The 48416-nt window shown below is 64.7% G+C and carries 46 protein-coding genes (1 of these 46 cut by a window edge); 13 read left to right on the top strand and 33 right to left on the bottom strand.

Annotated elements, in window-relative coordinates; translation table 11 throughout:
* Positions 1-229 precede the first annotated feature (229 nt).
* From NR187_RS18760 to NR187_RS18735, 6 genes are all read right to left on the bottom strand, one after another.
* Complete coding sequence (locus tag NR187_RS18760) at positions 230-811, bottom strand: hypothetical protein (RefSeq protein WP_256807256.1); 582 nt, start codon at positions 809-811, stop codon at positions 230-232.
* An 80-nt stretch (positions 812-891) separates the two neighbouring features.
* Positions 892-1113 carry a hypothetical protein gene (locus NR187_RS18755; protein WP_211387120.1) on the bottom strand — a complete coding sequence of 74 codons (222 nt, stop codon included), beginning with the start codon at positions 1111-1113 and terminating at the stop codon, positions 892-894.
* Positions 1114-1191: 78 nt separating this feature from the next.
* On the bottom strand, positions 1192-1449 hold the full coding sequence (locus NR187_RS18750; RefSeq protein WP_211387121.1) for a hypothetical protein: 258 nt from the start codon (positions 1447-1449) through the stop codon (positions 1192-1194).
* A 98-nt stretch (positions 1450-1547) separates the two neighbouring features.
* Positions 1548-1760, bottom strand: a complete 213-nt coding sequence (locus NR187_RS18745; RefSeq protein ID WP_211387122.1) for a hypothetical protein — start codon at positions 1758-1760, stop codon at positions 1548-1550.
* Positions 1761-1909: 149 nt separating this feature from the next.
* Complete coding sequence (locus tag NR187_RS18740) at positions 1910-2086, bottom strand: hypothetical protein (RefSeq protein ID WP_211387123.1); 177 nt, start codon at positions 2084-2086, stop codon at positions 1910-1912.
* Between the two features lie 105 nt (positions 2087-2191).
* On the bottom strand, positions 2192-3928 hold the full coding sequence (locus NR187_RS18735) for an adenylate/guanylate cyclase domain-containing protein (RefSeq protein WP_211387124.1): 1737 nt from the start codon (positions 3926-3928) through the stop codon (positions 2192-2194).
* Between the two features lie 325 nt (positions 3929-4253).
* Between NR187_RS18735 and NR187_RS18730 the strand changes: the two genes are divergently transcribed.
* The gene (locus NR187_RS18730) at positions 4254-6437 is read left to right on the top strand and encodes a transglycosylase SLT domain-containing protein (protein WP_256807255.1); all 2184 of its coding nucleotides are present in this window, start codon (positions 4254-4256) and stop codon (positions 6435-6437) included.
* Between the two features lie 84 nt (positions 6438-6521).
* Here NR187_RS18730 and NR187_RS18725 read toward each other — a convergent pair whose 3' ends face one another.
* Positions 6522-6830 carry a hypothetical protein gene (locus tag NR187_RS18725; protein ID WP_249129673.1) on the bottom strand — a complete coding sequence of 103 codons (309 nt, stop codon included), beginning with the start codon at positions 6828-6830 and terminating at the stop codon, positions 6522-6524.
* Positions 6831-7072: 242 nt separating this feature from the next.
* Positions 7073-7639, bottom strand: a complete 567-nt coding sequence (locus tag NR187_RS18720) for a hypothetical protein (RefSeq protein WP_256807254.1) — start codon at positions 7637-7639, stop codon at positions 7073-7075.
* Between the two features lie 503 nt (positions 7640-8142).
* Between NR187_RS18720 and NR187_RS18715 the strand changes: the two genes are divergently transcribed.
* The 3 genes from NR187_RS18715 to NR187_RS18705 all read left to right on the top strand — a co-directional run bounded on the left by NR187_RS18715 (position 8143) and on the right by NR187_RS18705 (position 11717).
* Positions 8143-10575: a PAS domain S-box protein gene (locus NR187_RS18715; RefSeq protein ID WP_211387126.1), complete on the top strand. Its 2433-nt coding sequence runs from the start codon at positions 8143-8145 to the stop codon at positions 10573-10575.
* A complete protein-coding gene (locus tag NR187_RS18710) occupies positions 10572-11243 on the top strand; it encodes a response regulator transcription factor (protein ID WP_211387127.1) in 672 nt (223 codons plus the stop codon). The genes NR187_RS18715 and NR187_RS18710 overlap by 4 nt, the downstream gene beginning before the upstream one ends.
* An 87-nt stretch (positions 11244-11330) precedes the next feature.
* A complete protein-coding gene (locus NR187_RS18705) occupies positions 11331-11717 on the top strand; it encodes a response regulator transcription factor (RefSeq protein WP_256807267.1) in 387 nt (128 codons plus the stop codon).
* Positions 11718-11791: 74 nt separating this feature from the next.
* Here the strand turns inward: NR187_RS18705 and NR187_RS18700 are convergent, their stop codons facing one another.
* The 16 genes from NR187_RS18700 to eno all read right to left on the bottom strand — a co-directional run bounded on the left by NR187_RS18700 (position 11792) and on the right by eno (position 28278).
* Positions 11792-12760 carry a tripartite tricarboxylate transporter substrate binding protein BugD gene (locus NR187_RS18700; RefSeq protein WP_256807253.1) on the bottom strand — a complete coding sequence of 323 codons (969 nt, stop codon included), beginning with the start codon at positions 12758-12760 and terminating at the stop codon, positions 11792-11794.
* Between the two features lie 88 nt (positions 12761-12848).
* A complete protein-coding gene (locus NR187_RS18695; protein ID WP_256807252.1) occupies positions 12849-14090 on the bottom strand; it encodes a threonine synthase in 1242 nt (413 codons plus the stop codon).
* Positions 14091-14160: 70 nt separating this feature from the next.
* Complete coding sequence (gene lpdA, locus NR187_RS18690; RefSeq protein WP_211387130.1) at positions 14161-15582, bottom strand: dihydrolipoyl dehydrogenase; 1422 nt, start codon at positions 15580-15582, stop codon at positions 14161-14163.
* Positions 15583-15599: 17 nt separating this feature from the next.
* Positions 15600-15830: a hypothetical protein gene (locus tag NR187_RS18685; protein ID WP_211387131.1), complete on the bottom strand. Its 231-nt coding sequence runs from the start codon at positions 15828-15830 to the stop codon at positions 15600-15602.
* 24 nt (positions 15831-15854) lie between these two features.
* On the bottom strand, positions 15855-17198 hold the full coding sequence (locus NR187_RS18680; RefSeq protein WP_256807251.1) for a pyruvate dehydrogenase complex dihydrolipoamide acetyltransferase: 1344 nt from the start codon (positions 17196-17198) through the stop codon (positions 15855-15857).
* Between the two features lie 62 nt (positions 17199-17260).
* On the bottom strand, positions 17261-17713 hold the full coding sequence (locus tag NR187_RS18675) for a nucleoside deaminase (RefSeq protein ID WP_256807250.1): 453 nt from the start codon (positions 17711-17713) through the stop codon (positions 17261-17263).
* Between the two features lie 2 nt (positions 17714-17715).
* Positions 17716-18018: a DUF5076 domain-containing protein gene (locus tag NR187_RS18670; protein ID WP_211387134.1), complete on the bottom strand. Its 303-nt coding sequence runs from the start codon at positions 18016-18018 to the stop codon at positions 17716-17718.
* A 4-nt stretch (positions 18019-18022) separates the two neighbouring features.
* Complete coding sequence (locus NR187_RS18665) at positions 18023-19408, bottom strand: pyruvate dehydrogenase complex E1 component subunit beta (protein ID WP_211387135.1); 1386 nt, start codon at positions 19406-19408, stop codon at positions 18023-18025.
* Between the two features lie 30 nt (positions 19409-19438).
* A complete protein-coding gene (gene pdhA / locus NR187_RS18660; RefSeq protein WP_211387136.1) occupies positions 19439-20461 on the bottom strand; it encodes a pyruvate dehydrogenase (acetyl-transferring) E1 component subunit alpha in 1023 nt (340 codons plus the stop codon).
* Positions 20462-20729: 268 nt separating this feature from the next.
* Entirely contained in the window at positions 20730-22247 is a 1518-nt protein-coding gene (gene adh, locus NR187_RS18655; RefSeq protein ID WP_211387137.1) for an aldehyde dehydrogenase, read from the bottom strand.
* Positions 22248-22419: 172 nt separating this feature from the next.
* Positions 22420-23379, bottom strand: a complete 960-nt coding sequence (locus NR187_RS18650; RefSeq protein WP_211387138.1) for a GAF domain-containing protein — start codon at positions 23377-23379, stop codon at positions 22420-22422.
* A 174-nt stretch (positions 23380-23553) separates the two neighbouring features.
* On the bottom strand, positions 23554-23871 hold the full coding sequence (locus NR187_RS18645; RefSeq protein ID WP_211387139.1) for a septum formation initiator family protein: 318 nt from the start codon (positions 23869-23871) through the stop codon (positions 23554-23556).
* Between the two features lie 113 nt (positions 23872-23984).
* On the bottom strand, positions 23985-24536 hold the full coding sequence (locus tag NR187_RS18640) for an NADPH-dependent FMN reductase (RefSeq protein ID WP_211387140.1): 552 nt from the start codon (positions 24534-24536) through the stop codon (positions 23985-23987).
* Positions 24537-24710: 174 nt separating this feature from the next.
* Entirely contained in the window at positions 24711-25709 is a 999-nt protein-coding gene (locus NR187_RS18635; protein WP_211387141.1) for an MBL fold metallo-hydrolase, read from the bottom strand.
* A 114-nt stretch (positions 25710-25823) separates the two neighbouring features.
* Positions 25824-26957, bottom strand: coding sequence for a zinc-binding dehydrogenase (locus tag NR187_RS18630; protein WP_211387142.1), 1134 nt, complete (start codon positions 26955-26957; stop codon positions 25824-25826).
* Between the two features lie 37 nt (positions 26958-26994).
* Positions 26995-28278 carry a phosphopyruvate hydratase gene (eno, locus tag NR187_RS18625; RefSeq protein ID WP_211387143.1) on the bottom strand — a complete coding sequence of 428 codons (1284 nt, stop codon included), beginning with the start codon at positions 28276-28278 and terminating at the stop codon, positions 26995-26997.
* A 125-nt stretch (positions 28279-28403) separates the two neighbouring features.
* On the opposite strand from eno, the gene queF reads away from it, so the two are divergent.
* Positions 28404-28892 carry a preQ(1) synthase gene (queF, locus tag NR187_RS18620; RefSeq protein WP_211387144.1) on the top strand — a complete coding sequence of 163 codons (489 nt, stop codon included), beginning with the start codon at positions 28404-28406 and terminating at the stop codon, positions 28890-28892.
* Between the two features lie 53 nt (positions 28893-28945).
* On the opposite strand, the gene glsA is transcribed toward queF, so the two are convergent.
* From glsA to tpiA, 7 genes are all read right to left on the bottom strand, one after another.
* Entirely contained in the window at positions 28946-30820 is a 1875-nt protein-coding gene (gene glsA / locus NR187_RS18615) for a glutaminase A (RefSeq protein WP_256807266.1), read from the bottom strand.
* A gap of 219 nt (positions 30821-31039) precedes the next feature.
* The gene (locus NR187_RS18610) at positions 31040-32248 is read right to left on the bottom strand and encodes an MFS transporter (RefSeq protein WP_211387145.1); all 1209 of its coding nucleotides are present in this window, start codon (positions 32246-32248) and stop codon (positions 31040-31042) included.
* Positions 32248-33096, bottom strand: coding sequence for a 3-deoxy-8-phosphooctulonate synthase (kdsA, locus tag NR187_RS18605; RefSeq protein WP_211387146.1), 849 nt, complete (start codon positions 33094-33096; stop codon positions 32248-32250). The genes NR187_RS18610 and kdsA overlap by 1 nt, the downstream gene beginning before the upstream one ends.
* A 125-nt stretch (positions 33097-33221) precedes the next feature.
* Complete coding sequence (locus tag NR187_RS18600) at positions 33222-33548, bottom strand: NIPSNAP family protein (protein WP_211387147.1); 327 nt, start codon at positions 33546-33548, stop codon at positions 33222-33224.
* A gap of 78 nt (positions 33549-33626) precedes the next feature.
* A complete protein-coding gene (locus tag NR187_RS18595; RefSeq protein ID WP_211387148.1) occupies positions 33627-35258 on the bottom strand; it encodes a CTP synthase in 1632 nt (543 codons plus the stop codon).
* Between the two features lie 166 nt (positions 35259-35424).
* Positions 35425-35817, bottom strand: coding sequence for a preprotein translocase subunit SecG (secG, locus tag NR187_RS18590; RefSeq protein ID WP_211387149.1), 393 nt, complete (start codon positions 35815-35817; stop codon positions 35425-35427).
* A 142-nt stretch (positions 35818-35959) separates the two neighbouring features.
* Complete coding sequence (gene tpiA, locus NR187_RS18585) at positions 35960-36715, bottom strand: triose-phosphate isomerase (RefSeq protein ID WP_211387150.1); 756 nt, start codon at positions 36713-36715, stop codon at positions 35960-35962.
* Positions 36716-36938: 223 nt separating this feature from the next.
* Here tpiA and NR187_RS18580 point away from each other — a divergent pair, with 223 nt between their 5' ends.
* From NR187_RS18580 to moaC, 4 genes are read left to right on the top strand one after another with little or no spacing between them, the layout of a single operon-like run.
* Positions 36939-38837 (top strand): peptidylprolyl isomerase, encoded by a 1899-nt coding sequence (locus NR187_RS18580; RefSeq protein ID WP_256807249.1) that lies wholly within the window; start codon positions 36939-36941, stop codon positions 38835-38837.
* Positions 38838-38851: 14 nt separating this feature from the next.
* Positions 38852-39865 (top strand): anthranilate phosphoribosyltransferase, encoded by a 1014-nt coding sequence (gene trpD, locus NR187_RS18575; protein ID WP_211387152.1) that lies wholly within the window; start codon positions 38852-38854, stop codon positions 39863-39865.
* Between the two features lie 7 nt (positions 39866-39872).
* The gene (gene trpC / locus NR187_RS18570) at positions 39873-40691 is read left to right on the top strand and encodes an indole-3-glycerol phosphate synthase TrpC (protein ID WP_256807248.1); all 819 of its coding nucleotides are present in this window, start codon (positions 39873-39875) and stop codon (positions 40689-40691) included.
* 1 nt (position 40692) lies between these two features.
* Positions 40693-41253, top strand: coding sequence for a cyclic pyranopterin monophosphate synthase MoaC (gene moaC, locus NR187_RS18565; RefSeq protein ID WP_256807247.1), 561 nt, complete (start codon positions 40693-40695; stop codon positions 41251-41253).
* Between the two features lie 107 nt (positions 41254-41360).
* Here moaC and NR187_RS18560 read toward each other — a convergent pair whose 3' ends face one another.
* A complete protein-coding gene (locus NR187_RS18560; protein WP_211387154.1) occupies positions 41361-41525 on the bottom strand; it encodes a Flp family type IVb pilin in 165 nt (54 codons plus the stop codon).
* Between the two features lie 311 nt (positions 41526-41836).
* Between NR187_RS18560 and NR187_RS18555 the strand changes: the two genes are divergently transcribed.
* From NR187_RS18555 to NR187_RS18545, 3 genes are all read left to right on the top strand, one after another.
* Positions 41837-44557, top strand: coding sequence for an EAL domain-containing protein (locus tag NR187_RS18555; protein WP_256807246.1), 2721 nt, complete (start codon positions 41837-41839; stop codon positions 44555-44557).
* Positions 44558-44644: 87 nt separating this feature from the next.
* Positions 44645-45259 carry a TetR/AcrR family transcriptional regulator gene (locus tag NR187_RS18550; protein WP_372703175.1) on the top strand — a complete coding sequence of 205 codons (615 nt, stop codon included), beginning with the start codon at positions 44645-44647 and terminating at the stop codon, positions 45257-45259.
* Between the two features lie 90 nt (positions 45260-45349).
* Entirely contained in the window at positions 45350-46210 is an 861-nt protein-coding gene (locus NR187_RS18545; RefSeq protein WP_256807244.1) for a DMT family transporter, read from the top strand.
* Between the two features lie 199 nt (positions 46211-46409).
* Here the strand turns inward: NR187_RS18545 and NR187_RS18540 are convergent, their stop codons facing one another.
* Entirely contained in the window at positions 46410-47747 is a 1338-nt protein-coding gene (locus NR187_RS18540) for a S41 family peptidase (RefSeq protein ID WP_256807243.1), read from the bottom strand.
* Positions 47748-48049: 302 nt separating this feature from the next.
* Between NR187_RS18540 and NR187_RS18535 the strand changes: the two genes are divergently transcribed.
* Positions 48050-48416, top strand: partial view of an alpha-hydroxy acid oxidase gene (locus NR187_RS18535; RefSeq protein WP_256807242.1) — the 5' portion only. 767 nt of this gene lie beyond the right edge of the window; only the first 367 of its 1134 coding nucleotides appear in the window; its start codon is at positions 48050-48052; the stop codon falls past the right edge of the window.

Below are 48416 nucleotides of genomic sequence, written 5' to 3'. Positions count from 1 at the left end.
CCGGCTCGCGAACATGACGACCACAAGATCGCCCCTCAAGGATGAGCCGGGATGGGCGACACATACGTCAAAACCGAATTTCGGTAAAGAAGAATATGTTAGCCCGGGTGGGTTGACGGCAGCACGCTTCAAAATAGTCAGGTGTTTTGCCCGACCGGCAATCCAAGGACTCGTTGGCCTATTGCGCTTCGCTCCGTCGCGGCTGCGCGAAAGCCGAACGCACCGGCGCTCAAGCCGACATCGCACCCTTGCGCCCGAACGGATCGACCAGGCGAACGATCTCGCAAACGGCGACGAGGCCGGCAAGCCAAACGCCGCTGGTTAGTCCGATCCGCGTCACGATGGCGGCGGTGAAGGCGCCCTCTCCGCCCAGGGCCAGCGTCGCGGCGAGCAGCACAAGCTCATACGCTGCATAGGCCGCAACGAGCGTGATCGCCAGCATCAGCGGCGTACGTCCCTGCGGCAGCATGCGGAGGACGGCCGACGCCACGGTTGTCGCAAGCAGCGCTGCGGCACCGATGACAAAGCCCCACGCGACCGTGCTGGCGTCGATGGGATAGTGCAGCACGCCGAAACCGATGGTCTGGTTGATCAGCCAGGCGCCGGTGACGACAAGCAGCGCCGGCCGCAACGGCAGTAGCGCAGCCGCGACGACGGCAAACGCCGCAAACGGCGTCGCACAGGCAAGGGCAAGGCTCGCCAGCGCGCATGACACCGTCAGCAGCGCGAAGCAGACCATCGGTGCAAGGCGCGGCGCGACCGGGTGAAGACGGAAACGGCCGGCGTGCGGCGGCAGGATGAAAGGTGCCATGAATGATCTCTGAGCAATCTCTTGAGTAATCTCTTGGCTGTCATCCTACCACAGGTCTCGGATGAATTCCGCCAACAGCGTCACGCGGGCTCCCTCTCGGAGTGCGTCCTGATCGTCGCCCGCTCGCCGGCATCGACGAGTTGGCCGATGCCGGTCCTGCCCGTGAGCGCGCAGCGGATGATGTTTTCGGCGACCGACCGGCGGAAGCTGTGATCCTCGCCGGCAGGCCGATGGCGGCAGACCCGGTCCAGCGCCAGCTTCATGTTGATCCGTGTACGGGTGTCGAAATGCTCGCTGATCATTCGCACGGCCTCGATGCGTTGACGTCGAGGCGAAAACTCCTCGGGAACGGGCGGGTTCCAAATCCGGATCGCGGCGGCCTATGTCCGCCCGCGCGGGCGCTGCGCCAGGGCCCAGGCCTTGGCGACGTCGCGCGGCAGGATGTCGAGGCGCCGGATCGGCGTCAGTTCACCGGAGGCGGAGACGATCGCGGTCTCTTCGCGGCGGCAACGCGGGCACACGAAGCGGACCTCGTGCGGCGACGCCGACCAGCTTGAACGTTTCACATTGGCCGCCATCGGCCAGGCTTCGCATTGCGAGCATGACACCAGAAACCGGCCGGGATCGAGCATACCCATTCCAACGGACTCCGCGTCCTGCCTGCCACCTCAATGATCAATCCAAGTGAATCGTTCCGGTGCCAAGGCACCGTCGGCTGGCCGCGCCCGTGCGAGGCTCAGTGCGCGCCCTTGAGGGTGCAGGAGGTGGAACAGGTGACCGTGTTGCCGTGGTCGCACGCCTTGCAGGCGGCCACGCACTGGCTCATGTCGCGGGGATTGTAGGAGCTGTGGTTCCGCATCGCGCAGACCGGAGTCGAGCCGGTGATGTCCTGCTCCTGGTTGCAGGCTGCCGTCATGAGCCCGAACATGATGATCGCAAGGAGGCGCATGGGATCGCCCTGTGAGGCACGACAAAACAATGTTCACGCGGCGCGCTGCACCGCAACGAGCGCCGGCATGTACGCAGCGGAGAAACGCAAGCGTTCATCCCGCATCCGCATTGAGGATGCGCGCCAATCATTAAGAACGGATTGCGGTCTCAGGCCGCAGCCTTGGTCGCGATCGCCTGCCGCATGTCCACCGCGAGCTGGCGGTACTGCTCCGAAAGCTTCAGATAAAACTCGCGCTTGGTGCCGTCGGTAGCGAGCTTGGCGATCAGCTCGCATTCGGCGGTGAGCGTCTCGAACCGTTCCAGCCTGTTCTCAAGTTCGGTCATCGGCGTGTCCCCGTCTAACGCCTCAAGGACGTCAAACCTAAGCCCGGGAAATAGGTCACGGCGAACATCGTTATCGAGCAGAAGCAATTTTTCCCGTGAAGCCTGCTATTTCTGCTCCAGCCGCCAGGCGCCGTCCCATCCCTGCTCCGGCGGACTTGCATCGAATTGCGCGATGCGGCCGAGCAGCGTTCGCGAGGGACCGTCGCCGGGGACGGCCTCGAGCGCCGCGTTGAAGGCGATGCGGGCGTCGTCAAAGCGCCGGGCACGATAGGCCGCAAGGCCTTCGGCATAATGCGCACGGAGGCTGTCTTGCGCGGCCGTGAGCGCGCCTGCCCTGCCCATCACCTCGAAGATCGATTGGGCCGTGCTCTGGCCGGCAACGGCAAGACGATCGACCTCGCGCAATTCGAAGCTCGATCCGATCGCATCCGCCGTCGCCTGCGAGATCAGGATGCGGGTCTCATAGGTCTTGTTGACCGCTTCCAGCCGCGAGGCGAGGTTCACGGCGTCACCCATCACGGTGTAGCTCATCATCAGTTCGGAGCCGATGCTCCCGGTCAGGACTTCGCCGGTGGCGATGCCGATCCGCAGGTCGCAGGGCACCGGCATAGCGCGGATGCCCAGCAGATCCGGCAATTGCTTCTGCAGCGCGGGCACCTGGTCGGCCATGTCGATGGCGGCAAGCCCGGCCAGAACGGCCGGCTCGTCCTCCTCGATGAAGGGCGGGCCCCAATAGGCCATGATGGCGTCGCCGATATATTTGTCGATGACACCGCGATGACTCCGGATCGGACCGGACATCACCGTAAAATAGTGGTTCATCACCTTGACGAGGCCGCGCGGGGTCATGCCCTCGCTCATGGAGGTGAAGCCGCTCATGTCGCAGAACATGATGGTCATGACCCGGCGCTGGCCGTCGATGGCGACCTCCGGCCGGTCGATCAGGCCCTGAACCACCTTGGGATCGATGTAGCGGCCGAAGGTCTCGCGGATGCGCTCGTTCTGGCGCAACTGCTCGACCATGCGGTTGAAGGCGGCAGCGAGCTCACCGATCTCGTCCTGGGTCGAGACGCTGATGGTCTTGTCGAAACGGCCTGCCTCGACTTCGCGGGTGCCGGCGAGCAAGAGGCGCACCGGCCGCGTGATACCGCTGGAGACGAGGAGCGCGAAAGCAAATCCGACGACCGCTGCGAGGACAGTCACGATGCCCGAAACGATGATTGCCTGGCGCTGATGGCGGATCACGCGCGAGGTGCTCACGAACACCTGGGAGAGCATGTCGGCGCGGATCGCGTCGATCCGCTGGGTGAAGAGATCGCGCAGCGCGTCCACATGAACAAGCACATCGCGCGCGGCCGCAAAGTCCCTGGCATCGAGCAGCCTGAGCAGCTTGGCGTCCTCCTCGCCGAGTTCGCTGCGGAGCTCATTGACGGCATTCTCGATGCGCGTCTCGATCCGGGCGAGTGCGGCATTGTCCGACGGCGTGCTCTCATCGTCGATGATCGCGTTGATCAGCTTTCGCGCGGCTTCGGCCTCCTGCTCGACCTGGGAGTCCGTGTCCCGGAAGAACTTCAGCCGCGCGGCAAAGCCCGCCTCGTCCGGCGGCGTCTGCATTTTTGCGATCACCATGCGCCGCATCGCCAGCGCCCGCTCCAGCGAACGCACATTGGACCGCGCCAGATGGCCGTAAGCCGGAATATACCGTGCGGTCAGCTCATCGAGGAGTTGGCCGACGCGGCTCGACATCACCATCGACAGGATCGCGGTGACGACCATCAGGACGATCAGTCCGAGCGCGATCCCGACGATTTTGCGCCGGATCGATTGGTTGAAAATCGGCATGGGCGCGGGGCAAAGGGCTGGGAGGACGGCGATGGAACCCAATACACCGTATTTGGCCCAGGGAACATGCACAATCGGCCCCTCTGTGGAGCCAAGAGCCGCCCGCAACCGTCGCGCGAGCCCTGTCAGTTAACAAAGCTTAACGGATCCGCTCTATCCCCCGTTGCACAGGTTCCCGCGTTCCATCCGCATTTTGCCGCATTGTTGCGGGAGCGTGAGGAATGCGAAACGATGTCGTGTCATCGTTTTTGGCGACGTTTTGATTCTCCAGCGGCATGTCGTCGCGGACTTTGGTTTGTACTGGTTTCGCAGGGGGGACCACGGAATGAGCCAGTGCCTACGCTCGCTCGCGTGTGTCGTTGCCGTGGCCGCGATGGCCCTCCTTCCCACCCAGTTGGCGGCGAAGAACAGTCACAAATCGTCCGCGTCGAAGAAGACGCATGAGGCGAAGGCCGGCAAGCAGCGCCATGCTGCGGCCGGCAAGCACAACAAGCATGCCGAGGCCCGGCGCAAGTCGAAGAAGACCCACGACGAGCCCTCGGACAAGCCGGCGCCGCCGCCGCTGACCGGCGATCTCGCCGCGCTGAAGGACGCCATCGACCTCGCGCGCAGGGGCAAGACCGACGATGCGACCGCCGCGCGCGACCGCATTGCCGATCCCGCCGGGCAGAAGGTCGCCGACTGGTTCATGCTGCGCCACTCCGAGAGCACGGCGAACTTCAAGCGCTACGCCGCCTTCCTCGCCGCCAATCCGGACTGGCCGAGCAGCGCCCTGCTCCGCCGCCGCGCCGAGGCGCGGCTGTGGCAGGAGAAGATCGACGCCGCCACCGTGCACAAATTCACCATGGACCGCCCGACCAGCGCCAAGGGCAAGTTCGCGCTCGCCCGCGTGCTGCTCGCCGAGGGCGACGCCGACAGGGCCGCGCGTCTCGTCCGCGAGGCCTGGCGCACGGACGAATTGTCGGAGCGTAGCGAAGTAGATTCCTACGAGGCCTTCCGCGATCTGCTGACCGCGGACGATCATCGCGCCCGCATGGACAAGCGGCTCGGCGCCAAGGACTATGCCGGCGCAAGGCGCGCGGCAAAACGGCTCGGCGAGGATGCGCTCGCGATCGTCAAGGCCTGCGCCGCCGTCACCGGCAAGGCCGACAAGGCCAAGGACTATCTCGAGGACGTCTCTGCCGAGGCGCGCCGCGATCTCGGCTATGTGCTGTGCCGTGCGCAATGGCATCTCCAGAAGGACCGTATCGACGACGCGGCCGAGGTGATTTTGGCGGCCGCGCCCGACACCATGGCGGCACAGGACACCGATGCCTGGTGGCGCGAGCGTCGTCTGCTGGCGCGAAAGCTGCTCGACCAGGGCAAGTTCAAGACCGCTTACGACGTGGTGCGCGCCGCGGCGGTGCCGGCGATGGAGGTCTACCGGGTCGACTATCACTTCATGTGCGGCTGGATCGCACTGCGCTATCTCGACGATCCCAGGACGGCGATGATGCACTTCGCCGCGATCGACGAGGGCTCGGCCAATCCGCTTGCACTCTCGCGCGCCAATTACTGGCGCGGTCGTGCGGCAGAAGCGATGGGCGCATCGACCGACGCGCGCCAGAGCTATCAGGCGGCGGCGCGCTATCCGACGGCCTATTACGGCCAGCTCGCCCGCGCGAGGCTCGGCCTCGACCGCATCGAGCTGCGCCCGCCCTCACCCGTGCTGGCCGCAGTCGACTCGCCTCCCGCCGACGATCGCGTGCGCGCCGCCGACATGCTCTACGGGATCGGCGAGCGCGACACGGTGTTCTACTACGCCGAGGATTTCGCCAAGGAGAGCACCGACGTCGCAGCCCTCGAGGCGCTCGGCGAGCTCGCCGGCCGTCGCAATGATGCGCGCGTCATGCTGGAGGTCGGCAAATCGGCACTGGCGCGCGGGCTGGCGCTCGACCATTACGCCTTCCCGACGATCGGCATCCCCGAGCACAAGCAGGTGGCGCCCGCGATCGAGACCAGCGTGATCTATTCGGTGGCGCGCACCGAAAGCTCGTTCGACCAGCGCGACAAGTCGGCCGCCAACGCGGTCGGACTGATGCAGGTCACACCGGAAGCGGGCCGCGACACCGCCAAACGTTTCGGCCTGACTTACGACTGGGACAAGATGGTCTCCGATCCCGTCTACAACACGCAGATGGGCGCGGCCGAGCTCAGCGCGCTGCTGTCGGAATATCGCGGCAACCAGATCATGACCTTCGCCGGCTACAATGCCGGCCGCGGCCGGGTGCGCGAATGGGTACAGGCGCGCGGCGATCCCAGGGATCCCAAGGTCGACCCGGTCGACTGGGTCGAGCGCATCCCACTGTCGGAGACGCGCAACTACGTCCAGCGCGTGATCGAGAACGTGCTGGTCTACCGCGCAAGATTCGAGGGCAGCGGCCTTGCCACGGCGAAATCCGAGCAGCGCGTCACGACGCAAGAAGTCAGCGCGGCACCAACGGCATCGACCGCAGCCCCCGCGCCCTAGCCTCGCGACCGCCGGGGCTGGCCGCGGCGCGAAGCTTGGTGCAGTGGCTGCGGCCGACTTCCCTGCGCGGCCAGCATAGTTCGGCTAGCCGTCACCTCCTTCCGTTGTCGGAAGGCTGTGCGCGCGCAGATATGCATCGGTCAGCGAGTGCGAGAGCGCGCCCATCTGCATCATCCAGCTCCAGCTCGAAATGGCCGCCAACATCGTGACCGCCTCGAACGAACTGCGGTAAGGCCATAGCATTTCCATGGCCTTCTGCTGGTAGCAATCAGTGTCGCAGTACCGCCGCTGCGTGGACACATGCCGGACGTAACTCGCGCCCAATGGCCGGGCGCACGCGCTGCAGGTGGCGCCGTGGCTGGGTCGTCCATGATTGACGAGCATGAATCTCAAGATCGTGTCCTCTCCTGCCGGCAGGCGCGGCACCAATCGTCTCGACCAATTGTCCGCTCAAGACGCCGCTCGCCTGGGCCTCCCGATCGACGACACCGCCTCATGATGAATCGCGTAGCACTCGTGGTCGCAGTAGGGCAGCAGCGTCCTGACGTCGCGCAAGTAGCTGCCGCTGATCTCCTCGCAGCACCATAGACAGGACGTCTTGCGGAAAGGGGTTCTGCCGTTCACCAGTATGAATCTCACGTGGCACCTCCCAGCGCGAAGCAGTAGACCGTGTCGACCAGAGAAGCGGACGGCGGCGGCGCGCAAAGATGGTTGCGGCCGTCGGGATTGTCTCTGTTTCGCTCGACCTTCTGGGGCGGAATGAGGATGTATTTCCCGTCTTCCCGGCGCCGCGCGAAGATCCTGCCATCGACGTACTGTATTTCGGTCGGGTAGCAATCCGAGTCGTTGCAACAGCTGAGCACCGGATTGTCGGGCATATGCCAGCTCGAATAGAATTTTTCGTGCAGAAGCCGATCCTGGGGCGGATGATGACGATGTGCATCCCCCTGTCCCAGCTCATCGGCCGCCACTCCCGTCATCACCGGAAGCGGCAGCGTGATCGCCAACAGGAGCTTGCAGGCACGGTTCAACTCAGCCTCCTGATTCAGAACTGCCGAACGGGGCGGATTCGGCGGCCGATCCTCACGCCGCCTGAAATCGAAACAGCCATCGGTGGTCGCGCTCGCGGCGCGCCCTGAAGCGATCGAGACATTTCCTTGAGCAGAGCGGCGTTCGGCAGGAATAATATCGGATGAGGCCAAACTTCCCGCTACAGACAGCGCAGCCGTTTTCGGCCGGACGGCGTTCGGAGTGTTCGGACTTGTCGCACATGATCCTCTCCTCTTGGCCTCTTGTGGGTCCGGCTTCCCTGGTGCGCGGTCCCCACGTCGTCAATGAATGCGACCTCTCGGCAAGTCAGGGCGGCGGCGGACGCAGGGCCCCTGGGTGCAGCACACCGAGCTATTCGGCCGTTTGTGCTTCGCAATCGACTCCGCTCGATTGGTCGTGAGACTAGTCCGCATGCAACGCATCGCTCAATTGTACTGAGGTAAATGCACGGTATGACTAGGCATGCGCGAGCTATACGTAGGTTTGTCCCGTAGTCTTCCGGAACTGCGCCGCCAGCGCAACGAGACGGCGCAGGACTCGCAAGCTGCACGGAGCCCGCGAACTTCGCGCCCAGGATCCTCCTTGCGGAACCAATTGCTCCTGTTGTTGCAAAATGCTCTACTTGCCTCGGCCCCAGCGAGCCGGGACGCCTGCGATGATGCCTGGCCAGATCGCGAAATTTGGGAATTCGGCCGCACAATACCTGCTCGGCGGCCTTGCGGCGCTTCGATCTTTCGGCAACGGAGCGAAGGACAAGCCTGCGGTCGGAGATGACTGCCGGCAAGACGGAGATCTGCGCGACGCCGTGAAGCAATGGCGCGAGGTGTTCGAGCACAATCCGGTCATGTACTTCATGATCGATCCGGCCGGAACGGTACTTAACGTGAATACATTCGGCGCCGCGCAGCTGGGCTATACGGCAGCCGAGCTGACCGGCCAATCCGTGCTGAACGTCTTCTTCGAGGAAGATCGCGAGCTCGTCCGCCGATGTGTCGCGTTGTGCCTGGAAACCGTGGACCAGTCGCATACTTGGGAGATCCGCAAGATCCGGAAAGACGGCTCGGTCGTTTGGGTCCGTGAAAACGCCAAGGCCATGCTGCGCGGCGACGGCACGGCGATCGTGCTGGTTGCTTGCGAAAACATCACCCAGCGCAAGCAGGCGGAGGATGCGCTGCGGCAGAGCGAGACCTATCTCGCCCAGGCGCAGGAATTGAGCCGCACCGGCAGCTTCGGCTTGAACCTCGCGACCCGCGAGATCGTCTGGTCGAGGGAAACCTTTCGCATCTTCCAATGTGATCCGGTGGTGAAGCCGACCCTGGACTTCGTATTCCAGCGCATGCATCCGGAAGATCGCGATACGGTCAGCAAGATCCTCGATCGGGCCTCGCGCGAAGCGGAGGATTTCGACCACGAGTATCGCCTGTTGATGCCGGACGGTTCGGTCAAATATCTCCATTCCGTGGCGCGCGCGGTGAGACATGCATCGGGGCGCATCGAGTTTGTCGGCGCGGTCACCGACATCACGATCGCAAAGGAAGCGGAACGGAGGCTGCGTCGCAGCGAGGCCTATCTGGCCGAAGCCCAACGCCTCAGCCATACGAGCAGCTGGGCCTGGAACGTTCATCGTCAGGAGTTCGCCTACCGATCGGCTGAGCTCTACCGCCTGTTCGGATTTGATCCGGACCAGACCGATGTACCGGCCAAGGCTTTCCAGCAACGGATCCTTCCCGAAGACTTTCGGCGAATTGTCGAGGTGGAACGTCAGGCGGTCCAGCAAAGCCAGCCCTTCGAAATTGACTTTCGGATTGTGCGTCCGGACGGTTCGATAAGACGTGTCCATACGGAAGGACATCCCGTCACGGGCAGCGACGGCGAGGTGATGGAAATTATCGGCACGCACGTCGACGTCACCGAGCAGTTCGTCGCAAAGGAAGCGCTGCAAAAGGCATTTGACGAGCTCAAGGAATCCGAGCAGCGGTTCCGCGACTATGCCGAAACCGCATCGGACTGGTTTTGGGAGACCGGGCCAGATCACCGTATCACCCAAATATCGGAGCACGCCGATACGGCCGTTGCTGCGCCGACGGGCCTGATCGGCCTGACCCGTTGGGACATTACGCCCGATGCCGAACTCGAGCCCGAGAAGTGGGAGCAGCATCGCGCGGCGCTTGATGCCCACCTTCCGTTTCGCGACCTGGTTTATCGCAGCAGGGATCGCAACGGATCTCCAATTTACGTGCGCACCAGCGGCAAGCCCTTCCACGACGCGAACGGTCATTTTCGCGGCTATCGTGGCGTCAGCAGCGATGTGACGGCGGCGACCCGCGCCGAGCAGGCCGAGGAAGCGCTGCGCAAGGCGCAAGCCGAGCTCGCCCATGTCACACGCGTCACGATGCTCGGCGAACTTACCGCTTCGATAGCCCACGAAATCACCCAGCCTCTGGCTGCCGTGATCTCAAATGCGGACGCCTGCATCGGCTGGCTCGACCGCGAACCGGCCGATCTGCATGCCGCGCGCCGCTCGGTGGAATGGATTGTCGAGGACGCCAATCGGGCCAGCGAGGTGATCCGCAGGATCAGGGCGCTTGCGAAGAAGACCGAGATCGAGGTCGTTCCACTCGACATCAACCAGGTCGTCAGGGAGGCGCTGGCCCTCGTTCGGCGCGAGCTTGCCACCCATGCCGTGTCGGTGCGAATGGAATTGACGTCAGGTCTGCCCAGGATTTGCGGCGATCGGATCCAGCTCCAGCAGGTGCTGATCAATCTTGTCATGAACGGCATCGAAGCCATGGAAGCCAATGTTGGCCGACCGCGCGAGCTGTCGATCCGCTCCAGCCAGGTCGGCGAGGACGGCGACGGCCGCCTGCTCATCACCGTGACTGATCGCGGTGTGGGCCTTGGCAGGGACGGGATGGAATGCATCTTCACCCCCTTTTTCACGACAAAGTCGGGCGGCCTGGGGATGGGACTATCGATCTGCCGGTCGATCATCGAGGCACACGCAGGGCGGCTGTCGGCCTTTCCCAACGAGGGGAGCGGTGCGACATTCCAGATCGCGCTACCCTTGCCGCATGGGGACACGTCGTGACCGACCACGCCAAGCCGGCGCCGGCACAGGCGAGCGCCGATGATCCGATCGTCATGATCGTCGATGACGATCCGTCCATGCGCCGTGCGCTCACCAATCTCTTTCAATCCGTCGGCCTCAAGGTCGAGGCCTTCGGCTCGGCAGCGGAGATCATGGAAGCCAGACCGCCGGTGGTCCCCAGTTGCCTTGTGCTTGACATTCGCCTGCCGGGCTCAAGCGGCTTCGACCTCCAGGCGGACCTTGCCAGGGCCAACATTCACACGCCCATTATCTTCATCACAGGTCATGGCGATATTCCCATGACCGTCAGGGCCATGAAGAGCGGCGCCATCGATTTTCTGACCAAGCCGGTGCGCGACCAGGACATGCTCGATGCGGTCCAGGCTGCGATCGAACGGGATCGCAAGCGGCGCGATGCCGAGAAGTCGCTCTCGGGCGTACGGTCCCGCTTCGAAGGCCTGACAAGCCGTCAGCGCGACATCCTGGCCCTGGTCGCGTCCGGCCTGATGAACAAGCAGGTCGCCGCCGAGCTTGGATTGGCTGAGATCACCGTCAAGATCTATCGCGGGCAGATCATGCGGAAAATGGGCGCGAAGTCATTGGCCGATCTCGTCAGAATGACCGAGACGCTCGGAATCCGGCGTACAGGGGGAAATGCACAAACCTAAGTATGCTTTTCAATCCCGCTCCGGGAGCCCACTTTCCGATGGGTGGTTGCGCCGCGACCGGCGGCTCCGCGATCAGGAGCGATCATCTTGTCAGTCCCTTCGGTCATTTCCGTCATCGACGATGATCCCTCCGTCCGGCTCGCGACGAACAATCTTCTGACGTCGCGGGGATACACGGTCTACATCTTTGGCTCCGCTCAGGAATTTCTCCAATCAGCCGAACTGAACATGACATCCTGCGTGATCGCGGACGTGCAGATGTCGGCCATGAGCGGTGTTGAACTGTTGATGCAGATGCGCGGCCTCGGTCACCGCACGCCCTTCATCTTCATGACGGCCTTTCCCGACGATGCCGTGCGCGAGCGCGCGCTGAAGGCTGGCGCCATCTGCTTTCTCGCGAAGCCGTTCTCCACGCCGGCTCTCCTTCAATGTCTGGAGACGGCCCTGTCGGGGCTCGGCAAAGCCAAGACGTGATGCGCCGAGCCGAACCGAGCCGCCTCATGGCGAGGCAACTCGTCGTTTGGCCGCAAACGAAAGGGCAAGGCGCCTCACTCCACCTTGATGTTCGCCGCCTTGATGATCGGCCACCATTTCGCGATCTCGGCCTTTTGCCGCGCCCCGAGCGCTTCCGGGGTGAGCTGGTCCTGCGGCGTCATCTCCAGACCCTGGCTCTCGAGCTGCTTCTTCACCGCGGGATCGTTCAGCGCGTCCACGACTGCCGCATTGAGCTTGGTCACAATTTCCTTGGGCGTGCCCTTCGGTACCCACATCCCGGACCACAGCGTCATGTTGAAGCCCTTCAGCCCAGCCTCCGCTGCGGTCGGGATGTCGGGCGCCGAGGCCAGGCGCTTGTCGTCGGTGATCGCGTAGGCGCGGATGGTGCCGGCGCGCACCTGGTTGATGGAGTTGGAGGTCTGGTCGACGATGATGTCGATCTGGCCGGCAATGAGATCGTTCAGGGCGGGCGCTGTGCCGCGATACGGCACGTATTGCAGCTTGATGCCCGAGACGTTCTCGAAATAGACGCCGGCGATGTGGCTGCCGGAGCCCGCGCCGGCGGTGCCGGCGGTCGGCGCCGACGGCCGCGACTTCAGCCAGTCGATCAGCTCCTTCAGCGAGGTCGCGGGCACCGCGTTCTTGCTGACGATGATCATCGGATTGCTCGGCAGCAACACCACCGGCTCGAGATCGGCAACGAGGTCGTATTTGAGCTTGTAGACGGCGCCATTGGCCACATGGGTGCCGAGATGGCCGAACGAGATCGTGTAGCCGTCCGGCGGTGATTGCACGGCGCGGCCGACGCCGATCGAGCCACCGGCGCCGGTAACGTTCTCGACCACCAGCGGCTGGCCGAGCGTCGTCCGCATCCGCTCGGCGAGCACACGCGCCATCGCATCCGACGGGCCGCCGGCGGCGAAGGGCACGATGATGGTGATGGGATGCGAGGGATAGTCGTCGGCGCGCGCGGCGCCCGTCAGAGCGAGAACAGCAATCAGCGCAGCCCAGGCGGCCTTCATTGTCTTCTCCCCGGTGAAGTCATTGTTGTTTTTTGACTCTCCCCGCGTACGGGAAGAGGGATCATTCGTGAAGAGACGAAATGACGCGCTAGAACTGCGAATAATCGATCGGCTTGTGGCGATCGAGCGCGCGGGCGACCGGCGGCAGCGGGTATTTCAGTCCGGTGGCGCAGTTGAACAGCATCACGCGATCGGTCTTGCTGACGCGGCCGTCGGCAAGGCTGTCCTTATAGGCGGCGTAGGTGGCGGCGCCTTCGGGGCACAGCAGCAGCCCCTCCTCGCGCGCGACTTCGTTCAGGGCCGCCGAGATCTTGTCGTCGTCGACCGCGATGGCAAAGCCCTTGGTCTGCCGCACGGCGCGCAGAATGAGAAAATCGCCGATCGCCTGCGGCACACGGATGCCCGATGCGATGGTGTGGGCATCCTCCCAGCGCGTGGCATGCTCGGTGCCGGCGTCATAGGCCCGCACCATCGGCGCGCAGCCCGAGGCCTGCACCGCGACCATCCGTGGGCGCTTCGAGCCGATGAAGCCGATCTTCTCGAGCTCATCAAAGGCCTTCCACATGCCGATCAGGCCGGTGCCGCCGCCGGTCGGATAGAAGATCACGTCCGGCACGTCCCAGCCGAGCTGCTCGGCGAGCTCGAGGCCCATCGTCTTCTTGCCCTCGATGCGGTACGGCTCCTTCAGCGTCGAGGTGTCGAACCAGCCGACCTTGGCCTTGCCCTCGCCGACGATCTTGCCGCAATCGTCGATGTAGCCGTTGACGCGGTAGACGGTCGCGCCCTGCAGCTCGATCTCGCTGACATTCACTTCCGGCGTATCGGCCGGGCAAAAGATCGTGGTCTTGATGCCGCAGGACGTCGCGTAGGCCGCGAGCGCCGCGCCGGCATTGCCGTTGGTCGGCATCGCCATGTGCTTGATGCCGAGCGCCTTGCCCATTGATACCGCCATCACGAGGCCGCGCGCCTTGAACGAGCCGGTCGGCAGCCGTCCCTCGTCCTTGACGATGATCTCGCCGCCGCCGAGCTTCTTCCCGAGCTTCGGCAGCCGGATCAGCGGCGTCGTGACCTCGCCAAGCGAGACGATGTCCTTGCATTTGCGCACCGGCAGCAGCTCGCGGTAACGCCACATGTCGGCGGGGCGCTGGGCGAGTGCGTCCTTGGTCAGCGCCTTCTTCACACCCGCGAGGTCGTAGCGCACGAGGAGCGGCTTGCCGGCCTTGGAGAGATTATGGACCTGGTCGGCAGCGTAGTGATCGCCCTCCATCGCGCATTCGAGATGGGTGACGAAGGTCGGGCGCTCGATGGTCAGGTTGTCGTTGTCGTGCATGGGGTGGTTTCCTTCTTATTCTGCAAACAGGTCTTGCTGCCCGTCATTGCGAGCGTAACGACGGAGGTCGTCAAATATTCAGCACCCGTCCATACGCATCGAGCACGGCTTCCTTCATCATCTCCGACAACGTCGGATGCGGGAAGACTGTGTGCATCAGCTCTTCCTCCGTGGTCTCCAGATTCATGGCGACGACGTAGCCCTGGATCAGCTCGGTGACTTCAGCGCCGACCATGTGGGCGCCGAGCAGCTGGCCGGTCTTCTTGTCGAAGATGACCTTGACCAGGCCCTGGTCCTCGCCGAGCGCAATCGCCTTGCCGTTGCCGACGAAGGGAAAGCGGCCAACGCGAATCTCGCGGCCGTTCTCCTTGGCCTTGGCCTCGGTGAGGCCGACCGAAGCAACCTGCGGCTGGCAGTAGGTACAGCCCGGGATCATCAGCTTGTCCATGGGATGCGGGTGCAGGCCCTTGATGGCCTCGACGCAGATCACGCCTTCATGCTCGGCCTTGTGCGCGAGCATGGGGGGGCCGGCGACGTCGCCGATGGCGTAGATGCCGGGGACGTTGGTCTTGCCGTAACCGTCGATCACGATGCAGCCGCGGTCGGTTTTGACGCCGAGTTTTTCCAGACCGAGATTCTCGATGTTGCCGACGACGCCGACCGCCGAGATTACGCGCTCGAACTCGGTGGTCACAGGCTTGCCCTTGCCGTCGTCGATCGTGGCGACGACGCTGTCGGCCTTCTTCTCCAGCTTTGTGACCTTGGTCGAGGACATGATCCTGATGCCCTGCTTCTCAAGGCGCTTGCGGGCCAAGCCGGCGATCTCCGCGTCCTCGACCGGCAGGATCTGCGGCAGCACCTCGACCACGGTGACATCGGAGCCCATGGTGTGGAAGAACGACGCGAACTCGATGCCGATCGCGCCGGAGCCGACGACAAGGAGCGACTTCGGCATCTTCTCCGGCACCATCGCCTCGAAATAGGTCCAGATCAGCTTCTTGTCAGGCTCGAGCCCCGGCAGCACGCGCGGCCGCGCACCGGTCGCGACGATGATGTGCTTGGCCTGGTAGGCCCCCTCGCCCAGCGCTCCCTTGGGTCCCTCGACGTCGGACTTCTTCACCGTGACCTTGCCGGGCGCGTCGATCGAGGCCGCGCCCCAGATCACGCTCACCTTGTTCTTCTTCATCAGGAAGCCGACGCCGTCGTTGAGCCGCTTCGAGACGCCGCGCGAGCGCTGCACCACCGCCTTCGGGTCGAACGAGACCTTCTCGGCCGAAAGGCCGTAATCCTTGGCGTGCTGCATGTAGTGGTAGATTTCGGCGGAGCGTAGAAGCGCCTTGGTCGGGATGCAGCCCCAGTTCAGGCAGATGCCGCCGAGATACGATTTCTCGACGATCGCGACCTTGAAACCGAGCTGGGCGGCGCGGATCGCGGTGACATAGCCGCCGGGACCGGAGCCGATGATGATGACGTCGAAGGATGTGTCGGCCATGGCGGCTCCCATTCAACTCAACCGGTTGCGCCGCGAGCGCGGCGTTTCGAAACGATCGACCTGATCAGCCATTCGATGAGGCAGATCGAGATCAGAACCGCAAAGCCGATGAACGCGACCGGCTGGGCGATATTGCGCGAAAGCTGCTCGCCGCTGAAGAACGCGTCGTGCAGCACCTCGGTGCCGATCGGGCTGACGAGGATGATGATCGACAGCAGCATCGCGATCCAGGGCCAGCGTGTTCGCATTCAACCCGGTCCCCTCGCGCGGCGTCAGACCATCATCATGACGGGGTTTTCGATCAGCTGCTTGAACGCGCCGATCAGTTCGGCGCCGAGCGCGCCGTCGATGGCGCGATGATCGCAGGACAAGGTCACGCTCATCATGTTCGCGATCTCGATCTTTCCGCCGCGCACGACGGGCCGCTCCTCGCTGGTGCCGACCGCGAGGATGGTCGCATGCGGCGGGTTGATCACGGCGGTGAAGTGGCTGATACCGAACATGCCGAGGTTGGAGACGGCGGTGGTGCCGCCCTGGTATTCTTCCGGCTTGAGCTTGCGGCTCCGTGCACGCGCGGCAAAATCCTTCATCTCGTTGGAGATGGTCGACAGCGTCTTGGTCTCGGCCTTGCGGATGATCGGCGTGATCAGGCCGCCGGGCATCGCGACGGCGACGCCGACGTCGGAATGGTGGTGCTTGACCATGCCGCTTTCGGTCCAGCTCACGTTGCAGTTCGGGATCTTCTGCAGCGCGACCGCCATCGCCTTGATGACGAAGTCATTTACCGAGATCTTGTAGAGTGGCTTCTTTTCCTTGTCCTTCGGCGCGGCGGCGTTGATCTCCTCGCGCGCGGCGAGCAGCTTGCCGATGTCGCAGTCGATGGTGAGATAGAAGTGCGGCACGTTCTGGATCGACGCGGTCAGGCGCTGCGCGATGGTGCGGCGCATGCCGTCATGCGGGACGACCTCGTAGGAGCCCGGCTCGAACAACGACAGGATCTGCTTGTCCGACATGGTCGGCGCGATCGAGGAGGCACCGGACGGCGCCGCGGCAGGCGCCTTGAGGCCCTTGCCGGACTTGGCCTCCTCGACGTCGCGCGCAACCACGCGGCCGTGCGGGCCGGTGCCGGTCACCATCGCGACATCGATGCCGGATTCCCTGGCGAGACGCCGCGCCAGCGGTGAGGAGAACACGCGGCCGCCCTGGCCGTTGCCCTGAGCAGCCGGTGCGGCAGCCTGCGGCGCGGGTGCCGCGGCTGGCTGCGGCGCCGCCTTTGGCGCGGCTAGCGCTGCCGCTGGAGCCGGTGCTTCAGCAGCTTTCGGCGGCGCGGCCGAAGCGCTGGGCTTGGCGGCACCCGCCGCCTTCACGTCCTCGCCCTCGCCGGCGAGCACGGCGATCACGTCGTTGACGGGAACGTCCTGCGTGCCCTCGGGCACGAGGATCTTGGCGATCGTGCCCTCGTCGATGGCCTCGACCTCCATGGTCGCCTTGTCGGTCTCGATCTCGGCGATGACGTCGCCGGATTTGACCTTGTCGCCTTCCTTCTTCAGCCACTTGGCGAGGTTGCCCTTCTCCATCGTCGGCGAAAGAGCGGGCATCAGGATGTTGATGGGCATGCTGACCTCACGAAGAACTTCTCAAAATGTCGTCCCCGGAAGCGAGGACGAACAGACCAGGTTTAGTTGCCGATGTCGCCCTGCCACAGGCGCTCATTGGCAGGATTGGAACGCCAGTTCTTCATCATGGTGATGGAGCGGTCGTCCGCAAGATCGATCCAGGGGATGCCGAACTTGTCGAGGATGTCCTTCGATCCCTCGAAGGTGACGGATTCCCCGATCACCACGAGCTGGACCTTGAACAAACCGAGCGCGCCGGCACACATCGAGCATGGCGACAGCGTGGTATACATGACGGTGTCGTGGAACGAGATCACGCCAGCCTCGCGCAGGCAGCTCATCTCGCCGTGGAGGATCACGTTGTTCTCCTGCACGCGGTTGTTGTGACCGCGGGCGATGATCTTGTTGTCGCGCGTCAGGACGGCACCGATCGGCAGGCCGCCCTGCGCGATCGAGGCCTCCGCCTCGCGGATCGCCTCCAGCATGAAATCGAAGTGGTAGGATTCGATCGCCATAGTCAGTGTCCCCTGCCGCGCGGCGTCGTGGTGCCGGTATCTGTGGGACGCTCGATCTCGGCCTGGAACATCTCGAGGATCCGGTTCAAGGCGTCGTCCTCGGTAAATTCGCTCTCGCGCGCATAGGCGCGCGCGGCGTGGCGGGCGAGATCGACCAGCAGCAGGCCCCACATGTCGGGCTCTTCAAAGGCCCGCTGGAACGCCATCGACAACCCGCCGTCCAGCACGAATACGCGCAGGATCTCGACCGCATCATCACGGGCGAGGACGTCGGGTGGCAACGGCTGCTCCTTCGGGCCCGCCATGGGTCTACCTGTAGCAGACGGCTTTGGCGGCCTCGACCACTTCGGCCACCGAGGGCAGCGCGAGCTTCTCCAGGTTCGCTGCATAGGGCATCGGCACGTCCTTGCCGGACACGCGGGTCACAGGCGCATCCAGATAGTCGAACGCGTTCTCCATGATCCGCGCGGCGATCTCGGCGCCGACGCCGCTCTGGGCCCAGCCCTCCTCCACCGTGACGGCGCGGCCGGTCTTCTTCACCGAGTTGATGATGGTCTCGGTGTCCATCGGCCGCAGCGTGCGCAGATCGATCACCTCCGCCTCGATGCCGTCCTTGGCGAGCTCGTCGGCGGCCTTGAGCGCGTAGGTCATGCCGTTCGACCAGGAGATCAGCGTGACATGGGAGCCCGCGCGCACGATGCGCGCCTTGCCGATCGGGATCACGAAATCGTCGAGCTTCGGCACCTCGCCGGTGTGGCCGTACAGCACCTCGTTCTCGAGGAAGATCACGGGATTGGGATCGCGGATCGCGGCCTTGAGCAGGCCCTTGTAATCGGCGGCCGAGAACGGTGCGACGACCTTGAGACCCGGGACGCTGGAGTACCAGGCCGAGTAATCCTGGCTGTGCTGGGCGGCGACGCGCGCAGCGGCACCGTTGGGTCCGCGGAACACGATCGAGCAGCCCATCTGGCCGCCGGACATGTAGAGCGTCTTGGCGGCGGAGTTGATGATATGGTCGATTGCCTGCATGGCGAAGTTGAAGGTCATGAATTCGACGATCGGCTTCAAGCCGGTCATGGCGGCGCCGACGCCGACGCCGGCAAAGCCATGCTCGGTGATCGGGGTGTCGATCACGCGCTTGGCGCCGAATTCCTGCAGGAGGCCCTGCGTGACCTTGTAGGCGCCCTGATATTCGGCGACCTCTTCGCCCATCACGAACACGTCGGCGTCACGGCGCATTTCCTCGGCCATGGCATCGCGCAAAGCTTCGCGGATGGTCTGGGTGATCATCTCGGTGCCGGCGGGCACTTCGGGATCGGGCTCGGCGACAGCCTGCGGCGCCGGAGCGGCCTTGGATTCAGAAGCCTTGGACTCAGACGCCTTGGGCGCGGGCGCCTCGGCCTTTGCGGCGGCGGGTGGCGCGGGCGCCTTGGCGAGATCGGAGGCACTCTCGCCATCGGCAAGGATGGTCGCGATCGGAGTGTTCACGGCAACGTCGGCGGTGCCTTCGGGGATCAGGATCTTGCCGAGCGTGCCCTCATCGGTCGCCTCGACCTCCATGGTGGCCTTGTCGGTCTCGATCTCGGCGATGACGTCGCCGGACTTGATCGTCTCGCCCTCTTTTTTCAGCCACTTGGCGAGGTTGCCCTTTTCCATCGTGGGCGACAACGCGGGCATCAGCACTTGAATTGGCATATCGACTCCAAAAGAAAGCTTGCGCGCGTTTTAGCGGTAAACGTCGGTCCAGAGCTCGGCGGCATCCGGCTCGGGATCATGCTGGGCAAAGTCGGCGGACGCGTTGACGATGTCGCGTACCTCGGCGTCGATTGCCTTGAGATCGGCCTCGCTGACCTTGGCCGCGAGCAGGCGGTTGCGCACCTGCTCGATCGGGTCCTGGTCGTGGCGGACCTTCTCGACCTCCTCGCGCGTGCGGTATTTCGCAGGGTCGGACATCGAGTGGCCGCGATAGCGGTAGGTCTGCATCTCCAGAATCATCGGTCCCTTGCCGGCGCGGCACCAGGCGGCAGCCTCGTCGCCGGCAGCCTTCACGGCGCGGACATCCATGCCGTCGACCTGGAGGCCGGGGATGTTGAAGGACGCGCCGCGCTTGGAGAAATCCTGCTGCGCCGAAGCGCGCGAGACCGACGTGCCCATGGCATAGCGGTTGTTCTCGATGACGTAGATCACTGGCAGCTTCCAGAGCTCCGCCATGTTGAAGCTCTCATAGACCTGGCCCTGGTTGGCCGCGCCGTCGCCGAAATAGGTGACGCTGACATTGTCATTGCTGCGATAGTGATTGGCGAAGGCAAGCCCGGTGCCCAGCGAAACCTGGGCGCCGACGATGCCGTGGCCGCCGTAGAAGTGCTTCTCCTTGCTGAACATGTGCATGGAGCCGCCCTTTCCCTTGGAATAGCCGCCACGGCGCCCGGTGAGCTCGGCCATGACGCCGTTGGCGTCCATGCCGGTGGCGAGCATGTGGCCGTGGTCGCGATAGCCGGTGATGACCTGATCGCCCTGCTTCAGGGCCATCTGCATGCCGACCACCACGGCCTCCTGGCCGATATAGAGATGGCAGAAGCCGCCGATCGCACCCATGCCGTAGAGCTGGCCGGCCTTTTCCTCGAACCGCCGGATCAGGAGCATGTCGCGGAGCGCCTTGAGCTCCTGCTCCCTGGTGAATTCCGGGGGCGAGCCGCCGTCGGTCTTGTCCTGTGCAGTGCTTGCGGCGGCTTTCTTGGGTGCGGCCATGGGAATTCCGGGTCAGAGAAAACTTCAGCCCTCTCTAACCCAAGTCAAACGCCGTTGGAAAGCACCGCGGCGGCATGGCACGACTTTCATTATGCCGCACTGCAACGTGATCGTAATATTGCAAAATCTTTGGCGCCGATCGGGCAACAAATCCATGCGCGGACGCCGCCTGCGCAGATTCGTGGGCCCGGTCAAGAAGCGTGGGGCCATATTAAGTCCCGCCATTCGGAACGGGCGGCGCGGAACAGCGCCGCCCTCCCCTGCACGATCAGAAGAAGCCGAGCTTCTTCGGACTGTAGCTGACCAGGAGGTTCTTGGTCTGCTGGTAGTGATCGAGCATCATCTTGTGGTTCTCGCGCCCGACACCCGACTGCTTGTATCCGCCGAAGGCCGCATGCGCAGGGTATGCATGGTAGCAGTTGGTCCAGACCCGCCCGGCCTGGATCGCCCGGCCGAAGCGGTAGCAGCGATTGGCATCGCGGCTCCAGACGCCGGCGCCCAGGCCGTAGAGCGTGTCGTTGGCGATCGCGAGCGCTTCATCGTCGGTCTTGAAGGTCGTGACCGAGACCACGGGCCCAAAGATCTCTTCCTGGAAGATCCGCATCTTGTTGTGGCCCTCGAACACCGTCGGCTGAACGTAGAAGCCGCCGGAGAGATCGCCGCCGAGCTCGGCGCGACCACCGCCGGCCAGCACCTTGGCGCCCTCCTGCTTGCCGATATCGATATAGGAGAGGATTTTCGCGAGCTGCTCGCCGGAAGCCTGTGCGCCGATCATGGTGTCGGCGGCACGCGGATCGCCCTGCTTGATGGCAGCGACGCGCTTCAGCGCCCGCTCCATGAAGCGGTCGTAGATGTCGGCGTGGACCAGTGCCCGGCTCGGACAGGTGCAGACCTCGCCCTGGTTCAGCGCGAACATGACGAAGCCTTCGATTGCCTTGTCGAAGAAATCGTCGTCCTCGGCGGCGACGTCGCTGAAGAAGATGTTCGGCGACTTGCCGCCAAGCTCCAGCGTGACCGGAATGAGGTTCTGGCTGGCATATTGCATGATCAGCCGGCCGGTCGTGGTCTCGCCGGTGAAGGCGATCTTGGCGATCCGCGGGCTCGAGGCGAGCGGCTTGCCGGCTTCAAGGCCAAAGCCGTTGACGATGTTGAGGACGCCGGGCGGCAGCAGATCGGCGATGATCTCGGCCCAGACCATGATCGAAGCCGGGGTCTGCTCAGCCGGCTTGAGCACGACGCAATTGCCGGCCGCGAGCGCGGGCGCGAGCTTCCAGCACGCCATCAGCAGCGGGAAGTTCCAGGGAATGATCTGGCCGACCACGCCGAGCGGCTCGTGGAAGTGATAGGCGATGGTGTCGTGATCGATCTCGCCGATCGAACCTTCCTGGCCGCGCACCACGCCGGCGAAATAGCGGAAGTGATCGATCGCGAGCGGCAGGTCGGCGGCGCGGGTCTCGCGGATCGGCTTGCCGTTGTCCCAGGTCTCGGCGATCGCGAGCCGCTCGAGGTTTTCTTCCATGCGGTCGGCGATCTTGTTCAGGACCGCGGCGCGCTCGGCGACGCTGGTGCGGCCCCAGGCGTCCTTGGCGGCATGCGCCGCGTCGAGGGCGGCTTCGACATCCTGCGCGTCGGAGCGCGCAATCTTGCAGACGATCTGGCCGTTCACCGGCGAGGCATTGTCGAAATATCTGCCCGAGATCGGTGCGACGAACTTGCCGCCGATGAAGTTGTCGTAGCGTTCGGCGAAGGGAACCTTGGTGACGCTGAGGAATTCCACCTTGTTCATTGATCACTCCCGATGTTTGCTGTTTGCGCAATTCGTCGCGTGGTCGCGACTTGCGCCGACGATGATGCGGGAGGCGTTTGTTGTCAGCCCGGGCGGGAGCGATGGAGGAGCGCACCTGTCGCAGTTCTGCGACAGGTGGTGCAGCGCCACTGAAGGCGGGAGACGCGATGGCTCAGTGGTTCAGCTCGAACCGCTTCAGCTTCCGGTGCAGCGTGGCACGGCTGACGCCGAGGGCCTTGGCGGCCGCCGACACATTGCCACTGGCGCGCAGGAGCGCCCGCTGCAGCACCGCGCGCTGACCGCCGGCGAGGTGGTCGCGCGCGGTATCGCCGCCCAACAGATCCGCCGCAGGCACCGGCTGCAACGGCCGGCCGGGCGCGATCCCGAGGCTCACCCGGGCGGAGCGGGTGGCGCCGATCACGAGATCGTCCGCATCGACTGCGACGAGGCCGCTGCACTGTCCGTCCGCAGCGGGCGTCAGTACGATGCGGGCGTGGGCGAAAGCCCTGCGAAACAGATCAGCCTCGATGCGCCTCGCCGCCTCGCATGCCGCCAGCGCGATCAGATTGGAAAACGCATCGGTGCGGTCGGCCCGGCAGGAGGAGACGTCGAGCACGCCGGCAAAGGCCGCCTCATGGTCGTAGATCGGTACCGCGGTGCAGCTCAGAAGCGTGTTGCGCGTGAAGAAGTGCTGGTCGCGGTCGATCGTCAGCGGACGCTGCTCGACGACACAGGTGCCGATGCCATTGGTTCCTTCATGCTCCTCGCTCCAGAGCGCACCGGTCCACAGGCCCCAGGACTGGAATGTGGCATCGTCTGCCGGTGTGCCGCGACGGTCGACCGGCACGCCCTCGCCGTCTGCGAGCAGCACACAGCAGCCGCTCGCACCAACCGCCTGATAGAGCCGGTCCATCGCGCCTTGCGCGGCGGCCAGCAGCGGCGCGATTCGCTCGCGCGCCTGGTGCAGCTCCACCTCTGTCAGCCGCATCGGCGAGGTACGGCCGGCGGGATCGAGATGGTGCAATCTGGAGGAACGGCGCCACGAGGCCACGAGCGCGGACCGTGCCGCCTGGCCTGACGCGATGGCGGCCTCGACACGGGCCGCGTGATGCCGGCACATTGGCCCATTCATCACTATTTCCTCCGGATGGCAGTCTAGGCTGTGCCCGCACGGCACGGTTGATCTGCGTCAACTTGGAGCGGCAGCGGCGGAAGCCATGAGCCCGTTGCGGCCCTGCCGTCAAGGCGGCCGTCCCGTTCCAGATCTACGACTTTGGGACGTGTTTTTCGAAAATTGCGGTCGGCGCTATTTCGCCGGGATCATTCGAACAAGATCGTGCGGATTGACATAGTCGAGCTGGAAGCGCGCCCGCTCGTCGAGCATGTCCGGATCGATCCGCGAGGTGCGCAGCAACGAGACGCGCTGCTCGCTCCTGGCGCGCTCGCGCTTGAGCTGCGCCAGCTCGCTCGTCAGCGCGATGATCTCCTGGTCGAGTTCCTGACGCGCATTGAGGCCGTATTTGCCGGTGTAGGCATTGACGCCGAAATAGCCGACGATGGCGGCCGCCATCGCATAGAGGGCAAGGCCGGTCAGGATCGATTTCAGGCGCGCGCGAGAGACCATCCTGGGAAGATGGGACAGGTTGGTTAAGGGAGTGCTAATTGCGGCTCCTGCCCGAACCACCAATCGTCGTGCCCGGGGTTGTCCCGGGCATGACGAAGACTTGGGTGTCGGCTTCAGCCGTGGTGCTTTGCGACGTGCGTGGCGAAGGCGTCGATATAGGCCTGGAGCACACCCTTCAGCGAGTCCTTGGCCAGATTGCCGTCGGCATCAAAAGCGTCGCCGACTGCGTTCAGATAGATCTCTGGCTGCTGCATGATCGGGCCGGCGATGCCCGGCAGGATGTTCTGGAGCGTCTTGGCAGCGCTGACGCCGCCGAGCGGGCCCGGCGAGTTCGAGACGATGCCGACCGGCTTGCCGTTGAACGAGCTCTTGCCGTAGGGCCGCGAGGCGACGTCGATCGCGTTCTTGAGAACACCCGGGATCGCGCGATTGTATTCGGGGGTGACGAAGATAACGCCGTCAGACCTCTGGAGCTTTTCGCGGAAGGCCAGCCAGTCGGCCGGCGGCGCGCCCTCGAGATCCTGGTTGAAGAACGAGATGCCCGCCGGCGTGACGACCTCGAGCTTGAGCGAGGCCGGCGCGAGCTTTGCCAGCGCATTGGCGATCTTCAGCGAAAAGCTGTCCTTGCGCAGGCTGCCGGCGATCGCGACGATGTTGTAGGCCATGGGGTGTCCTTGAAAGCTTGAGGGAAGTGCCGCGCGGCACTTAAGCGACCTCGGGGGATGGATGCAAGTGCATGGACCCCTCCGATTTGGAAACACTGCGTTTCTGAAACAATCGCCCCAAAAATCAGGCCGCCAGACGGCGGCCCGATCCTTCGCGCAAACGTCGAGCCCGGATCAGATCGTCGGATTCCACGCCGACGGGATCAGGCGGTACTTGGCGCCGTCCTTCTCGACATGGCCGACCGAGGGAAAGGTGAAGTGGAAGCCGATCACGGTCGCCTTCTCGGCCGCCGCCATGTCGTAGAATTTATGGCGGGTTGCCTGCGCCATCGCGGCGTCGGTGTCGAACACCACGTGCCAGTCCGGATTGCGCAGGAAGAATTCCGGAATGTTGGTGACGTCCGACTGGATCAGCACCTTGGCATCGCCCGAGGCGACCGCGAACGAGGTGTGACCCGGCGTGTGGCCCGGTGTCGCGATCGAGGTGATGCCCGGCGCGACCTCCTTGCCCCAATCGTACTTCGTGACCTTGGATTCGAGGCCGGCAAAGGTCTTCTTCACGTTGGCAAAGTAGTTCTTCATCATCGCGTTGGGCTCGGCCTTGGCGGCGTTCTCCTCGCTGGTCCAGAACTCCCAGTCCTTGCCCGGCACCATGATCTCGGCATTCGGGAAGGCGAGTGCGCCGTCGGCCAAACGGATGCCGTTGGTGTGGTCGGGATGCAGATGCGACAGCAGCACGACGTCGATGCTCTTCGGGTCGACGCCGGCAGCCTGGAGATTTTGCAGCGTGCGGCCGACCGCGCCCTTGCTGGGCTCGAGATTGGCGACGCCGTTGCCGGTGTCGATCAGCACGAGCTTGCTGCCGGTGTTGATCAGCTGCGGATTGAACGGCACCGTGACCATACCCTTCGGCATGTAGGACGCCTCGCCCGCGGCGAGCGCCTCGTCCTTCGGCACGTTGACGACGAACTTGTCCGGCATCGGGAAGGTGCGCGCACCGTCATTGATCGAGGTGCACTCGTAGGACCCAACCTTGTAGCGATAGAAGCCCGGCGCCTGCGTGCCAGTTTGCGGCACTGAGGCATTCGCAATATTCGGCCGAAGCCCGGTAACGGCAGCCGCGCCAACGGCAGCGGCACCTGCGAGCAGGTGGCGGCGATTGAGGTCAGTCATGGAAAGTCCCCTTCTGAGCACTGCGGTTTTCCGCTTTCATTGGCGGCGGAATAATCCCCCGCCGCGCTCAGAAGGCAAGACCTTCTTTCGGTGACGTGCCGCCGCACATCACGATTATTTATTTGGGTTGATGAGGAATTTTTCGCCGGTGGCCCGTTTGGCGTAGACCGCGATGTTGGCGGGATCGAGCGCTTCCTGAAGCGACACCACCTTGGTGTAGTGGCTGGCAAACGTCGTCTTCAATTCGTCGACGACGCGCTGGCGCAGCTTTGCCCCGTCCGCCTGACCGATCTTCATCAGGAACGGAAACAGCAGCCAGCCGCCGACGCCCCAGGCCATGCCGAAGCCGCGCGGCAGCTCGATCGGGCGGACATCGAGCCCGCCGTAGACGTAGACCTGCTTGTGGACGTTGGAGCCGTAGCGGCTGTATTCCTTCGCGGTCTTGTTGATCGCGACTTCCATGCAGTTGAGGATGTCGCCGGCGAGCTTGCCGCCGCCGATCGCATCGAAGGCGATGGTGGCGCCGGTCTCGACCAGCGCATTGGTGAGATCGCCGAGAAAGCTCGGCGCCGTGGAATCGACGACATGTTTGGCGCCGATCTTGTGCAGGATATCGGCCTGCTCCTTGCTGCGGACGATGTTGACGAGCGGTATCCCGTCCTTGATGCAGATCTTGTTCAGCATCTGGCCGAGATTGGAAGCCGCGGCCGTGTGCACCAACGCCTTGTGCCCTTCGCGCCGCATCGTCTCGGTCATGCCGAGGGCGGTCAACGGATTGACGAAGCAGGAGGCGCCTTCGGCCGGCGTGGTGCCTTCAGGCAGCGGCAGGCACTCGCGCAGTTTCAGCGTGCGGTACTGGGTATACATCGCGCCGCCGATCATGGCGACGGTCTTGCCCATCAGCGCCTTGGCGGCATCGGACGAACCGGTCTTGATGACCACGCCGGCGCCCTCGTTGCCGACCGGCATGGATTCGTCGAGCCGGCCCGCCATCGCCCGCATCGCGCCTTCCGGCACCTTCGCGGTGATGACGGGGGCATCCTTGCCGCCCGACGCTTTCGCCGTGCTCATATCGGCTGCGCCGATCAGGAGCCCGAGGTCGGACGGGTTGATCGGCGCCGCCTCGACGCGGACGACGACCTCGTCCGGGCCCGGTTCGGGCGTCGGCACGTCCAGGAGCGAGATCTCGAGCTCACCGCTCTTCTTAATCAGCGAACGCAGTTGCAGGCCGGTCTTGCCGTCGCTCATGTCGATCCTCCCCTGTCCGTGTTGGTGAAGCGCTGGCTTATGCCAGCGCCTTCAGTGCCGCCTTGCCGCCGTAGAGCGCCTGCTTGCCGAGCTGCTGCTCGATGCGCAGGAGCTGGTTGTATTTGGCGGTGCGATCGGAACGTGCAAGGGAGCCGGTCTTGATCTGACCGCAATTGGTGGCGACGGCGAGATCGGCGATGGTGGAATCCTCGGTCTCGCCGGAGCGGTGCGACATCACCGAGGTATAGCCGGCCTTGTGCGCCATCTCGACGGCGGCGAGCGTCTCGGTCAGCGTGCCGATCTGGTTGACCTTGATCAGGATCGAGTTGGCACGGCCGGCCTTGATGCCCTCGGCGAGGCGCTTGACGTTGGTGACGAAGAGATCGTCGCCGACCAGCTGGCACTTCTTGCCGACGAGGTCGGTGAGCTCCTTCCAGCCGTCCATGTCGTCTTCCGACATGCCGTCCTCGATGGTGACGATCGGATAGCGCGAGACGAGGTCCGCAAGATACTTGGCCTGCTCGGAGATCGAGCGGGTCTTGCCCTCGCCTTCATAGACGTACTTGCCGTCCTTGAAGAACTCCGTCGAGGCGCAATCGAGGCCGATCACAATGTCGGAGCCCGCCTTGTAGCCGGCCTTGCCGATCGCATTCATGACGAATTCGAGCGCGGCGTCGGCCGACGGCAGGTTCGGGGCAAAGCCGCCCTCGTCGCCGACATTGGTGTTGTGGCCGGCCTTCTTCAACTCCGATTTCAGCGTGTGGAAGACCTCGGCGCCGTAGCGCAGGCCCTCGGCGAAGGAGGACGCGCCGACGGGCAGGATCATGAACTCCTGGAAGTCGATCGGGTTGTCGGCGTGCACGCCGCCATTGATGATGTTCATCATCGGCACCGGCAGGAGCCGCGCCGAGGTGCCGCCGACATAACGATAGAGCGGCATGTCGAGCGAGTTCGCGGCTGCCTTGGCGCAGGCCAGCGAGACGCCGAGGATGGCGTTCGCGCCGAGCCGGCTCTTGTTCGGCGTGCCGTCGAGGTCGATCATGATCTGGTCGAGCTGGGCCTGCTGCTCGACATCGAGGCCGCTCAGGGCCTCGAAGATCTCGCCGTTGACGGCGCCGACCGCCTTGGTGACGCCCTTGCCGAGATAGCGGGCCTTGTCGCCGTCGCGCAGTTCCACCGCCTCATGGGCGCCGGTGGAGGCGCCGGACGGCACCGCGGCACGGCCGAGCGCGCCATCTTCCAGCACGACGTCGACCTCGACGGTGGGATTGCCGCGGCTATCCAGGATTTCACGTCCGATGATGTCGATGATGGCGGTCATGAGGGCCTCTTTTCGGGGAACGGAGGGGGCAGTTGGCGGTGCTTCTACCGCAATGCATCGAAGCGGAAAAGGCCGGGTGACGGCCGCACGATGATTGGCTAAGAGGGCCGCACGGAGGCGGCCTCATGTCGAAAAATCCCAGCAAATCGAAGAACTCACGCTCGAACCCGGCTGCCCTGCAACTCGGCCGCGCGGTGGAATGGCCGGATGCGCCCGAGAAGGCGAAGCTCGATCGCGTGCCCAATCCGCAGGCGGGTACCGATTACCTGGTGCGCTTCACCGTGCCGGAATTCACCTCGCTCTGTCCGGTCACGGGACAGCCGGATTTCGCGCATCTGATGATCGACTACGCGCCGGGTGCGTGGCTGCTGGAGTCGAAGTCGCTGAAACTCTACATCGCAAGCTTCCGCAATCACGGCGCCTTCCACGAGGACTGCACCGTGATGATCGGCAAGCGCATCGCCAGCGAGATCAAGCCGAAATTCTTGCGCATCGGCGGCTATTGGTATCCGCGCGGCGGCATCCCGATCGACGTGTTCTGGCAGACCGGACGCGCGCCGAAGGGGCTCTGGGTGCCGGAGCAAGGCGTCGCGCCGTATCGCGGGCGGGGTTAGCCACGAACGGGACCTGCGGCCGGCCATTGGCTGCGCGGCAATGAGGCCGATCCCTAATAAGCGCTCAGCAGATCCACCTTCGCATTCGCCAACACCAGCCGCCGCGCCAGGATGGCTGCGAGGTTGCGCATGATCTTCAGCGAGGTCTCGGGGTGCAGCCGTCGGTAGTCCGCAAAGCTGTCGAGCGGCAGTTCGAGGCAGGTCACCGGCGTGTCGGCGAACACATCGGCGCTGCGGCCTTGCTCCAGGATCGCCATCTCGCCGAATTCCATGCCGGGGCCGAGCGAGGCCAGCCGCACGCCGCTCCGCAATTTTACGCTGACCATGCCGCTCTGCAAGAAGAACAATGAGTTGGCGGGCTCGCCGGCGGCGATGATGCGTTGACCGGCGGAATAGTGGCGCGTGGTGGACAGCTTGACGATGGCGGCGATCTCGTCGGTGTCGAGCTCGGCCAGCAGCGCCTGTTCGCCGAGATGCGCGCTCTCCTTCACGTCGGTGAAGCCACCGAAGCGGTAGATCACCTGGTCCTCGGCCCATTCGATGGCATCGTCGAGCAGCGCAAAGCGGCGCAGCCGGCGTGGCTCCGCCGTGCGCGCCGAGATCGCGGCCCACACCGCCGATGTCTCCTCGAAGCCCGACAGGATCGTGGTGATGCCGGCATTGCCGAGCGCCGTCAGGGTCTCGCCCAGAAGCTCTGCGCCGGCCGAAGTGATATCCGGAACGCGGCGGAAATCGATGATCAGCAGCGGCGCGTTCGGCGGCTCACTGGTGAGCCTTCGCGTGACGTAATCGATGGTGCCGAAATTGAGCGCGCCGACCAGCTCGAGGATGCGGATGTCGCTATGGCGATCATCGAGGATCTGCTGCTCGTGCGGCGGGCGGCTGCGGCGCGAGGAGATGCCGTAGACGTCGTAATCGGCCATGATGCAGGTGCGGACGTCGGCATTGCGGTTGAGCATGTGCAGGTCGAACCGCGCCGACAGCGCCTCGCAGACCTTCAGGCCACGCACGCTGTTGAAATGATTGTCGAGCAGCGGCGAGAAGGTACCGAGCCCCAATTGCGAAGGCAGCGCCGCGACGATGCCGCCGCCGACGCCGCTCTTGGCGGGAATCCCGACGCGATAGGTCCACTCGCCGGCATAGTCGTACATGCCCGAGCTCGTCATCACCGACAACGTGCGCGCGACGATGTGCGGCGTGATCACCTGCACGCCTGTCACCGGATTGATGCCGCGATTGGCGAGCGTGGCCGCCATCACGGCCAGATCGCGCGCGGTCACCAGGATCGCGCATTGCCGAAAATACACATCGAGCACCGCATCGACGTCGTCCGGCAGCACCGCGTAATTGCGCAGCAGCCACGCGATGGCGCGGTTGCGGTTGCCGGTCGCGGTCTCCGAGACATGCACGGCCTCGTCGACCCCGAGCTCGCGCCCGGCGAACTGGCTGAGCTTGGAGCGGACGCGCTCGAAGGCGCCCTTCCCGTCCACTCCGTAGATCAGTCCCGAGCATGCGATCGCGCCGGCATTGACCATCGGGTTGAAGGGACGGTTGTCGTTGGTGAGCCGGATCGAATTGAAGGCTTCGCCGCTCGGCTCGACCCCGATGGTTGCAGCGACACGCTCCTCGCCGACCGTCTCCAACGCAAGGGCAAAGACGAAGGCTTTCGAGACCGACTGGATCGTGAACGGCACTGCGCTGTCGCCGACCTCGTAGACGTGGCCGTCGATCGTGACGAGCGCAACGCCGAAATGACCGGGGTTGGCGCGCGTCAATTCGGGAATGTAATCGGCAAGCTCGCCAGAATTGTCGGTCCTGAATTCCTCGTAGCAATCGGTCAGGAAACGCCGCAGCGGTGGTCTCGTGGGATATCCGGTCGATCGGGTCGAACCGGCAACGCTGGGCGAACGGCTGGGCTGGGCATCCACGGTGTCACCTTCGGTTTTGCTCAAAATCGAAGCAATCCGCGTGCCATGCATGCAGAGGCACCCGTGGCACGGTGACGCGAATTGCGCGTTTTCGCGACCAAACAGCGGCGAACAACAAGATCGCCGCCAACCCCGGGGCAATTCCCGCCTCATGCTTCCGACCGCAAGCTCAGCGGTTGATCCAGCTCGATTGCGAAGAGCGGTAGTTCGATACTTCCGTCAGGGCCGCGCGTCAGCCGGGGCTCGCGGCTTGAGCAGCCGCGCGCAGACGAAGCCGAGCGCAACCATGATCGCTGCGCTCGCAAACAGGGTCGGCATCTTGCCACCGTGCTGGAGACCGAGGCCATAAGCGAGCGGCCCCACCGTCTGTCCCATGAAGAAAAAGAACGAATGCAGCGACAGCGCGGTCGCACGGGCCTCGGCCGAGAGCTCGCTGGCGAAGACCTGCAGACAACCATGGGCGATGTAGAAGCCCCATCCCATCACGACGAGATTGAGCGCCTGCACTTCCCAGCGAGGGCCGAAGGCGACGACAACGAGCTGCGAGGCCACCAGCGTCATGCCCGCGATCATCATGCCCTTCATGCCCAGCCACGGCAGCAGGCGCGACACCGTCAGCGTGTAGAACAGGCCGCCGACCGCAAAGCCCGCGATGACGATTCCGGCGATCGAGAGCGATGTCTGCCCGAGCTCGAACAGGAACGAAGCGATGTAGGGAAACAGGCCGAGCACGCAGCAGCCTTCGATGAAAACAGCCGAATAGCACACATAGGCGTTCGGGTTGGTGAAGATGGTGCGATAGCCGGCCTTCAGCGCCGACAGGCTGGTCTTTGGCGGGTGCTTGACCCTGGCGCCACGAAAACCGGCGGCGACCGCGATCGAGGCAACGATCACGAGCACACCGAGCACCGCCAGCACGCCGCGCCAGCCGAGGAAATCGCCGATCAGGCCGGAGGCGGAGGCGCCGAGGAGATTGCCGGTCATCGCGCCCGCGAGCGTGCGGCTGATCGCGACCTGGCGCTTCTCCGGCCCGACGAGATCGCTGGTCAGGCTGAGCGCCACCGGAAACACGCCGCCGGAGCCGATGCCGGCGAGGATGCGGGTTGCGAACAGAACCGAGAACGAGGTCGAGAACGCACCCAGGATGTTGGCAAGGCCGAGCAACGCGAGGCAGCCGATCATCAGCCGCGTCTTGCCGAACAGGTCGGCGGCGGCGCCGACGATCGGCTGGATGATCGAGAAGGTGAAGGCGAACACCGCGGCAAAGCCGGCAGCGGTCGCGATGCTGACGCCAAAATCCTCGGCGACGTGCGGCAGCACCGGATCGAGCGCGCGCGCGGAGAGCGCTGCGGCAAAGCTTGCACCGGAGATGACGTAGAGGGCGGCCGGCAGGCCGTGATCGTGCGGCCGCGCCTCGCCTTGCTGCATCAGCGCGGGTTCTTTGCGATGGCGTCGAACGCCATCAGCTTACGGATCAGTCCTTCGAACTCGCGCAGCGGCACCATGTTGGGTCCGTCGGACGGCGCGCGATCGGGATCGGGATGGGTCTCGATGAAGACGCCGGCAACGCCGACGGCGACAGCCGCGCGTGCCAGCACCGGCACGAATTCGCGCTCGCCCCCGGAGGAGGTCCCCTTCCCGCCCGGCTGCTGCACCGAATGAGTGGCATCGAAAATCACCGGAGCGCCGGTGGTGCGCGCCAGGATCGGCAAGGCGCGCATGTCGGACACCAGCGTGTTGTAGCCGAAGGACGCACCGCGCTCGGTGACGAGCACGTTGGGATTGTTCGCGCTGGTGATCTTGGTGACGACGTTGGCCATGTCCCAGGGCGCCAGGAACTGCCCCTTCTTGACGTTGACGACCTTGCCGGTCGCGGCCGCGGCCAGCAGCAGATCGGTCTGCCGGCACAGGAACGCCGGGATCTGCAGGATGTCCACGGCCTGCGCCACGTCGGCGCACTGCGTGGCCTCGTGCACGTCGGTCAGGACCGGCAGGCCGAGCGACGAACGGATTTCCGCGAAGATCGGCAGCGATTGCGCGAGCCCCAGCCCGCGCGCGGCGGATGCGCTGGTGCGGTTGGCCTTGTCGAACGAGGTCTTGTAGACGAGGCCGATCTTCAACCGCGCGGCGATCTCCTTCAGCGCGGAGGCCACCTCCAGCGCATGCTGGCGGCTTTCGAGCTGGCACGGCCCGGCAATGATCGAGATCGGCAGATCATTGCCGAATTTGACCGTGCCGACGGTGACGACCGGCGCCGCTGACGTCGATGAGCTCAAGGCAAATCCCTCGTTTCGCCGCGACCATAGCGGCGATGAAGGGCGGATCAACCCTATTCGGCCCGGGCTGTTTGAATATCAGGGTTGCGCGGGGTTCCCCGCAATGCTTCCCGCGGCGGGAGACGCTACCTGACCGACGAGAAGGCCGTCGGCGTCAGCAGCTGGCTGACGATATTGCCGACGATCTGGCCGTCCGCCTCGCTCTCGGCGCGTGCCTTCATCCAGTCCGGGTCGGTCATGAACTTGCCCCACTTCGCTTCGCGATCGGCGAGCGAGTCCCAAGCCAGGAAATAGGTCAGCTCCTGGTTCGATTCACCGATCAGAGTGGTGAAGAAGCCGGCCTGCTTGATGCCGTGCTTTTCCCAGAGCTTCAGTGTCACCGTCTCGAACCGCTTCAAGAGCGCCGGCAGGCGGCCGGGCACACAGCGATAGATGCGCATTTCATAGATCATCGGAGTTCACTCCTGCATTGTTGTTCTTGCGGCAGGGAGTTGTCGCAACAAATGGCGCGATCGTCAAAGGCGGGGAAATCAGACCAGCCGGCTCTGCACCATCGCCGCCTGAATGAAGGACGCGAACAGCGGATGCGGCTCGAACGGCCGCGATTTCAGCTCCGGATGGAACTGGACGCCGATGAACCAGGGGTGATCCTCATACTCGACGATCTCCGGCAGCACGCCGTCGGGCGAGAGGCCCGAGAATTTCAGGCCGTGCTGCTCGAGGCGATCCTTGTAGGCGGTGTTGACCTCGTAGCGGTGACGGTGGCGCTCGGAAATCTCGGTCGCGCCGCCATAGACCTGCGAGACGCGGCTGCCGCGGTTGAGCGCGGCAGGATAGGCGCCGAGGCGCATCGTGCCACCGAGATCGCCGGCCTTGGAGCGCTTCTCGAGCTCGTTGCCGCGCAGCCACTCCGTCATCAGGCCGACCAGCGGCTCCTTGGTCGGGCCGAACTCGGTTGAGTTGGCCTCCTCGATGCCGACCAGATTTCGCGCGGCCTCGATCACGGCCATCTGCATGCCGAAACAGATGCCGAAATACGGCACGTCGCGCTCGCGCGCGAACTGCGCCGCGCGGATCTTGCCTTCGGCGCCGCGCTGGCCGAAGCCGCCCGGCACCAGGATGCCATTGACGTGCTCGAGGAACGGCGCGGGGTCTTCCTTCTCGAAGATCTCGCTCTCGATCCAGTCGAGATTGACCTTCACCTTGTTGGCGATGCCACCATGCGAAAGCGCCTCGATCAGCGACTTGTACGCATCCTTCATGCCGGTGTACTTGCCGACGATGGCGATGGTGACGTTGCCCTCGGGATTGCGGATGCGCTCGTTGATCTGCTGCCAGCTCTTGAGCACCGGCGGGATTCGCGAGCCGATGCCGAAGGCGGCGAGCACTTCGTCGTCGAGGCCCGCGTTGTGATAGGCTTCGGGCACGGCGTAGATGCTGTCGGCATCGCGCGCCTCGATCACCGCGCTTTCGCGTACGTTACAGAACAGGCCGAGCTTGCGGCGCTCCTCCTTCGGAATCTCGCGGTCGGTACGGCAGAGCAGGATGTCCGGCTGGATGCCGATCGAGCGCAGCTCCTTCACCGAGTGCTGCGTCGGCTTCGTCTTCAATTCGCCGGCGCTGGGGATGTAGGGCAGCAACGTGAGGTGGATGTAGATGGCGTGATCGCGCGGCAACTCGTTCTTGAGCTGGCGTATCGCCTCGAAGAACGGCAGGCCTTCGATGTCGCCGACAGTGCCGCCGATCTCGACCAGCACGAAGTCGTAATCGTCGTTGCCGGAGAGGACGAATTCCTTGATGGCGTTGGTGACGTGCGGAACGACCTGGATGGTCGCACCGAGATAGTCGCCGCGCCGCTCCTTCGAGATGATGTCCTGGTAGATGCGCCCGGTGGTGATGTTGTCCTGCTTGGTCGCGGGCCGTCCGGTGAAGCGCTCATAGTGACCGAGATCGAGATCGGTCTCCGCGCCGTCATCGGTCACGAACACTTCGCCGTGCTGATACGGCGACATCGTCCCGGGATCGAGGTTGAGATAGGGGTCGAGCTTGCGGAGGCGGACCTTGTAGCCCCGGGCCTGCAGCAGGGCACCGAGTGCCGCTGAAGCCAGACCCTTGCCGAGCGAAGAAACCACGCCGCCGGTGATGAATATGTACCGCGCCATGGGGCTTAACCTCTAATCCCTCGAATTCGATTCGCCAAAGCGATTCGTATTCCGCCCCAAATAATCTGCGGGCCTGTGGGTGAGCCAAAACTGAGAGTGGTAACAGAGCCTTGATGGGGATTTTTGATGCAGGACGGCAGAAGCCGCCCTGCATGGCCCCCCTGCTTTATTGCGAACGCGGAACCTGGGGGCCGCTCGGCGCCGGCGCGGGCTGCTGCTGCTGCTCGTCGGCCTTCTTCAGCGAATCCAGGATGCCGCCGGAGGTCGGCGGCGCGATCGGCGATCCGCCGGCCGGCTGGCCCTGCGACGCCGGCGTGCCGATGATCGACGAGGGCGCACGATTGTAGCCGGCATACCAGGACAGGAACAGGCTGGTCAGGAAGAAGCCCGCGGCCAGGATCGCGGTCGTCCGCGACAAGAGATTCGCGGTGCCGCGGCTCGACATGAAGCCCGCGCCGCCGCCCATGCCGAGGCCGCCGCCTTCCGACTTCTGGAGTAGGACGGCGCCGATCATGACGGCGACGATCATGAGGTGGATGACGATGACAACAGTCTGCATAGTGTCCTTCCGTCACAAGCCGACAGCGCCGGTACCGGCAGCCGATCGCGCTTCGCGGGTTTTCCTGAAGTTGCGCGGTGTTACACGATCGGAAACGGCATTGCCACCCCCGATCGGGCCCGTATCCGCGCTTTGAGATTGGCTAGGGGCAGCCCTTCGCAATGGCAAGAAAATCGGCCGCCTTCAGGCTGGCGCCGCCGACCAACGCTCCGTTGACGTTCTTCACGGCCATCAGCTCGGCTGCGTTCGAGGGCTTGACCGATCCGCCATAGAGGACGCGCATCCTGGCGCCGTCAGCTTTGAACCGGGAGGTCAGGAACTCCCGGATAAAGCCATGAATTTGCTCGACATCCTTGGACGTCGGGGTCAGGCCGGTACCGATCGCCCAGACCGGCTCATAGGCCACGACCAGATTCGCCGCCGTGGAGCCGTCCGGCAGCGAGCCGTCGAGCTGGCCGCGCAGGACGTCCAGGGTCTGGCCGGCATCGCGCTGGCCTTGTGTCTCGCCAATGCAGACGATCGCGACCGCCCCGGCCCGCCGGGCGGCCTCGGCCTTCTGCCGGATCAGGGCATCGCCCTCGCCGTGGTCGGCGCGGCGCTCGGAATGTCCGACGATGATCGAGGTAGCGCCGGCATCCGCCAGCATTTCGGCCGCGATATCACCGGTATGGGCGCCCGAGGCCTTGGGATGGCAATCCTGGGCCCCCACCGCGACGTTCTTGCCGCGCGCCCTCTCGGCGAAGGCTGCGATCAGGGTCGCCGGCGGGCAGACCAAGAGATCTGCCTTGCCGTGCACTTCTGCCGCACCATTGAGCATGGCGTCGAATTCGGCAGTCGCGCTCTTCAAGCCGTTCATTTTCCAGTTGCCGGCGATCAGCGGTCGGATGGCATCGGTCATGTCGATTTCCAGCAAAATGAGGTTTGTGCATGCGCTAGCAGAGGTGTCGCGGCAGTTCCAGAGACCCCGGGCCTTTAACCGCAGCTACGAACGACCGCCTGACCCGAGGTTGCGGGGGGAAAGCCGCCACTTTATGATGATTGATCAATTTGGTGACGCGCTTTTGCGGAATCTGCATTAAAGACGCGCTCCCGTTCCCCTCCTGCCAAACAAGTTGGACCAAATGCTTCGAGGAATGCGCAAGGCCTCATCAAACTGGCTCGGCAAGACCATTATGGCCGTGGTGATGGGCGTGCTGATCGTCAGTTTCGGCGTTTGGGGCATCGCCGACATCTTCAAAGGCTTCGGGCAGTCCACGGTCGCCAAGGTCGGCGGGACCGAGATTTCGCTGAACGAGTTCCGCCAGATCTACACCGATCGCCTGCAACAGATCAGCCGTCAGTTCGGCCGTCCGCTGACGCCTGACCAGGCGCGCGCGTTCGGCCTCGACCGCCAGGTGCTCCAGCAGACGATCGCGGAAGCCGCCCTCGACGAAGAGGCGCGCCGTCTCGGGCTCGGCCAGTCCGACGACCAGATCCGCCAGGTCATCATGAGCGATCCCAACTTCAAGGGCGTCGGCGGCAGCTTCGACCCGAACCGCTTCCAGGCCATGATCCGCAATTTCGGCTATACCGAGCAGCGCTACGTAGCCGACCAGCGCAAGGTCTCGCTGCGACGGCAGATCACCGGCACGATCGGCGCCGGTCTCGAGCCGCCGAAGGCGATGATCGACGTGCTGACGCGCTTCCAGAACGAGCAGCGCGCCATTGAATTCGTCAGGCTCGATGCGGGCCAGGCAGGCACCATCGACGCGCCCTCGCCCGAGGCGCTCGCCGCCTATTTCGAGGATCACAAGGTCCAGTTCCGCGCGCCCGAATATCGCAAGATCGCCTTCGTCGTGGTCTCGCCGGAAGAGATCGGCAAGTGGAGCGAGGTCTCCGACGACGACGCGAAAAAGCTGTTCGACCAGCGCAAGGACCGCCTCGGCACGCCGGAGAAGCGCCAGATCCAGCAGCTCGTGTTCCCCAACGCCACCGAGGCGCAGGCCGCGCGCGAGCGGCTCGTCGGCGGGATGTCGTTCGAAGATCTCGGCAAGGAGCGCGGGCTCAGCGCCTCCGACATCGACCTTGGGCTCGTGACCAAATCCTCGCTCGATCCCACAGTCGGGACTGCCGCCTTCGCGCTTCCCGCGGGGGAGATCAGCCAGCCGATCCAGGGCGCTCTCGGCACCTCGATCGTCAAGGTCGACAAGATCGAGCCGGGCAAAGAGGCGAACTACGCCAGCCTTGCCGGCGACATCAAGCGCGAGATCGCCACCGAGCGCGCGCGCGTCAAGGTCGCCGATCTTCGCGACAAGATGGAAGACGAGCGCGGCGGCGGCTCCAGCGTGATCGACGCGGCGCAGAAGCTCGGCCTCACCGCCGTGACCATCGACGCCGTCGACCGTTCGGGCCGCGCCCCGAACGGTCAGGCGGTCGCCAACATCCCGCAGGGCCTCGACGTGGTGTCCCAGGCCTTCAACACCGACGTCGGCGTCGACAACGACTCGATCTCGTTCAAGGGCGGCTTTGTCTGGTACGACGTGCTTGCCATCACGCCGTCCCGTGACCGCAATCTCGACGAAGTTCGCGACCAGGTCGAGGCGCGCTGGCGGCAGGACCAGATCGCGACCAAGCTGAAGGCCAAGGCGACCGAGATGGTGCAGAAGCTCGAATCCGGCGGCAAGCTCGCCGACGAAGCAGCCGCGGTCGGCGCCAAGGTCGAGACCGCGACCGGCTTCAAGCGCGACGACTCGCCCGCCAGCGTGCCCGCAACCGTCGTGGCGGCGGCCTTCCGCGCCGCCAAGGACGGCGTCGGGCAGACGCCGGTGACCGGCGGCACCGAGGTGATCGTGTTCCGCGTCACCGACATCATCGATCCCACGGTCGACGCCGCTTCCGACGCGGTCAAGAAGCTGAAGGACGGCCTCGACCGCGCGCAAACCGAGGAGCAGGTCGCCTCCTATGTCAACAAGCTCGAAACCGACATCGGGACCAGCATCAATCAGGCCGCCTTCGCGCAGGTGACCGGCGCGAACCAGTGAGTTGAAAGCACGCGATGGACGACCTGAAATCGATCATTGGAAAAGTGGCGACCGGCGCCAGCCTGTCGCGTGAGGAAGCGGCGTCCGCCTTCGACGCCATGATGTCCGGCGAGGCGACGCCCTCGCAGATGGGCGGCCTCCTGATGGCGCTGCGGGTGCGCGGCGAGACCGTGGACGAGATCACCGGCGCGGTCGCGGCAATGCGCTCCAAGATGCTCACGGTCGACGCGCCCGCGGACGCGGTCGACATCGTCGGCACCGGCGGCGACGGTTCGGGCTCGGTCAATGTCTCGACCTGCGCCTCCTTCATCGTCTCGGGTGCCGGTTTGCCGGTGGCCAAGCACGGCAACCGCGCGCTGTCGTCGCGCTCGGGCGCCGCCGACGTGCTGGCTTCGCTCGGGGTGAAGATCGACCTCCGGCCCGAACAGGTCAGCCGCTGCGTACGCGAATGCGGCATCGGCTTCATGTTCGCCCCCGCCCATCATCCCGCCATGAAGAACGTCGGCCCGACCCGGGTCGAGCTGGCGACGCGCACGATCTTCAATCTGCTCGGCCCCCTGTCCAATCCGGCCGGCGTGAAGCGGCAGATGGTCGGCGTGTTCTCCCGCCAATGGGTGCAGCCGCTGGCGCAGGTGCTGAAGAATCTCGGCTCCGAATCCGCCTGGGTGGTGCACGGCTCCGATGGCCTCGATGAGATCACCCTCACCGGCCCGACCTTCGTCTCCGCGCTCCACAATGGCGAGATCCGGAATTTCGAGGTGACGCCGGAGGAAGCCGGCCTGCCGCGCTGCGAGCCCGGTGCGTTGAAGGGCGGCGACGCCGACGCCAATGCGATTGCGCTGCAGAGCGTGCTCGACGGCAAGCCGAGCCCCTATCGCGACGTGGCGCTGATGAACGCCGCCGCGGCGCTGGTGGTGGCTGGCCGCGCCAAGGATCTCAAGGAAGGCGTCGCGATCGGCGCAACGTCGCTCGACAGCGGCGCGGCGAGCGCACGGCTGAAACATCTGATCGCGGTCTCCAACGGCTGAGTTTCCCATGTCGGACATCCTGACCAAGATCGAAGCGTACAAGCGCGAGGAAATCGCAGCCGCTAGGCGCGCACGGCCGCTTTCGGACGTCGAGGCGGCGGCGAAGGCGCAACCCGCTCCGCGCGGCTTCCTCCGCGCGATCCGGACCAAGCTCGGCCATGGCGACTACGCGCTGATTGCCGAGATCAAGAAGGCCTCGCCCTCGAAGGGACTGATCCGCGCCGATTTCGATCCGCCGCTGCTCGCGAGGGCCTACGAAGCCGGCGGCGCCGCCTGCCTGTCGGTGCTGACCGACACGCCCTCGTTCCAGGGCCATCTCGACTTCATGGTGGCAGCGCGCACGGCGACATCGCTGCCGGTGCTCCGCAAGGACTTTCTGTTCGACACCTATCAGGTGGCGGAGGCCCGTGCGCATGGCGCCGACTGCATCCTGATCATCATGGCTGCGCTCGACGACGCCACCGCCAAGGATCTCGAAGACGCTGCTATCGCCTATGGCATGGACGTGCTGATCGAGATCCACGACCGGGCCGAGCTCGACCGGGCGCTGAAACTCCGCTCGCCGATGATCGGTGTCAACAATCGCAACCTGCGCACCTTCGAAACCACGCTTGCGACCAGTGAAGGATTGGCGCCCCTGATTCCCGGGGACCGGCTGATGGTCGGCGAGAGCGGCATCTTCACGCCCGCCGATCTCGCCCGGCTCGAGCGCGTCGGCATGTCGACCTTTCTGGTCGGCGAAAGCCTGATGCGGCAGGCTGACGTGACCGCCGCCACGCGTACGCTGCTGGCGCGTGAGACTGCGCTCGCGACGGGTACGCGCTGACATGGCGCGCAAATCCTCGGCGCGCAAATCTTCGGCGCGAAAGTCCTCCGCGGCCAAGTCCTCCGCGACCAGGCCATCCAGGAGGGTCGGCCCTGCCCTCACCCACATCGGCGCTTCCGGCGAGGCACGGATGGTGGACGTGTCTGACAAGCCCGCGACCGAGCGGCTCGCGGTCGCGGAAGGACGCGTCGTCATGACCAGGGCGACGCTTGATCTGATCGTCTCCGGCAACGCCAAGAAGGGCGACGTGCTCGGCACGGCCCGCATCGCCGGCATCATGGCCGCCAAACGCACCTCGGAGCTGATCCCGCTCTGCCATCCGCTCGCGCTGTCGAAGGTGACGGTCGAGATCGAGCCCGACGCAAAGCTGCCCGGCTGCCTCGTCCGCGCCAGCGTGAAGGTCACTGGGCCGACCGGCGTCGAGATGGAGGCGCTCACCGCCGTCTCGGTCGCCTGCCTCACGATCTACGACATGATCAAGGCGGTCGAGCGCGGCGTGCGCATCGAGGGCATCCACCTGGTCGAGAAGCTCGGCGGCAAGTCCGGCCATTACCGCGTCTAGAACCTCATTCCGATTGCATCGGAACGGAGCTCCGGATTTCTGTTTTGACGCGTTTTCTTTACGCGAACCGGTGCCCACTTCGCTTGAAAATGCTCTGGTGCGCGCCGCTATTTCAGCGACGTGCTGATCGACCCGAATTTTGTATTGAGCTTGCTGCCCATGCCGTTCACGACGGTGATGATCGCAAGCGCGATGCCGGCGGCGATCAGGCCGTACTCGATCGCGGTTGCACCGGTTTCGTCGGCGAGAAAATTCTTCAAAGTATTCTTCATGATCGTATCCTCTCTGCTTCGTTGCGAAGACACTCGCAATTCGTGTGCCAATGCGGACATGAGGATCGCCAGCACCTTAGATGGTTAAGCTCGCGTTGATCATCGCGATGCCCGGCAGGAATTGACCGGCCCGGCGCAAGCAACCGGCAAATCCTGCACGTCTCGTGTCCCGCGCATCGATCGCTTTTGTGCGCGTTCGTTCACGGCGCGTTAACCCACCTTCCTAACTTTGCCTCCACCCCGTTCCCGTAAACCAACGGATGCTTTCGGGGCCGAGAATGACCCTGACGTGTGCACGGCAACGATCGAGCATGATGACGAGATTCGGCAGTCGCCTTTTTGACCAGGCCTTCGCGCGCAGCGGGCCGATCCGCTGGCTGGTCGTGGGCGGCGCGCTGCTGATCGCGGCGATCGCCGTCGGCGCGACGCTGATGGCGCAGAACTTCCGCGAACGCGCGTTGCGCAACTCCGCCCGCGAGCTGGAAAATACCGTGCTGCTGCTCGCCCATCATTTCGATCAGCAGTTGCAGGATTTCGCCGTCATCCAGAAGGACTTCGTCGACCACGTCCGTATCAGCGGCATCGCAACCGTGGAGGACTTTCGCAAGCGCCTCGCCGGCCAGGACATCCACCGGATGCTGCGCTCGAAGATCGAGGCACTGCCCTATATGGGCGGCGTCAACGTCATCGATGCCGAAGGCAATTTGATCAATTCGTCGGCGGCATGGCCAGCCCCGAAAGTGAACGTTGCCGATCGCGCCTATTTTCGGACCTTCAAATACGATCCCAACTCGCCGGACGTGCTGATCGAGCCGCTGTACAGCCGCGTCTCCGGCGCCTGGACCATCCTGATCGTGCGCAGGATCAACGGACCGAACGGCGAGTTCATCGGCGTGGTCGGACGCGGCATCGAACCGGCCAATTTCGAGAAATTCTTCGAACCCGTCGTGCTCGGCGAGAGCGCCACGATCTCGATGCTGCACCGGGACGGCACGCTGCTCGCCCGCTATCCTCACTCCAGCGAATTGATGGGGCGGAATTTCAAGAACGGCGCGTTCGAGCAGCAGAGGGTCTTCGGGCTCGATCACTTCGCCGGTCACTTCACGAGTCCCGTCGACGGAGAGGACCGGCTGATCTCCGCGCATGCCCTGCCCCACTTCCCGATTCTGATGATGGCCACCACGACCCGCGCCGCAGCCCTTGCAGATTGGCGCGAGCAGATCGGCATCCTGATCTCGGTCGCCGCCTCTTCCGCGCTCGCCATCGCGGGCGTGCTGATCGCGATCGTGCGCAAGCTCATGGAGCAGCACCGCCTTTCGCGCGAGCGGCTGACGCTGGAAAAGCAGCGTCTCGATCGCGCCGTCAACAACATGACCCAGGGCCTGTTGCTGTTCGACGCTTCGCAGCAGCTCGTGATATGCAACCAGCGCTACATCGAGATGTACGGGCTGTCGGCCGAAATCGTGAGACCGGGCTGCAGCTTCCACGACATCATCGCGCACCGCAAGGCCACCGGCTCGTTCACGGGCGATGTGGACCTGTACGTCGCGCGGGTCCTGCGCGACATCCATGCGCGCAATTCCATGGTGATCGACACCTCCGATGGGCGCTCGATCCAGATCGTCAACGAACCCCTCGCGGACGGCGGCTGGGTGGCGACGCATGAGGACATCACCGAGCGCCGGCGCATCGAGGAGCGCATCACCCATCTCGCCCATTACGACGCGCTGACCGACCTGCCGAACCGCGCCCTGTTCCACGAGCGTCTGCGCGAGGAATTGGCTGTCGTCGCCGGGGGCGAGCAGCTCGCGGTGCACTACATTGACATCGACGAGTTCAAGGGCGTCAACGACGCGCTCGGGCATCTCGTCGGCGACGAACTGCTGAAGTCGGTCGCGCACAGCCTCCGCCGCTGCGCGGGGCCGGCGGACTTCGTGGCGCGGCTCGGCGGCGACGAATTCGCCATCATCCAGGGAGCGGTGACATCGCTGGACCAGGTCAACGAGCTCGTCGCACGTGTGTTCGAGGCCATCCGCGCCCCCTTCGACTGCATGGGCCATCATCTTGCGACCGAGGCCAGCATCGGCATTGCGCTGGCGCCGCAACACGGCACGGCGCTCGACCAGATCCTGAAGAACGCGGACATGGCGATGTATGCCGCCAAAGCCGCCGGACGCCGGACCTATCGCTTTTTCGAGCCGGCCATGGATGCCAAAATCCACGAGCGGCGCCAGCTCGAGATCGACCTGCGCCACGCCATCGCCCATGGCGGCCTCGAGGTCTACTACCAGCCCTGCCTCAGCCTCAAGGACGACCGCATCACCGGCTGCGAGGCGCTGGTCCGCTGGCGCCACCCCGAACGCGGCATGGTCTCGCCCGCCGAATTCATCCCGATCGCGGAAGACACCGGCCTGATCAACGAGATCGGCGAATGGGTGCTGGCCACCGCCTGCCGCGACGCCGCCGCCTGGCCCGACGACATCCGCCTCGCCGTCAACGTCTCGCCGGTGCAGTTCAAGAGCGGCACGCTGGCGCTGAAGATCGTGGCGGCGCTCGCCGCGTCCAATCTGCCCGCGAGCCGGCTCGAGCTCGAGATCACCGAGGCGGTGCTGATCCGCGACGACGACACCGCGCTTGCGATACTGCACCAGCTCCGCGCCATCGGCGTGCGCATCGCGCTCGACGATTTCGGCACCGGCTACTCCTCGCTGAGCTATCTGCACCGCTTCCCGTTCGACAAGATCAAGATCGACCGCTGCTTCGTCAACGATATCGCCGGCCCCGACGGCTCCGCCAGCATCGTCCAGGCCGTCGTCAATCTGGCGGCCGCGCGCCGCATGACCACCACGGCCGAAGGCGTCGAGACCGAGGAGCAGCAGCGCCTGCTACGCGCGCTCGGCTGCTCCGAGATGCAGGGCTATCTGTTCAGCGCCGCAAAACCGGCCGACCAGGTGCTGGAGCTGTTCGCAGTTCATTGCAGCCGCCTCGCCCAGCGCGGTAGCGAGGAAGGCCGCCGCCGCGAGGCGAGCTAGGGATCTGACCCCACAGGTGCGGTCGTCAGCTCATGGGGCCCAGGGGGACCGCTTGGAATTAAAGACCATTTGGTCTATATATCGGAAATGCGTCACCGAGCCACAGTCCAGTCACCCCGTGGCCGGCCCCGAGGTTTCGACACGGAAGCCGCCGTCGAACGCGCGATGGGTGTGTTCTGGTCGCGTGGCTATCACGCCACGGCGCTGCCGGACCTTCTTCGTGCGACCAAGCTCTCGCGTGGCAGCCTGTATGCCGCATTCGGTGACAAGCACTCGCTGTTCCTGCGTGCGCTCGATCGCTACATCGCCGATGCCCTGACACGGATGGATGTTGAACTGGCGTCCCGCCGGGAGCCGGTGGACGGCCTGCGGGCCTTCCTTGCCGGGTATGTCGACCGAACCAGCGGCGCCAAGGGGCGGCGTGGATGCCTGCTGGTGGCCACGGCCATGGAACTGGCCGGTCACGATGCCGACGTTGAGCGTCGCATCGCGAGCTTTTTCGAAGCCATGAAGGCCAGGGTGGCCGATGCACTTTCCCGCGCGAAGGCGGCGGGCAAGCTGGCCGACGGCGTCGAGCCTGCAAGTGCCGCCGGAATTCTGGTCTGTTTCGTCGAGGGGTTGCGCGTGGTCGGCAAAACGGCACCGACACGGAGCAAGTCGCAAGCCACCGCCGACGCTCTTCTCGACCGCTTCATCAGGTAGACAGCCCGTTTCATTGGGATAGCGACCTTGGGCACCTCCGCCGTCAACACGCCAATATCTGGACCAATCGGTCTTGAAAGGAAGGGTGCCATGTCCGCCATCGAGATCGTCTGTGCCGTGGCCGTTCCCCTGCTCTGGGGTTATCAGTTCGTGGCCATCAAGGTGGGCGTGACGGAGTTTCCGCCTCTCTTCTTCCTCGCGCTGCGCTTCCTGGCGATCGCGCTGCTGCTCGTTCCGGTGGTCAAGAAGCCCACGCGTCGGCAGTTCGGCCCGATCGCAGCGATTTCGATTTTCCTCGGGGGACTGAACTTCGGGCTGTTCTATGTCGGCCTTGGGCTCGGCTCGGGAAGCATGTCGGCCGTCGCATATCAACTCGCCACGCCCTTCACGGTCCTGCTGGCGTGGCCGCTTCTTGCCGAGAGGCCCTCACTGACCACCTCCGCCGGCGTCGCTCTTGCATTCGCCGGCGTGGTCGTGTTGGCAGCGGGGCCCGGCCTGTCGGCAAACGCGCTTCCGCTGCTGCTTGTGGTCGCGGCCGCCTTCGCATTCGCCGTGTCCAACGTCTTGACGAAACGCTTCGGCCCTTTTGATCCCCTGATGTTGATGGGATGGTCGTCGCTGTTCACGGTGCCTCAGGTGATGTTGATGTCGCTGCTCTTCGAGCATGGACAAGTCGCGAGCCTGGTCACGGCGGATGGACGCGGTTGGCTGGCGCTCGCCTATACGATCTTCATCGGAGGAATTGTCGGGTTCGGCCTCTGGTTCTGGTTGATCGCCCGCTGCTCCATGGGCCGCGTCGCACCCTTCGGTCTATTGCTTCCGGTGTTCGCCCTGATGTCGAGCGTGCTGTTCCTTGGCGAGCGCGTCACCCCCAAGTTGATTGTCGGTGGACTGCTCGCGATCTCCGGCGTCGCCCTGACACAGTTAAGACCCGGCGCGCGGGCAATTTGAGCAGTCGTCGTTCTTGAGCCGAGACGTCAGCCCGTGAGGATCTGACCGTGGTGACTCGTCCGGCGATGGGCCGAGCGCGGCGGCCGCTACGAGGCCACCTTTGCGGCCGTGAACCCGGGCTGAGACGGCGTCCGAAACGAATTCGGCCCGGGAGCGGTATCCGCTCCCGGGCGATGGACGTCTCACAGTTCGCGAGGGTTCAGTTCGGCACCGTGGCCTTCGATGCGGGCTTGGCCGCGACGGCATTCGCAGTCTGGCCGTGCAGGAAGTCGTAGGCCGCATGCAGGGCCTTGTCGTTCTTCTCTTCCGGCGGGACATAGGACTGCGATCCGGTCTGCTCGGTGCCGTCGGCGGCCGACAGATGCCCACGCATCTGGGACTCCGCCATCGTATCCATCCGGCCCTTCAGCTCGGGCGGCACGTCCTGGAGGATCTCGATGTCGGGCGCGATGCCCTGGGCCTGGATCGAGCGGCCCGACGGCGTGTAGTAGCGCGCCGTGGTCAGCGCCAGCGCGCCATTGCCGGCGCCGAGCGGAATGATGGTCTGCACCGAGCCCTTGCCGAACGAGCGCGTACCGATGATGGTCGCACGCTTGTGGTCATGCAGCGCACCGGCCACGATCTCGGAAGCCGAGGCCGAACCCCCGTTGACGAGGACGACGAGCGGCTTGCCCTTGGTGAGGTCGCCCCCATGCGCGGTGAAGCGCTGGGTCTCTTCCGGATTGCGGCCGCGGGTCGAGACGACCTCGCCGCGCTGCAGGAACGCGCTCGACACCGACACGGCCTGGTCCAGCAGGCCGCCCGGATTGTTGCGCAGGTCCATCACATAGCCGACGAGCTTCTCCGGCGGGACCTCCTTCGAGATCGACGCGATTGCCTTCTTCAGGCCGTCGGTCGTCTGCTCGTTGAACGAGGTGACGCGGATATAGCCGATGTCGCCGTTCTCGACGTGGAAGCGCACCGGGCGCACATGGATGATCTCGCGCTTGATCGCGACGTCGAGCGGGGCGTCGGCGCCCTTGCGCACGATCGTGAGCTTGGTCTGGGTGTCGACCGGCCCCTTCATCTTGTTGACGGCCTGCTCGAGCGTCATGCCCTGCACGGCATCACCATCGATCTTGCTGATGAGGTCGCCCGACATGATGCCGGCCTTCGACGCCGGCGTGTCGTCGATCGGCGAGACGACCTTGACCAGGCCCTCCTCCATCGTGACCTCGATGCCGAGCCCGCCGAACTCGCCGGAGGTGGTCTCCTGCATCTCGGTCCAGGCCTTGTCGTTCATGTAGCGCGAATGCGGATCGAGCGAGGTCACCATGCCGGTGATCGCGCCTTCGATCAGCTTGGCATTGTCGGGCTTTTCGACATAGCTCGCCTTCACCCGCTCGAACACCTCGCCGAACAAATTGAGCTTGGAATAGGCGTCATCCGCACTCGCTGCCGCCCGTGCTGCCCATACGCCGCCGTGCGGACTGGCTACCAGAAGGGTCAGACACGCTCCCGTGAGCGCGCCCAGAGGGAACAGCAGGGTTTTCCGCATGGATAGGCTGGCCTTTTTCTCGCGCTTCGGTTGGGCTGGGAGCCGCCATGCAAATGGCGATCCAGCCTGTTTCTCACAATACCATTCTGGTTTCTTCAAGGCCGGGATGCCACGCCGGCGGTTACACCGAAAAAATCCCTTCGTTCGAACCTAAACTTTTGGCAACGTTGCAGAACCCGTTCGGGCGCGGCGGGAATCGGCGGACCGGCCACGCCGCGCAGTCATACCCAATTTAGGATGGTTTTGCAGAGCCGGACGGGTTAGGCGATCAGACAAGGCTTCAAATTCTCGGGAGGATAACAATGAACGAAGCACCCAGCATCCGGCCGGAAAGGAACGTCGAACTCGGCGCCAGCAACGAGCCGTTCCAGAATCTGCACGAATTCATCCGCAAAGCGCGTGCCAATCTCAACCAGAATGCCTGGGATTATATCGTCGGCGCCGCCGAGACCGAAACCACGATGCGCCGCAACCGCATGGCGCTGGACGAGATCGCCTTCCGCCCGCGCGTGCTTCGCGACGTTCGCAAGGTCGACGGCACGGTCGAGCATTTCGGCCGCAGGATGCGCCTGCCCCTGGTGCTCGCCCCCGTCGGCGCGCTGGAGATCTTCGATCCGGATGGCGCGGCGAGCGTGGCACGCGCCTGCGGCACGTTCGGTGCGGCGCACA

Origin of the sequence: Bradyrhizobium sp. Bra64 (assembly GCF_024519875.1) — a bacterium.
In the GTDB taxonomy this organism is placed as follows: domain Bacteria; phylum Pseudomonadota; class Alphaproteobacteria; order Rhizobiales; family Xanthobacteraceae; genus Bradyrhizobium; species Bradyrhizobium japonicum_G.
Note: the sequence above shows the minus strand (reverse complement) of the source record. Positions and strands in the feature narration are given on the sequence as shown.

Coding starts and splice junctions, on each gene's coding strand:
- queF (WP_211387144.1), top strand. CDS start 28,404: ATGTCGAAAAATCCCAGCAAATCGAAGAACTCACGCTCGAACCCGGCT.
- NR187_RS18580 (WP_256807249.1), top strand. CDS start 36,939: ATGCTTCGAGGAATGCGCAAGGCCTCATCAAACTGGCTCGGCAAGACC.
- NR187_RS18755 (WP_211387120.1), bottom strand. CDS start 1,113: ATGATCAGCGAGCATTTCGACACCCGTACACGGATCAACATGAAGCTG.
- NR187_RS18665 (WP_211387135.1), bottom strand. CDS start 19,408: ATGCCAATTCAAGTGCTGATGCCCGCGTTGTCGCCCACGATGGAAAAG.
- NR187_RS18560 (WP_211387154.1), bottom strand. CDS start 41,525: ATGAAGAATACTTTGAAGAATTTTCTCGCCGACGAAACCGGTGCAACC.
- adh (WP_211387137.1), bottom strand. CDS start 22,247: ATGAACAAGGTGGAATTCCTCAGCGTCACCAAGGTTCCCTTCGCCGAA.
- tpiA (WP_211387150.1), bottom strand. CDS start 36,715: ATGACCGATGCCATCCGACCGCTGATCGCCGGCAACTGGAAAATGAAC.
- NR187_RS18750 (WP_211387121.1), bottom strand. CDS start 1,449: ATGGGTATGCTCGATCCCGGCCGGTTTCTGGTGTCATGCTCGCAATGC.
- NR187_RS18675 (WP_256807250.1), bottom strand. CDS start 17,713: ATGGCGATCGAATCCTACCACTTCGATTTCATGCTGGAGGCGATCCGC.
- NR187_RS18735 (WP_211387124.1), bottom strand. CDS start 3,928: ATGCCGATTTTCAACCAATCGATCCGGCGCAAAATCGTCGGGATCGCG.
- NR187_RS18715 (WP_211387126.1), top strand. CDS start 8,143: ATGATGCCTGGCCAGATCGCGAAATTTGGGAATTCGGCCGCACAATAC.
- NR187_RS18760 (WP_256807256.1), bottom strand. CDS start 811: ATGGCACCTTTCATCCTGCCGCCGCACGCCGGCCGTTTCCGTCTTCAC.
- trpC (WP_256807248.1), top strand. CDS start 39,873: ATGTCGGACATCCTGACCAAGATCGAAGCGTACAAGCGCGAGGAAATC.
- lpdA (WP_211387130.1), bottom strand. CDS start 15,582: ATGGCCGACACATCCTTCGACGTCATCATCATCGGCTCCGGTCCCGGC.
- NR187_RS18630 (WP_211387142.1), bottom strand. CDS start 26,957: ATGAGCGACGGCAAGACCGGCCTGCAACTGCGTTCGCTGATTAAGAAG.
- NR187_RS18550 (WP_372703175.1), top strand. CDS start 44,645: ATGCGTCACCGAGCCACAGTCCAGTCACCCCGTGGCCGGCCCCGAGGT.
- NR187_RS18645 (WP_211387139.1), bottom strand. CDS start 23,871: ATGGTCTCTCGCGCGCGCCTGAAATCGATCCTGACCGGCCTTGCCCTC.
- moaC (WP_256807247.1), top strand. CDS start 40,693: ATGGCGCGCAAATCCTCGGCGCGCAAATCTTCGGCGCGAAAGTCCTCC.
- NR187_RS18640 (WP_211387140.1), bottom strand. CDS start 24,536: ATGGCCTACAACATCGTCGCGATCGCCGGCAGCCTGCGCAAGGACAGC.
- NR187_RS18700 (WP_256807253.1), bottom strand. CDS start 12,760: ATGAAGGCCGCCTGGGCTGCGCTGATTGCTGTTCTCGCTCTGACGGGC.
- NR187_RS18635 (WP_211387141.1), bottom strand. CDS start 25,709: ATGACTGACCTCAATCGCCGCCACCTGCTCGCAGGTGCCGCTGCCGTT.
- NR187_RS18740 (WP_211387123.1), bottom strand. CDS start 2,086: ATGACCGAACTTGAGAACAGGCTGGAACGGTTCGAGACGCTCACCGCC.
- NR187_RS18685 (WP_211387131.1), bottom strand. CDS start 15,830: ATGCGAACACGCTGGCCCTGGATCGCGATGCTGCTGTCGATCATCATC.
- NR187_RS18595 (WP_211387148.1), bottom strand. CDS start 35,258: ATGGCGCGGTACATATTCATCACCGGCGGCGTGGTTTCTTCGCTCGGC.
- NR187_RS18555 (WP_256807246.1), top strand. CDS start 41,837: ATGATGACGAGATTCGGCAGTCGCCTTTTTGACCAGGCCTTCGCGCGC.
- NR187_RS18695 (WP_256807252.1), bottom strand. CDS start 14,090: ATGCACGACAACGACAACCTGACCATCGAGCGCCCGACCTTCGTCACC.
- NR187_RS18610 (WP_211387145.1), bottom strand. CDS start 32,248: ATGCAGCAAGGCGAGGCGCGGCCGCACGATCACGGCCTGCCGGCCGCC.
- pdhA (WP_211387136.1), bottom strand. CDS start 20,461: ATGGCCGCACCCAAGAAAGCCGCCGCAAGCACTGCACAGGACAAGACC.
- NR187_RS18600 (WP_211387147.1), bottom strand. CDS start 33,548: ATGATCTATGAAATGCGCATCTATCGCTGTGTGCCCGGCCGCCTGCCG.
- eno (WP_211387143.1), bottom strand. CDS start 28,278: ATGACCGCCATCATCGACATCATCGGACGTGAAATCCTGGATAGCCGC.
- secG (WP_211387149.1), bottom strand. CDS start 35,817: ATGCAGACTGTTGTCATCGTCATCCACCTCATGATCGTCGCCGTCATG.
- NR187_RS18745 (WP_211387122.1), bottom strand. CDS start 1,760: ATGCGCCTCCTTGCGATCATCATGTTCGGGCTCATGACGGCAGCCTGC.
- NR187_RS18680 (WP_256807251.1), bottom strand. CDS start 17,198: ATGCCCATCAACATCCTGATGCCCGCTCTTTCGCCGACGATGGAGAAG.
- trpD (WP_211387152.1), top strand. CDS start 38,852: ATGGACGACCTGAAATCGATCATTGGAAAAGTGGCGACCGGCGCCAGC.
- NR187_RS18545 (WP_256807244.1), top strand. CDS start 45,350: ATGTCCGCCATCGAGATCGTCTGTGCCGTGGCCGTTCCCCTGCTCTGG.
- NR187_RS18670 (WP_211387134.1), bottom strand. CDS start 18,018: ATGGCGGGCCCGAAGGAGCAGCCGTTGCCACCCGACGTCCTCGCCCGT.
- NR187_RS18650 (WP_211387138.1), bottom strand. CDS start 23,379: ATGAATGGGCCAATGTGCCGGCATCACGCGGCCCGTGTCGAGGCCGCC.
- NR187_RS18730 (WP_256807255.1), top strand. CDS start 4,254: ATGAGCCAGTGCCTACGCTCGCTCGCGTGTGTCGTTGCCGTGGCCGCG.
- NR187_RS18540 (WP_256807243.1), bottom strand. CDS start 47,747: ATGCGGAAAACCCTGCTGTTCCCTCTGGGCGCGCTCACGGGAGCGTGT.